The organism is Nocardioides sp. Bht2 (genome assembly GCF_047308515.1).
Lineage (GTDB): Bacteria > Actinomycetota > Actinomycetes > Propionibacteriales > Nocardioidaceae > Nocardioides.
On record NZ_JBLBWI010000004.1, the window covers coordinates 111851 to 168521 of the forward strand.

The window sequence follows — 56671 nt, forward strand, 5'->3', positions numbered from 1 at the left end:
CGGTCGTCGGCGTAGGAGGCTCCGCGAAGCCGGACGGCGAGGTCGCTGCGGGCGGTGAGCGGCGCGGTGGGCTCGGCCAGCCAGCGGCGTAGCTCGGCGTGGCCGGCGGGCGTGACGACGTAGACCTTCTTGTCCGGCCGATCGGACTGGTTGACCACCTCGGAGGCGAGCCAGCCCTGGTCCTGCATCCGGGCCAGAACCCGATAGATCTGCTGGTGGGAGGCCTGCCAGAAGAAGCCGATCGAGGCGTCGAACCGCCGGGTCAGTTCGAGGCCCGCGCCGGCGCGTTCGGCGAGGGAGACCAGGAGGGCGTGTTCGAGGGCCACGCTCCGAGAATGCCCGCTATGCAACTAGTTGCATAGCGACTGTGTCCCGCGTCACAGCAAACTAGAACAGGTTACTGATTGGTCGCCCCTCCAACTCTGACACCAGATCTGTCACAATCGCGCCATGACTTTCGAACTCGGTCAGGGCACCGGCCCGCTGCGCGGCATCAAGGTTGTCGAGATCGCCGGTATCGGCCCCAGCCCACACGCCTGCATGATCCTCGCCGACCTCGGCGCTGACGTGATCCGCATCGAACGCCCCGGCGGCCAGATGCTGACCGGCGGCTCGACCGACCTGCTCAACCGGGGCCGGCCCAGCGTCGCGCTCAACCTAAAAGACCCGGCGGCCGTCGAGACGGTGCTGACCCTGATCGAGGACGCCGACGTCCTCGTCGAGGGGATGCGCCCCGGCGTCACCGAGCGGATGGGGATCGGCCCGGACGAGTGCCTGGCCCGCAACCCGCGCCTGGTCTACGGCCGGATGACCGGCTGGGGTCAGACCGGGCCGTTCGCCCAGGTCGCCGGCCACGACATGAACTACATCGCCATCACCGGCACCCTGCACGGCCTCGGCCAGGAGAAGGGCAAGCCCCAGTTCCCCGGCAACCTCGTCGGCGACTTCGGCGGCGGCTCCACCTACCTGGTGATCGGCATCCTCTCCGCCCTCCTGGAGGCGAAGGTCTCCGGTCAGGGCCAGGTCGTCGACGCCGCGATCGTGGACGGCACCGCCAACCTCAACGCGATGGGCGCGGCGTTCCTCGCCGGCGGCGGCTTCGTGGAGGAGCGGGCCTCCAACCTGCTCGACGGCGGCACTCCCTATTACGACATCTACGAGACGTCCGACGGCGAGCACATGTCGGTGGGTTCGCTGGAGCCCCAGTTCTACGAGCTGCTGATCGACCTGCTCGGCGTCCGCGAGACCGCGCCGGACCGCTACGACCCGGCCAACGCCGAGGCGCTGCGGGCGCTCTTCACCGAGACGTTCCTCTCCAAGACCCAGGCCGAATGGGTGGAGATCTTCGAGGGCACCGACGCCTGCGTGGCCGGGATCATCCCGATGAGCGCCGCGATCAAGCACCCGCACATGGCTGCCCGCGAGGTCTTCGTGGAGCACCACGGGATCGTTCAGCCGCAGCCGGCACCGCGGTTCTCCCGGACCGCCGCGACCCTGTCGCACCCGCCGGCATCGGGCCCGGGCGTGCACACCCGCGAGGCGTTGACCGCCTGGGGGATCGCCGACGTCGACGCTCTGCTGGAGAGCGGCGCCGCCGTCCAGCCCTAGCTCAATGTGACCTCAGCGCTTGGAATCGTGCCGAAACCGAGCGCTGAGGTCACATCTAGCGCTCAATTCTGCGAGCGGGCCAGCTTGTCGGGGTTGCGCTGCACGTACAGCTCGGTGACCAGGCCGCCCTCCACGCGGAAGGTCGCGATCAGATCGACCCGGCCATCGAGGGTCATCTGGAAACCCGGCCAGCCGTTCACCTCGACGGCCTCGAACTCGGCGCCCGCTGGCCAGACGCCGAGCAGGAAGCGCCAGACCTTGTCCTGGCCGTGGATCGGGCGCAACGCGGCCTTCACCTTGCCGCCGCCGTCGGAGTAGAGGACGACGTCGGGAGCCAACGCCTGGATCAGTTGCTCGATCTCGCCCGACTCGATGGCGCGGCTGAAGCGGCGTGCGACCTCCTCGTGTTCGCTCCGGCTCACCGTCGTCCGCGGCCGCCTCTCGCTCACGTGCGCCCGCGCCCGGCTGGCCAGTTGTCGAACCGCGGCCGGGGTGCGGTCGAGCGTCGTCGCGATCTCGTCATAGTCGAAGCCGAAGACCTCGCGCAGGCAGAAGACCGCCCGTTCCAGCGGCGACAGCGACTCCAGGACCACGAGCATCGCGAACGAGACGGAGTCGGCCAGCGCCACGTCGTCGGCGACGTCGCCACGGGTGATCAGCGGCTCCGGCAGCCACGGCCCGACGTAGGTCTCCCGTTGCCGGGTCACGGTCCGCAGCCGGTTCAGCGCCTGTCGGGTGGTGATCCGGACCAGGTACGCACGCGGGTCGCGGACGCCGTCGGGGTCCACCTCGGACCAACGGAGCCAGGTCTCCTGGACGACGTCCTCGGCGTCGGTAGCGGAGCCGAGCATCTCGTAGGCCACGGTGAAGAGCAGACTGCGGTGGGTGAGGAACGGGTCAGTACCGGTCAACGGGCACCTCGCATCGGTCGGCGAATCCCTGGCTGCGCAGGCCGAGGGCGGCGTTCATCCGGGAGCGTTCGTTCTCCACGGCCACCATCATCGTCAACTCGACGAAAGCCTTGACGCCGAGTGCGTCACGGAGTGTCGCGGCCATCTCGTCGGTCACTTCGGGCGGCGTCGCCGTCATCGCCTCCGCGTACTCCATCACCTGCCGCTCGAGAGGGCTGAAGACGCCGGAGTCGCGCCACCGGGGGACCTCGCGCAGGCGGCTGGTGTCCAGCCCTTCGGAGTGCGCGGCGTAGTACCCGAAGTCGAGACACCAGCTGCAGCCGATCACTGCGGCGCTGCTCATCACCGCCAGGGTCTTGAGGTCGGGGTCGAGGCTCTTGAGCCGGCTCACGCCGAACTCCATGCCGAGGGAGGCACGGAAGACACCGGGATGGTTCCAGGTGGTCAGCACCACGTCCGGGACCTCGCCGCCGTAGGTGCGTCGCGAGAGCCAGGAGACCAGGCGGCCGAAGATGCCGCGAGGCTCGAGCATGGGGACCCGCGCCTCGGCGCGGCGCTGGCTGGTCTCGATGGTGGTCATGGTTCCTCCGATGCTCGGCGGCGAGGATCGCCGCGGTCGAACACCAGACACCGGTCGGTGCGGATCTGTGACATATGCGGGTCAGGCCGCTTGATAGGCACGGGCCGGGTAGGTTGTCACGCGGGTGTCAGGGGTCCGCCCCGGGCCCGCCCGAACTGAGGAGTACGCGTGAACGGCAAGGCAACCACCATCGATCGCGAGGCCATCGTCCCCGCCGTGGTCGGGGCGATTCCCAGTGCTGTCGCGTTGGCGACCGGTCACCGCCGTATCGCAGCGGCCCTCCTTGCGTTGCCGGTCGGCCTGGTCGCCTTCTTCCGGGACCCGCAGCGCAGTTCGGACGTCACCCCCTTGGACGAGGACACCGTCGTCGCCCCTGCGGACGGCAAGATCATGTACGCCGGCCCGGCCCAGCCCGAGGTCGCCCCCGAGGGGGAGTGGCAGCAGATCAGCATCTTCTTGTCGGTCTTCGACGTGCACATCAACCGGGCGCCGTACGGCGGCACCGTGGAGTCCGTGCACTACCGCCCCGGCCGGTGGCTGGCCGCCTACAAGTTCGAGAGCGCCTTCGAGAACGAGCGCAGCGACATCACGATGGTCCGGACGGTGCGCGGCGAGGAACGGCGTTACATCTTCCGTCAGATCGTCGGCCTGGTCGCCCGGCGTGTGGTCACCCGGGTGATGGCCGGCGACACGGTGGCGACCGGCGAGCGGATCGGCCTGATGAAGTTCGGCTCCCGGATGGACATCTTCCTGCCGCCGCACGTGCAGTTGACCGTCGAGTCCGGACAGCGCACCGTCGCTGGTGAGACGGTCATCGCGCAGTGGCCGGGTGCGGCCCGCTGAACGCCATGAACGGGCGCCCCTTGCGACGTCGCCGGATGTTCGCGCGCTGGCGGATCCAGTCGCACTCCGGCGCCGACGTCGTCTCGTTGCGTCAGTTGGGTGCGAAGGAGCAGTTGCGGGTCACCGCACCCTCCTTGATCACCACGCTGAACATGGCGTGCGGCTTCTCGTCGGTGCTGCTGGCCACCAACGGTCACAGCCTGTGGGCGGCCGCGTTGATCGCGTTGGCGATCATCTTCGACATCGCCGACGGCGCCGTGGCCCGGCTGGTCGGCGCTACGTCGCCGTTCGGGATCCAGCTCGACTCGCTGGCCGACCTGGTCTCGTTCGGCTTGGCGCCCGCCGTTCTGGTCTACACCTGGGTTCTGCCGGACCATCCGTGGTTGGCGTGGGCGGTGGCCTTCCTGTGGCTGGCCTGCGCCGCGTTCCGGTTGGCGCGGTTCAACTTCACCATCGACCCCACCGACGACAAGCGGTACTTCACCGGACTGCCCAGCCCGGCGGGTGCCGCCGTGGTGATGTCGACGGTGTTGGCCCTCGACAGCCCGGACGTCGCCGACCTGGGTGTCGGTCCGTCGATCCTGGTGCCGCTGCTGATCAGCGTGGTCCCGGCCTGGCTGATGGTCAGTACGATCCGGTTCCGCTCGTTCCGCAACCTGCTCTCGCCGCAGAACTCGCGGGCCCGGGTGATCACCGGCGCGGTGATCGCGGCCGTCGTGATCGGCCTGGTCTTCGCGCCCGCCACCACCACGTTCGTGGTCGCCTACTGCTACATCCTGACGGCGCCCCTCGGCGTCCTGACGGCCCCCGTGCGCCGTCGTCTCTACGGGGAGGAGTCGGTGGCCCCGCCGCGGCAACGTCAGCAGTCGGTCTTCCTGCCGCTCGCCGGTGATGACGAGTTCGACACCGCCGAGGCAGACGACTGCGACGAGGACCAGGACGTCTGAGCACCGCGTCCGAGTGCTCGGACGCGGTCATTGCTGTTCGAGCGCGCGGTCCCATTCGTCCATGACGATCAACGTCTTGGTGCCGGCGACCAGACCGGTCCGCCGGAGGCCGTTCACCACCTCCTGCAGGTGGTGAACGTCGCGGACCTGAAGCTTGATCAGGAGATCGGGGTCGCCAGAGATGGTGAACGACTGGACGACCTCGCGTATGCCGCGCAGCACCTCCACGAGTTGGCCGGTCTCGGTTGATCCGTTGAGGCGGACCTCGGTGAAGGCCGTCAGTCCGCTGGCAGTGGGCTCGACGATGGCGGTGTAACCGCGGATCAGGCCGTCGGCCTCCATCCGGGCGATCCGGCGTGCGACGGGTGCCGCTGAAAGGCTGACCGACCGAGCGATGTCGCTCAATGGCAGCCGAGCGTTCTGGCGCAGGAGACGGAGGATCTCGGTGTCGATCTGGTCCACGGCGCCGAGCCTAGATCATGCGTGTAGCGCATGAAAAGAGCGCCTAGGGGCGAGGTGGCCCGCTCGGGATTCTGCGCTTCTTGTTGGTTTCGGGCTCTGCGCTATCGCATCTGGCGCGAGCCTGCGAGCCTTCGCAGCGGTGCAAGAAACATCGGTCACGCCCGCTCGTCCCACCACGGAGAAGCGGTTCGGTGGCGCCGCTCGTGCACCATCCCTGCGCGTGCGGCGCCGCACCCCTCCCTCGTCCACGATTGGTGCCGAAGATGTCGCAACTCCAGGCCGAGCCGCAGATCGTTCCCGCGGCCGACCCCGAAACGCTCAACGAGATCGCCGCGAAGGTGCGTTGGCTCGCCACCTCCATCGTCGACGCCGCCAATCGGCGTCGCCCCAATTCGACCGGCGTCAAGGTCGGCGGCCACCAGGCGTCCAGCGCCTCGATGGTCGAGATCATGACGTCGCTCTGGTTCGCCGAGCTCGACCACACCGACCGGGTCTCGGTGAAGCCGCACGCCTCGCCCGCGCTCCATGCGATCAACTACCTGTTGGGACAGATCGACGAACGGCACCTGGACAAGTTGCGGGAGAAGGGTGGGCTTCAGTCGTACCCCAGCCGGTTGAAGGATCCGGGAACCGTCGACTTCTCCACAGGATCCGTCGGGATCGGTGCGACTGCTCCGCTCTGGGCCGCCGTCTCCCACCGTTACCTGCGTTCCCGGTTCGCCTCGACGCCGAGCGCGGGTCGATTCGTGAGTCTGCTGGGTGACGCCGAACTCGATGAGGGCGCGATCTGGGAAGCGGTTGCCGACCCCACCATGTCCCAGCTCGGCGAGGTGCTGTGGATCGTGGACCTGAACCGGCAGTCGTTGGACAGGGTGGTCCCCGACATCCAGATCGCCCGACTGCAAGGGATGTTCGAGGCCGCCGGGTGGCAGGTGATCACGCTGAAGTGGGGGCGCACCGTTTCGGCGCTCTTCGAACAGCCGGGGGGTGACGAACTCCGCCAGCGGCTCGAGTCGATGACCAATGAGGAGTATCAGCGGATGCTCCGTGCTGACGAGTGCGAGCTCGTCCAACGCTTGCTGGGTACCGACAGCAGTGCCCAGCTGCGGGCCATGGTGACCGGCATTCCGGTGGCAACGCTCGCGATCGCGGTCCGTGACCTTGGTGGGCATGACATCGGGCTGCTGCTGGAGACCTACCGTCGCGTCGACGACCACCGGCCCACTGTCGTCTTCGCCTACACGGTGAAGGGGCGCGGTCTGCCGATCGAGGGCCATCCGAACAACCACTCGGCATTGCTCACCGAGGAGCAGATGATCGACTACGCGGAGCGGACCGGGAACTCGTTGGAGGCGCCCTGGGCCAGGTTCGCCGAGCAGAGCGCAGCGCAGCGCCTCTGCGTGCAGCGGGCTGGCCTCTTGGAGCGGGCGTCGCTGCCGCAGAGCAAGCCGACCGTTCTGCCGGCGACCTTGGGGTACGCGCACAAGTCGTTGATCTCGACCCAGGCGGCACTCGGTCGCTTGCTCTCCGACCTGGCCCGGGTGGCTCCCGAGACTGCCGCGCGGATCGTCACCTGTAGCCCCGATGTCGCCTCTTCGACGAACCTGGGTGGCTGGATCAACAAGACCGGGGTCTGGTCCGCGTCGGACCGCCGGGACTGGTTCGCCGACGACAAGGAGAGGATGCTTCGCTGGTCGGAGGCGACCTCGGGCCAGCACATAGAACTGGGGATCGCTGAGGTCAATCTGGTCTCGTTGCTCGGCGAACTCGGGGCGACCTGGAGCCGTTGGGGCGAGCGCCTGATCCCGATCGGCACGATCTACGACCCGTTCGTCACGCGGGCGCTTGAGCCCTGGTCGTACGGGATGTATGCCGGCGGTCAGTCGATCCTGGTCGGGACGCCGTCGGGTGTCACGTTGGCACCTGAAGGTGGCGCGCACCAGTCGATCACCACCCCGTCAGTGGGATTGGAGCAGCCGGGCTGCGTGTCCTGGGAGCCGGCGTTCGCCCAAGACCTCGAGTGGACGATGCTGCACACGATCGACAGTGTGGGGATCCCGGGCGGGACCTCGGCGTACTTCCGGTTGACCACCCGACCGCTGGCGCAGTCCTTGGCTGCGTTGCCCAGCGACCCGAACCTGATCGAGCGACGCCGCCGCCACGCGCTGGCGGGCGGCTACCGGTTGAGCGGCGACGCCGCGCGCGACCAGGTGACCCTGGTCGGCGTCGGCGCGATCATGCCGGAGGTCTGCGCCGCGGCCGAGACGTTGGCCGCGGCCGGGGTGGAGGCAGGGGTGCTCGTGCTGACGAGTCCCGATCTGGTCTACCGCTCGTTCGACCGCCGTGGCCGGGTCGCGGCTCAGAGCGATGGCTCCATCGTTGACGTGCTCTTCCCCGCCGAACTCAGGGCTCCGATCGTCAGCATCCAAGACGGCCATCCGCACACGTTGAGCTTCCTCGGTGCGATCCGCGGTGATCGGTCCATCAACCTCGGCGTTCGTGGCTTCGGCCAGTCCAGCAATCTTGACGACGCCTACGCCCTGCACGGCATCGACACGGCCTCCATCGTCGACGCCGCCCTCACGCTCGTCGGGCGCTGACGAAGCCGACTGGCGTGGCCACTCGAACCGGGTGATCCCTGGCCGCTAAGCCACCTGCCAGCGGCTCAGCGGCCAGGGATCTCCCGGCACCCAGCCACCAGCGCGCGGAACGCGTCGTCGTCAGTGCCCGGTGCGGGGGCAGCGAGGACGAGTCCGTCGCACAGGCCGGCGTACCAGGAGTTCAGCAGCTCGGGCATCTGGGCGTAGGTGCCCTGCGGGACCAGGGTGGCGATGACCTCGTCGGTGAGGTGGTCGGCCAGGCCGGCCCATTCCTGGGCCTGCGCCATCGCGCTCAGTGCTTCGCCGAGGCCGGCGAGGCCGAAGGCTTCGAGCTGACGACGGTAGGCCGGGGTGCTGTAGAGGAAGGCCAGCTCGGAGCGGCGCGCTTCGCGCTGGGCCGCCAGCGTGGCCTGGTCGGGCGCCAGGACCGGCTGCGGCCCCGCCACGATCCGCGGCAGGTCACTCCGGCCCGCTGCCGTCGCCCCGCGCTCCAGCGCAGGGATCGTGTGGTCGTTCAGCATCCGCGGGTGCGACGTCGTCGGGTGAGCGACGAAGCCGTCGGACCGGGCGCCGGCCAACGCCGTCATCCGGGCGTTGACGCCCCCGGTCCAGATGCTTGGTGCCGCGTGGTCGAGCGGCCCGGGGTTGAAGTACGGCTGGAGCCGGGTGAACTGGTAGTGGCTGCCCTGGTGGTTCAGCTCGGCGCCGGTCTGGAAACTCGTGAAGATCGCCCGCAGCGAGTCGATGTAGTCGCCCAGCTGCGCCACCGGATCGGTCCACGGCATCGAGTACCGGCCGACGATGTTGCCGCGTACCTGGGAGGCGACACCGAGTTGGAACCGGCCGCCCGAGAACCGGGACAGGTCCCATGCCGCGACCGCCGTCACCATCGGGCTCCGTGGGAACGCCAGCACCATGCTGGTTCGCACCACCAGCCGTGAGGTGGCCTGCAACGCCAAGGTGGCTACCGAGAACGGGTCGTGGATCGTCTCCGGCACATGCAAGGTGTCGAACCCGAGGGCTTCGACCCGGCGTGCCACGGCTGCCACTTCGGCAAGCTCGATCCGACCTGGCAGTGAGGCGACGATCTCCACGCCCGCATCGTAGGCACCAAATACCCACAACGCCGTCCTCCGGTGTCATCAGGTGACACCGGAGGACGGCGTTGTCGCTCGGTCAGGAGCGCTCGAGCAGGAAGACCGGGATCTCGCGGTCCGTCTTGGTGGCGTACTCGGCGTACGGCGGGAACGCCTCGACGGCGCGGGGCCACCACTCGGCGCGCTCCTCGGCGTTGGCCAGCCGCGCGGTGTAGGTGTGCGGCTCGGGGCCGTCCTGGAGTTGGACCTCAGGGTCCGCGATGAAGTTCTGGTACCACTCAGGATTCTCCGGGGCACCGCCCTTGGAGGCGACGGCCGCGTAGACGCCGTCCTTCTCCACGCGCATCACCGGGTTCTTCCGCAGGTACCCGGACTTGTGACCGACCGAGGTGATCACCACGATCGGCATCCCGTTGATGGTGTTGCCCTTGGCTCCACCGGTGCGTTCGTAAAGCTCGACCTGATCGCGGACCCACTTCTGGGCGCTCGGTACGTATTCGCTCATGTCCGGCTCAACCCCGCCAGCGGTCGAGCCATTCCGCGGAGACCTTGGTCAACGCCATCTGCCAGGTCGGGCCGAACGAGATCCGGCCGGCGCCGGCTCGGCGGTACATCGCCAGATCGTCGACGTCGGGACGCGCGATCGCGTTGACCGGCGCAGGTAGCTCGGCGCAGATCTTGGCCAGCGTCGCCTCGTCGTGGAAGGCGACCGGGTAGAGGGCGGACGCACCCGCCTCGGCGCAGAGCCGCATCCGGGCGATCGCCTCGTCGACCCGGCTGGCCTCGTCGCCGTACTTGCCCTTGAACCAGTCGGTGCGGGCGTTGATCACCAGGTTGACGCCCGAGCGGTCGGCGGCGGCGCGCATCCCTGCGACGTACTCGGCGTGCTCCTCGGCCGAGCGGAGTCGGCCACCCTCGGAGTGGACGGTGTCCTCGATGTTGAGGCCGACCGCGCCCGCGCCCAGGACACCGCCGACGACGGCGGCCGGGTCGAGGCCATAGCCCGCCTCGACGTCGACCGAGACCGGCAGGTCGACGGCGCGGGTGATCTGTTCGACCCGGGTCAGGAGTTCGGTGAAGGCCATCCCCTCACCGTCGGCACGGCCCAACGAGTCGGCGACCGGGTGGCTACCGACGGTGAGGCCGGAGAATCCGGCCTCGGCGGCGACCTTCGCCGACCAGGCGTCCCAGACGGTCGGTAGCACCACGGGGTTCCCGGGCTGGTGCAGGGCGAGGAGGTCGTTGGCGAGTTCTTGGTTCGACTTGCGGTCTGCTCCGTCGGTCATGTCTTCCAACATAGACTCCTGCGCCCAAACCCGGGAGCCCCCTGATCGCGGCGATCGGCGGGTCGGGGTCGGCCCACGGAGCGGGCAGGCAGATGATGTCCGCATGCAGGTCGTTGCTCACCGGGGTGCCAGTTACGAGATCGCCGAGCACACCACGGATGCGTACCGTGAAGCGATCCGGCTGGGCGCAGACGGTCTGGAGTGCGACGTCCGGCTGACCGCGGACGGCCACCTGGTCTGCGTCCACGACCGTGACCTGCGGCGGACGGCGGCGTCGCGCGGCGTCATCTCGGCGATGACCCTGGAGGAGCTCAACGCCTTCGACCTGGCCAGCTGGAAGGAGCCGTGGCGCGACCTCGACGATGAGGCGCCGATCCTCGAGCCGGACCGCGGCAAAGTACTGACGCTGCGCAAGTTGATGCAGATGGTGGCCGACGCCGACCGTCGGGTGGAGTTGGCGATCGAGACCAAGCACCCGACCCGGTACGGCGGACTGGTGGAGCGTCGCGTGGCGCACCTGCTCGACGAGTTCGGTTGGACCGGCTCGGACTCCCCGGCGCGGGTGATGAGCTTCTCCTTCACCGCGTTGCAGCGGATGCAGAAGCTGGCGCCCAAGGTGCAGTTGGTGCAGTTGATCGACAAGGCCCACCACTGGCCGATGCTGCGCCGGATCGTCGATCCGAGTTGGATCATGGGCCCGGGGATCGGCGAGCTGCGCGACCATCCCGGGCTGGGCAAGCACCTCAACCTGCACGGTCGCCGGATCCATGTCTGGACGGTGAACACCCGAGAGGAGCTGGAGCTCTGTGAGTCTCTCGGGGTCGAGGCGGTCATTTCCGACCGCCCGGGCTACATCATGGGGCTGTTGCGCAGGTAGCCTGCGCGCCATGGGTAAGCGCTCACGCAACAAGGGCCGAGAGGCCGTCGCCACCGCCGAGGGTGAGGTCGGTCCTCGCCAGCCGTGCCCCTGCGGGTCCGGTCGCCGCTACAAGGCGTGCCACGGTGCCAGCGATGGCCCGCCGCCGGTCTTCAACGCCCGGCCCTTCGGCCCGTACGCCGGTGAGTGCGACCTGATCGCCCTGCGCGAACTGGTCCCGGCCGCGACGGCGCCGCTCACCCTCTCCGAGGCCAGCGGCCACGCGGGCAAGGTGATCCGACTGAACAGCCTGCTGCCCGGCGCGGCCCCCGCGATGGTCCGCGACTCCGGTGAGATCTGGCTGGGACTGCAGGTGCAGCACAACTTCGGCGACCCGGGCCGTGACCTGGGTGCGGTCCTGCTCAAGGCGCTCGACTCCGAGGCCGGTGTCGTCGGCCTGACCGAGGCGCCGGGCGAGGGTCCGCGCTTCACCGACCTCGTCGTCGACGAGCCGCTGGAGGTGACCGTCCACGACGGTTTCGACTTCTGGATCAACGACCTCGAGGACCAGGGCGGCGCGATGGCAGCAGCTCTCGAGCAGGCCAACGCCGCGGCCAGCCCGACCGTGCGGCTCGACTCCGTCCACGCCGCCTACTGGACCCGTCTGGGCGCCAAGGAGCACCTGCGTTGGGTGATGCCGGAGCCGGAGGACGACCTGCTCGCGGGCCTGGCCCGGCTCCACGTCAGCGGCGACGACGTGATCGCTGACGGCGCTCGCCTGGTGGGGATGTTCCGGGCGCACGGCCTGCTGGTCCCGGTCTGGGACCTGCCGGTCGGCACCGGTGCCGAGGTGCTCGAGGAGTCGGCTGCCGCGTTCGCCCGGGCGCTCGTCGACGCCGTCGCCGCCGGCCCGGAGTTGACCGCCGAGGAGCGCGCCGCGCGGTCTGGTCTGGCGAACCGGCAAGTAACCATCCGTTGAGACGAAAAGTGTCCGCCTATTGCGCAACTTCGGTTGTGTGAAGTTGCGTCTTGCAATAGGTTTTGAGGTGCCCGGTCGTTGTTGTATCCCCCGTCAACAGCGGCCGGGCTTCTCTCATTTTTAAGTGACTCGCGGGTAGCTGCGCCTCGCCGAACTTCGGCCCTCAGGTCCACTAGGCTTGCCGATCATGTCGACCGCCCTCGCTGCCCTCGCCCTGGTCATCGCCGTAGCGGCGCTGGTGCTCACGCTGCGTCGTTCGACGTTGCCGGGGAGCGCCGCGACGTCGGCAGAAGGCTTGCCCGGTGACGTCGAGGGGTTGCGCCGCGAGGTCGCCGCGCTGCGTGCCGAAGGCCACGAGATGCTGCGCCACCTCGCCGTCGTCCGCTACGACGCGTTCGGCGACATGGGCGGTCACCTCAGTTGGTCGTTGGCGCTGCTCGACGACTCCGGCGACGGGGTCCTGTTGACCTCGATCCACGGCCGCTCCGAGGCCCGCACCTACGCCAAGAACGTGCAGGGCTGGAGTAGCGAGACCCAGCTGTCGCCCGAAGAGGCTGAGGCGATCGAGCACGCCCGGCCGTAACTGGCCGAAAGCTGTGCGCCCTCGGACGCTCGGCACGTAGGCTCACCGCCCATGTACGCCCTGTATGCCCGCATTGTGCGCCCGTTGGCGATCCTGATCGGGAGTCAGCCCTGGCTGCCGAAGATCAACCACCAGCTGGTGGGTGTCGACAAACGGTTGCAACGGCTGACCCGTGGCCGCGTCGGCCTGGTCGCGATCGCCGGTCTGCCAGGGCTGATGCTCACCGTGCGTGGCGCCAAGAGCGGTCTGCAGCGGAGCACTCCGCTGCTCTGCGTGCCGCACGAGGGCGGCTGGCTGATCGCAGGTTCGAACTGGGGCCACCCCAAGCCGCCGGCCTGGGTGAGCAACCTGGCTGCCGCCACCGAGGCGCAGGTCAACTTCGGTGGCCGGGACTACGCCGTCGTGCCGCATGAGGTGCAGGGTGCCGACTACGACCGACTGTGGGCCGTGATGAACCGGACCTGGCCGAACTACGCGAAGTACGCGCGCCGTACCGACCGTCGAATCCGGGTCTTCCAGCTGACGCCGGCCTGACCTAGTGGCCCGTGTCGGGAAGTTGTTGGGCGGTTGGCGCGCTCGGTGCACGCACCCCGAGCACGCCAACCATCCCAGAACCACCGACACACGCCACTAGCGCGGTACCCGCACCAGCAGTCGGCCGTGCACGCACTCCATGACGAGTTCGCGGCCGGGGCCGATCGAGTCGCCGTCGAGCTGGCGCGGGGTGTCGCTGGCGGCACGGACCACGACCTTGCGGCCGGTCATCCGGTCCAGCGTCTCGTCGGTCTTGTTCCGCTTGGCCATCACCCGCCACACGATCGGCAGCCAGGACAGGAATCGCTTCGGGTGCAGCAGCACCACATCGATGACGCCGTCGTCGATGGTGGCGTCCGGGAGCAGGGGCATCCCGGCCTGCAGGAAGCCGACGTTGCCGACCACCACGGTCCGTGCGCGGTGCTTGGTGAAGGGCTGGTCGTCGACCGAGATCTCGACGCGCACCGCGGGGAACATCAGGGACTTCATCCCGGAGAGCACGTAGGCCAGCCAGCCGACCTTCTTCTTGATGTCCTCGTTGACGCCCTCCATGATCGCGGCGTCGAAGCCCATCCCGGCCATCACCATGAAGTGGGTGCGCTCGAAGCCGTCACCGGAGACGTCGACCATGTCGATGGCGCGGTCCTGGCCGGTCAGCGCGACGTCGATCGCCGAGCGGATGTAGAGCGGGATGTCGAGGTTGCGGGCCAGCAGGTTGCCGGTGCCGGCCGGCACGATGCCTACCGGGATACCGGTCCCGGCAAGCTCGGCGCAGACCTCACGAACGGTGCCGTCGCCGCCGCAGACGATGACCAGATCGGCGCCCGCCACCGACGCCGCGTGCGCCATCCCGGTGCCCGGGTCCTCGACGGTGGTGAGGTGCCAGACCGGCTCGTTCCAGCCGCCCTCGGCCGCCATCGCGCCGACGATCGCCTGGAACTGGCCGACGTCGTCGACCTTGATCGGGTTCAACACCACGTGCAGGTCGCGGCTCGACGCCGGGACCGAGGCGACCACCGGGATCTCAGCCGCTTCGACCTGGAGCTTCGGCTGCGGGGAGAAGAGCGCCAGACCGACCAGGATGCAGACGATCGAGACCAGTGCGCCGGCCACCACGTCGGAGGGGAAGTGGCGCCCCAGGTGGATCCGGTCGGCGAAGACGAGCAGCACCAGGAGGACCAGCAGCACGGTCACCGTGTGACGTGCCGAGGCGCGGCGCAGGAACATCTGGCTGAGCACCAGCAGGACACCGGCGATCGCCACGATGTAGGTGGCGTGCCCGGACGGATAGGAGCCGTTCGTGTACTGCTCGGTGAGCACGTGCCAACTCGGTCGATCACGGTCGACCAGCCACTTCATCAGGTGCGTGATCGCCGAGGAACCGGCCACCACCCCGACCGTGTAGATCGCGGCCCGCCGCTGGCCTTTGGTCAACAGGATCACCGCGATCAGCGCGGTGGCGATCACCGCGGCGATCGTGTCGGTCGCGGTCTCGACGATCTGCAACGCATCGACCAACCCGTCGTACTGCCGGGTCCAGTCGGTGAGCTCGGTGGAGACGTCGACGTCGAAGGTGATCAACCGCTGCCACTCGCCGACGACCAGTGCCGTGAGCAGTGCCAGCAGGCCGGTGAAGATCGAAGCCCAGGTCAACAACCAGGCACGGGAGCGGTCGATCACGTCAGTCCATCCATCGTCAAGCAAACATCTAGGGGTCGCCCAGCAGTATGCCCCGCCGGGGCGCGCAGGTTCCCTTCGACGCTGCCGATAGCCTAGGAGCCATGATCGATCCTCGCCTGCTTCGCGACGAACCCGACCGTGTCCGTGCTGCCCAGCTCAAGCGTGGACTCTCTGACGAGGTGGTCGACCGGGCGCTCGCTGCCGACGTCGCCCGACGCGAGGCGATCGTCTCCTTCGAGGCGAAGCGCGCGGAGCAGAAGCAGCTGGGCAAGCTGGTCGCCAAGGCGCAGGGCGAGGAGAAGGCCGAACTACTGGCCCGCACCAAGGCGCTCGCCGCTGAGGTGAAGGCCGCCGAGGCCACCCAGAACGAGGCCGAGGAGGCCTGGAACGCCGCTCTGCGCAGCATCCCGAACCTCGCCTCCGACCACACCCCCGAGGGCGGCGAGGACGACTTCGTCGTCATCGAGACCGTCGGTACCCCACGCGACTTCGCCGCCGAGGGCTTCGAGCCGCGCGACCACATCGAGCTGGGCAAGATGCTCGGCGCGATCGACCTGGAGCGGGGCGCGAAGGTCAGCGGCAGCCGCTTCTACTTCCTCACCGGCATCGGGGCGCAGCTCGAGCGCGCGCTGGTGAACATGGCGATGGACCAGGCTCGCGAGGCCGGGTTCACCGAGGTGATCGCTCCCGCCCTGGTGAAGCCGCGGGCGATGGAGGGCACCGGATTCCTCGGCCAGGCCGCCGACGACGTCTACCGGATCGAGGGCGAGGACCTCTACCTGGTCGGCACCTCGGAGGTCCCGATGGCGGCCTACCACAGCGACGAGATCCTCGACGCCGAGACGTTCCCCCTGCGTTACGCCGCGTTCAGCCCGTGCTTCCGCAAGGAGGCAGGCTCGCACGGTAAGGACACCAAGGGAATCATCCGGGTGCATTGGTTCGACAAGGTGGAGATGTTCATCTACACGACCCTTGAGGACGCCGAGGCGGAGCACCTGCGCCTGCTCAACTGGGAGAAGGAGTTCCTCGACAAGCTGGAGCTCGCCTACCAGGTGATCGACGTCGCGGCCGGCGACCTCGGCCTCTCGGCCCAGGCCAAGTACGACTGTGAGGCGTGGATCCCGACCCAGGGCAAGTACCGCGAGCTGACCTCGACCTCGAACTGCACCGACTTCCAGACCCGCCGCCTCAACACCCGCGGCCGGTATCCGACCGGGGCCGAGGACGGCGGTACCGAGGTCCGGCCGGTGGCGACCCTGAACGGCACGCTCTGCGCGATCACCCGCACCATCGTGGCGATCCTGGAGACGCACCAGCAGGCGGACGGCTCGGTCCGGGTCCCGGTGGCGCTGCGGCCCTACCTGGGTGGCCGGGAACTGCTGGAGCCGGTGGCGCGACCGTGACCGACTGGCGCCCGAAGCTGATCGCGCTTGACATCGACGGCACCCTGCTGCGTTGGGTCGAGGGCTCCGGAACGGTGCACGGCGAGGTGGACCCGGTGGTCCGTGACGCCGTCCAGCGGGCCGCGAAAGCGGGCGCCTACGTGGTCCTGGCGAGTGGCCGCTCCCTGCATGGGATGACGCCGATCGCCGACCAGCTCGGGCTGCCGCACGACGATGAACGGCTCTGGGTGGTCGCCTCCAACGGTGCGGTGGTGCTGCGCTACCCGCCGATCGAGGTGGTCTACGAGGAGACCTTCGACGCCTCCGCCGCGGTCCGTGACGTGCTGCGCCACCACCCGGGTGCGCTGATCGGCGTCGAGGAGCGAGGCCGTGGCTACCGGGTCAACCGGCCGTTCCCGCCGGGCGAGCTCAACGGCGAGATGATCATCACCGACGTCGACGAGATGGTCGCCAAGCCGGTCAGCCGCGTCATCGTGCGTGACCCCGAGGCCTCGGTGGAGGACTTCCAGATCCTGGCCAAGAAGCTCGGCCTGCACGGTACCGACTACGTGATCGGCTGGACCGCCTGGATGGACCTGGCTCCGGTCGGGATCTCCAAGGCGTCGGGCCTGGACCACGTCGCACGGATGCTGGAGATCGACCCGGCCGACACCCTCGCGATCGGCGACGGCCGCAACGACCTGGAGATGTTCGGTTGGGCGGGTCGCAGTGTCGCGATGGGCCAAGCGGTGCCGGAGGTCCAAGCCGCCGCGGACGCCGTCACGCTGCCGGTCGACGAGCATGGTGCCGCCGTCGAGCTCGATCGGTGGTTCGGGTGAACCAGCCAGCCGCGTTGCTGACCACAGCGCGTCTGCGGCTCCCGCTGATCACTCCGGCGCAGGCCGCAGATCTGATCGGCGGGCGCCACCACTCCAGCTTCGCCCCCGGCTTCCCGCGGCGTGACGATCTCGACGTCTGCAGCCTGGTCAAGACCGTGCAGCCCTGGGGGCCGCGGTTGGTGATCCGGGCCGTCGACGGTCTGGTCTGCGGCACGGCCGGCTTCTTCGGAGAGCCGGCGCCGGTCGACGGCGAGGCTGACGTGCTGGAGATCGAGGTGGGTTTCGGTCTGGTCCCGGACGCGCGCGGGCGGGGCGTCGCGACGGAGGCGCTGAGTGAGCTGGTCGCTGCCGCCGATGCGGCCGGCGTCCGGGTGCGGGCCAGCGTCGCCGCCGAGAACGCCGCCAGTCTGCGGGTGCTCGCCCACTGCGGTTTCACCCAGTTGCGCGGCGCCAACGAGGACGGCCACCTGGTGATGGTCCGGCCGGTGCCGCGATGAGCCGCCCGAAGCTGGTCGCCACCGACCTCGACGGCACCCTGCTCGACGCCGACGGGAACGTCAGCGACGGCACCCGCGCGGTGCTTCGGGAACTCGACGCCCAGGGTGTGCCGGTGGTCTTCGTGACCGGGCGCCCGATCCGCTGGATGGAGTCGTTGTGGAGTGAGGTCGGGGGCCACGGGCTCGCCGTCTGCTCCAACGGAGGCATCGTCTACGACGTCGACGCGCAGCAGGTGCGGAGTGCGGCCACCGTCTCCCGGGAGGTGGCGATGGTGGTCGCCGACCTGCTCCGGTCCGAGATCCCGGGCACCCACTTCGCCCTGGAGAAGACGACCGGGTTCGCACGTGAGACCGGCTTCGCGACCCGGTTCCCGGACATCCCGGACATCCCGACCGGCAGCTTCGAGGCGATCTACGACGACGCCGTGGTGAAGGTGCTCGCGCTGCACACCGAGCTGGCGCCGGAGGACTACTGGCGCCGCGGCCAGGCGCTGCTGGAGGGCATGGTCGAGGTCACCTGGTCGTCCAGCTTCCCGTTGTTGGAGATGTCGGCGCCGGGCGTCACCAAGGCCAGCACGCTGGCGGAGCTCTGCGCGGAGTTGGCGATCGACGCGGCTGACGTCGTCGCCTTCGGTGACATGCCCAACGACGTCGAGATGTTGGAGTGGGCGGGGCAGTCGTACGCGATGGCGGGTGGCCATGCGGTGGCCCGTGCGGCGGCTCGTGAGATCGCGCCGGCGCATACCGAGGACGGTGTCGCGCAGGTGCTGCGGAGGTTGTTCGACCTCTGAGGCACGCTTGCTATGAGAAGGTGTGCCCTGGTTTTCTCTGGACGTGGAGGTGAAAATGCGACGGTTCGTTGCTCAAGGAGCGTTGGCGCTGGTGGCCCTGCCGCTCGGCGCGGGCGCGGTCCCGCTCGCCTTCGACACCTCGGCGGCGGTGGCGGCTCCGGCCTGCTCGACGCCGGAGCTCACGTTGGCCCAGAAGAGCCGCCTGAACTTCGTCTTCACCGGTGAGGTGACCGACGTCGCGGTGAGCTCCAAGAACGGCAGCCAGACCAAGGTCTACTCGGTGGCGGTCGAGTCGTGGTGGAGCGGCAACGTGGGGGAGTCGGTGAAGGTCGCCTCCCCGGCGCGGGTCGCGGACTGTGGCCTGACCGGGGTCCGCGAGGGCGAGCGGTACGTCTTCTTCGCCGACAACGAGCGTGCCGGCCGGCTCCAGGCGCGCAGCTACGAGGGCACCGCACCCGCTCGGCCCTCGCTGCGCCGTGACCTGACCGCGCTGCTCGGTCAGCCCACCCCGGCGACGGCGACCGAGCCCGCACCTGTCGAACTCGACCCGACCAGCACGGTGCTCGACTCCAGCGCCCCGCCGAAGCTGGCCGACGCGATCACGCCGGCCGCGATCGGTGTCCTGGCCGGTGCGCTGCTGCTGGGCCTCGGCACGGTGTTGGGCCGCCGCGAACGCTGACCTGGCGCGCCCGGCGGCTGCCTGAGCCGATGATGGCGGTTGATCGCTGTCATCAGGTGACAGCGATCAACCGCTGTCGTGGTCGTAGGTTCAGACCAGTCGGCGCACGATGCCGAGGGGTGCGTTGCGCATCACCGCACCCAGCGGAGCCCACGGCCAACCGGGGACTCGAGCCGCGGGCTTCTCCTTCTCGATCGCGGCCACGATCGCGGAGACGCCGTCACGGGTGGAGACCATGAAGGCCGGCTTCTTCTTGATCCGCTCGTTCATCTCCGAAGCGATGTAGCCGGGGTAGATGGTGCTCACCTTGATCGGTGAGTCGGCCAGCTCCATCCGCAGACCCTCGGCGAGGTGGGCGACGCCGGCCTTGGTGGCGGCGTAGGTGGTCAGTGTCTTCGGCATGCCGCGCATCGCCGACATCGACGAGATCATCACCAGGTGCCCCGAGTTCTGGGCCCGGAAGATCTCCATCGCGGCCTCGGTCTGGGCGAGCGCGGCGACGAAGTTGGTCATCGCCGTCTCGCGGTTGGCGTCGTAGCGGCCGGTGCCCAGCGGGGCACCCTTGCCGAGACCGGCGTTGATCACGATCCGGTCGAGCGTGCCGAAGTCGGCAGCGAAGTCGGCGAAGACCCTGAAGACGGCGGCGTCGTCGGTGACGTCGAGCGCACGGATCTCGATCCGGCGTCCGGCGCTCTGGTTGAGGATCTCGTCGCGCAGCTCCTGAAGCCGCTCGGTGCGGCGCGCACAGAGCGCCAGGTCGTAGCCGAGCGCGGCGAACTGGCGGGCCATCTCCGCGCCCAGGCCGGAGCTGGCTCCGGTGATCAGAACGGTCTTCGGCATGCGTGTTCCTCACGTCGTCGGTTCTCTCCGACGTCCAGCGTAGGTGGCGCATCGGCTGCGTGTGGGACAACGACGCCGCCCGGGCCAGCAGGTCCGGACGGCGTCGTGAGGTGGTGCGGGGTGGATCAGGCGCGGTCGCCGCGGAGCCGCTCGAGCGCGTTCATGCCGTGGTAGATCACCAGGACGGCGGCGGTGCCCAGCGCGATGCCGCCGAGCTTGATGTCGCCGAACTCCAGCGCAGCATTGCCCATGCCCATCGCGATGATCAGGGCGACGGCAACCGAGAAAAGGTTCTTCTGAACGCTGAAGTCGACCTTGTTGTCGATCCACATCCGGACACCGATCAGGCCGATGATGCCGTAGAGGACGAGGGTGACGCCGCCGATGACGCCGCCCGGGATCGTGAACAGCAGCTCGCCGAACTTGGGGGAGAGCGACAGCAGGATGGCGACGATGCCGGCCACCCAGTAGGCGGCCGTCGAGAAGACGCGGGTCGCCGTCATGACGCCGATGTTCTCGCCGTACGTGGTGGTGGCCGAACCGCCTCCGAAGCCGGCGATCACGGTTGCCGCGCCATCGGCGAAGAGGGTCTTGCCGGTCAGGTCGTTGATGCTGTCGTCGCCGGTGAGGTGGGCGACGCTACGAACGTGGCCGACGTTCTCGGCGACCAGCACGAAGACGACGGGCAGGAACATCGGGATCACCGACCAGTCGACCTCGGGGGAGTTGAACTCCGGGAAGCCGATCCAATCGGCGGCCTTGACCGTCTCGAAGGAGACCATGTCGAGGCTCAGCGACGCGAGGTAGCCGGCGATGAAGCCGAGCAGGATCGCGATCCGGCCGAGTAGGCCGCGGAAGAGGGCGGCGATGATCGCGATCGCAATGACGGTGATCGCGGCGACCAGCAGGCTGTCGTTGAGCGTGACGTCGTTCTCAGGCTTGATGGTGGTCACGTTCGACCAGGAGGCCTGGGCGAGGTTGAAACCGATCAGCGCGACGATCGCACCCATCACCGCGGGCGGCATCAGCGCGTGGATCCAGCCGGTACCGACCGCGTTCACGATCAGACCGACGATCGCCAGCAGCAGACCGGTGACCATGATGCCGAAGAGCGCTGCGCCCATGCCCGGGCCGGGCGCTGCCTGGGTGCCCATCGCGGCACCGACCGGACCGAGGAACGCGAACGACGAACCGAGGTAGCTCGGCACCCGGTTCTTGGTGATGATCAGGAACAGCAGCGTGCCGACACCGGAGAAGAGCAGCGTGGTGCTGGGCGGGAAACCGGTGATCAACGGCACCAGGAAGGTGGCGCCGAACATCGCGATCACATGCTGCGCGCCGAGCCCGATGGTGCGCGGCCACGACAGCCGCTCCAGCGGCTTGACGATCGCGTCGGGGGCGACGGCTTCGCCGTCGCCGTGCTTGGTCCAGAACAAGGGTGAGCCTCCTGCAGGGATGGGAAATCCGGCCCGGTCCGGATCGTGGAGCGGACTGAGCCTAGCGATTGCCTCTCCGGCGGCCCGCGCTGGCGGCATACTGATCGCGTCTTGGGCTACGGGGGCGTAGTCGGTTCAAGCAGAGGAGTGCCGGTGCGGTGGTGTCGACGGTTGGCCGTGGCCTGCTGGCTCGGTGCTGCCGCCGCGTGGTTGGCTCAAGCGTTCGTGCCGTGGACGGCCCGCGGACCGCTCTCGCGTTCGTCGTTGCTGGACGCCGCCTCGCTGATCCAGGACCGGATCCTGGTCAGTGTTCCGTCCTGGACCGTGTGGTTGGCCCTGCTGTTGCCCGTCACCGGTGCGGCGATCGCCGTGCTCGCTCTGGTGCCCGGCGTCGTCGCCGCAACCCTGCGACCGGTGTCGGCGCTGGTCGGAACGGCAGCGGTGCTGGCGTTGCTCGATGCCCTCACCCACTTCAGGACCGACCGTTTCGGTGTCGGTTCCTGGCTCGGGATCATCGGAGTCGTCGCCGTCGTGGCCGCGGTCTCCCTGGAATGGAAGACCAGGAGTCGTCATGAAGTTCTGCCCTGAGTGTGGTGCGAGCCTCGCGCCCGAACAGCGGTTCTGTGCAAGTTGTGGCGCTGCTGTGCCGCAGGTTCCGGCTGGTGACGGAGCTCTGCCGGCGCCAGCAGGCGGCTCGTTCGAGGCGATGAGCTTCACTGGCGGCACTCCGACACCGGCGTCGAAGCGCAGGACGCCGGTACGTGGCCTGGTGATCGCGGGCGTCGGCGTTGCGGTGCTGGGTGTGGTCGGGGTAGCGGCCTGGCAGATCTTCAGCGGCGCGGACACCGGTGCTGACAAGCCCGAGGACGCCGTCACGGAGGTGCTTGCGGCGGCCGAGAGCCAGGACCCGATCGCGGCGATCCAGATGATGAATCCGACCGAATCCGCCGGTATCGACAAGGTCTACGAGCAGTTGCACCAACGGTTGGTGAAGGCGGGCGTGGCCAGCAAGGACGGCGTCTTCGAAGCTGGCGCGGTCTCGTTCGACGACGTCGACCTGCGGGTCCGCGAGCTCGGTGACGACGTCGCGATGGTCGTCGTCGAGGACGGCGTGATGAACGTCGAACTGAAGGCGTCCGAGTTTCCGGATGCGCTCTCCGGTGTCGCCGAAGGGGTGCGCCGTGAGCTGGGTGACAGTTGGACGGAGCAGGTCGACCTGGGCAGCGTTTCGGCCGACATGCGTGAGGGTGCCGGTGCGGGACTCTTCGTGATGACGGTGAAGGTGGACGGTCGTTGGCACGTCTCGCCCACTGCGACCGCCGCCGAGTATCTGGCTCGCGACTGGTTCGGTCGAGGCGGCGATTGGAGCGCCTACGACGACGGCGAGGGCCGCGATGCTGTGACTGCCGACAAGCCGGAGGACGCGTTGCGCGTGTTGGCGGACGCCGCCCGGGGCGACGACCTCGACGGGATGCTCGACGCCCTGCCGGCCGGGCAGGGCGCATTGTTGCGGCCGTTCGTCGAGCTTGCCGATCGAGAGCTTGCCGAGTACGAGGCCGGCTTCGACGTGGCGATCACCGATCAGCAGGTCCGGGCCGGTGATGAGAAGGACGGCCTGGTGCGCGTCGAGGTGGACCGGCTGGCGGGCGAGCTGAACGGCCAGGAGGGCGGCGACCCCTACCCCAACACGTTCACCCTGACCGATGCCTGCGCCTCGATCACGGCGCATCGTCCGGAGATCGACGAGAACTACACCCTGGAGGGCTGCACGCCGCAGTGGTTGGTCGACAGCAGCGGGATCAGCAAGGCGTTCGTGATGGTCCGCGAGACCGACGGCGGCTGGCAGGTCGACCCGTTCGCGACCGCCGTCGCCTGGCTCGGCGAGATCGTCGACAACTTCCCCGACAGCGAACTGGACTCCCTGATCGAGGCGATCAATGCGGGCAACACCGACGAGTGGTTCATCGACCGCCTGGGCTGACCCGCTCAATGTGAGCCCAGCGCGCTAATTCGGGTGAATTGCGAGCGCTGAGGTCACATTGAGCGGAAAAAGTCAGGGTTGACTGTTTGTTTGTTGCCGGTCAGGATGTGCGTGTGAGCCAGAGCACGACACGTGTACCGCAAGAACAGCGCACCCGGGTGATGCGGGAGCGGCTGTTGGAGGCGTGCGTCGCGACGTTGGTGGAGAAGGGGTGGTCCCAGACGTCGACCACGCTGGTCTCGCAGCGGGCCGGAGTGAGCCGCGGCGCGCAGTTGCACCACTTCCCGACCAAGGCGTCGCTGGTGGTCGCCGCCGTCGAGATGCTTGCCGAGCGACGCCACCACCTACTGGAAGAGGTCGCCGAAGGACTCCCGCAGGGGGAGGGCCGCACCCGTGCCGTGCTCAACGCGTTCGGGGACCACTTCGCCAGCGACGTCTTCACCGCCGCGCTCGAACTCTGGGTCGCCGCCCGTACCGACGCCGAACTGCTGGAGGTGGTCGGTCCGCTCGAGCAGCGCGTCGGCCGCGAGACCCACCGGGCCTGCGTCGAGATGCTCGGCATCGACGAGACCATCCCCGGCAACCGGGAGCTGGTCCAGGCGACCCTCGACCTGGTCCGTGGCCTCGGCCTGGCCAACACCATCTCCGACGACACCGCGCGGCGTCGTCGCATCCTCGACCGCTGGGCCGACGAGCTCGACAACGTGATCGCACGACAGGAGCAAGGATGAGTGACCTCCTCGGCCAGGTACTGGCCGACCTCGACGCCGAAGGCGCGCTTCTCGAAGCCCTCGTCGCCGACCGCCCGGACGCCGACTGGCGCCGTCCCACCCCAGCCGCCGGTTGGGACGTCGCGGCCCAGATCGCGCACCTGGCCTGGACCGACGAGTCCGCGGTGATCGCGGCTACCGACAGGACCGCCTGGGACGCCTTGGTCCTGGAAGCGATGCAGGACCCCGAAGGGTTCGTCGACAACGGCGCGCTCCGTGGGGGCGCCGTCGGTGCAGACGAACTCCTCGTTCGTTGGCAGAAGGCCCGCGCCGACCTGCAACAGGTGTTGCGCGCACTGCCGCCCGGCACCAAGCTGCCTTGGTACGGCCCGCCGATGTCGGCGACGTCGATGGCGACCGCCCGGTTCATGGAGACCTGGGCCCATTCCCGCGACGTCCATGAGGCGCTGGGGGCCGAACCGCAGGCCACCGACCGGATCAAGCATGTCGCCCACCTCGCCGTCCGGACCAGGGATTTCGCGTTCCACACCCGTGGCCTGCAGCCGCCGACCGAGGCGTTCTACATCGACCTGCTCGCACCGTCCGGAGAACGGTGGGTCTGGGGCGAACCCGACGCCGTGCAACAGGTCACCGGCTCCGCGCTCGACCTCTGCCTGCTCGCCACCCAACGCGTCAACCGGGCCGACACCGACCTCAAGGCCCGAGGCGACGAGGCTGAAGCCTGGTTGGGGATCGCCCAGTGTTTCGCCGGTCCGCCCGGCACCGGACGCGACGCCACCGAGGAGAACCAGCGATGAGTGCCCCCCTGCGGATCGGAAACTGCTCCGGCTTCTACGGCGACCGGATCACGGCCATGCGCGAGATGCTCGAAGGCGGTGAACTCGACGTCCTGACCGGCGACTACCTGGCCGAACTGACCATGCTGATCCTCGGCAAGGACACCATGAAGGACCCGTCGCTGGGCTACGCCCGGACCTTCGTCCGGCAGGTCGAGGACACCCTCGGCCTGGCGTTGGAGAAGGGCGTGCGGATCGTCAGCAACGCCGGTGGCCTCAACCCGGCAGGGCTCGCCGCGAAGCTCCGCGAGGTCAGCACCGGCCTCGGTCTCGACGTCGCGATCGCCCATGTCGAAGGCGACGACCTGCGGCCGCGGGCCGGCGAGTACGGCTTGGACGGCGCGCTGACCGCCAACGCCTACCTCGGCGGCTTCGGGATCGCGGCCGCCCTCGACGGCGGCGCGCAGGTCGTCGTCACCGGTCGGGTCACCGACGCCTCGGTCGTCGTCGGCCCGGCGGCGCACCACTTCGGCTGGGGCTACGACGACTACGACCAACTCGCCGGTGCCGTCGTCGCCGGCCATGTGATCGAGTGCGGCACCCAGGCCTGCGGCGGGAACTTCTCCGGGTTCCGGACGCTGGCTCGCGAAGGCCACTTCAACACCCCGATCGGCTTCCCGATCGCGGAGATCTCCGCCGACGGCTCGGTCGTGATCACCAAGCACGCCGGGACTGGTGGCGCGGTCACCGTCGACACGGTGACCGCCCAGCTGGTCTACGAGATCCAATCCACCCGGTACCTCGGCCCCGACGTCACCACGCTGCTCGACACGATCCGCCTGAGCCAGCAGGCGCCCGACCGCGTCGCACTCACCGGCATCCGCGGCGAAGCTCCGTCGGCCACTCTCAAGGTCTGCGTCAACGAGCTCGGTGGCTGGCGCAACAGCGTCGAGTTCGTGCTGACCGGCTTGGAGACCGAGGCCAAGGCCGACTGGGTACGGGAGCAGATGAACGCCGCGCTCGCCGCCGACCCGCCGTCGACGGTGCACTGGTCGGGCGCCCCTCGCCCCCACCAGGACGCGGACACCGAGGAGGCGGCCAGCGTGCTGCTGCGCTGCACCGTCAAGGACAGCCGGCCCGGTCCGGTCGGCAAGCCCTTCAGCAGCGCCGCGGTCGAACTCGCCCTCGCCTCCTATCCGGGCTTCACGATGACGGCTCCGCCGTCGCCGGCCACGCCGTTCGGTCTCTACCGCCCGGCGTACGTGCCGCGGAATGCGGTCGAGCACACGGTGGTCCATGCCGACGGCCGCCGGGAGGTGATCGCCGAGCCGACCGTCTTCAGCGAAGGCGGCGCGGAGGCGGCCGACCCGATCGGACTGCGGCCCTCGCCGTTCCCGGCGCCGCATGACGCGCTGACCCGGCGGATGCCGTTGGGCACCTTCGTCCACGCCCGTTCGGGCGACAAGGGCGGCGACGCCAACCTGGGCCTCTGGGTCTCCGCCGATGGCGAGATCTCCGACGAGCTGTACCTCGCCCGGGTGAACTGGCTGGCCAAGCTGATCACCCCGGACCGGATCCGCGAGCTGGTTCCGGAAGCCGTCGGCCTCGACGTCGACGTCTACCTGCTGCCCAACCTGGGTGGCGTGAACGTGGTGATCCGTGGCCTGCTCGGCGACGGAGTCGCCTCCTCGGTCCGGTTCGATCCGCAGGCCAAGGCGCTCGGCGAGTGGGTCCGGGCGCGGATGGTGAACGTCGACGAGAGGTTACTGGCGTGAGTGCGAGGAGCCCCCGCGGAGGTACGCCGAGGAACGAGGTGTGCCGGAGTGAGGCACCGCAGCATGCTCACGCAGAGAGGAACAGTTCATGAGCTTCACGCCTGAACAGATCGCCCTGAAGGAGTCGGCGGCGGAGTTCACCCGTCGCGAGGTGGTCCCCAACCTGCAGGGCTGGGAGGACGCCGGTGAACTACCGCGCGACCTGCACCTGGCCGCGGCCAAGGCCGGCTTGATGGGGATCGGTTACCCCGAGGAGGCGGGCGGTGAGGGCGGCGACCTGCTCGACGTGATCGCTGCCCAGGAAGGGTTCATGGAGGCCGGCGCCTCCGGCGGCATCCTGGCCTCCCTGTTCACCCATGGGATCGCGGTGCCGCACCTCATCGCGCACGGGTCGCCGGAGCTGATCGAGACCTATGTCCGGCCGACCCTGGCCGGTGAGCTGATCGGTTCGCTCGGGATCACCGAGCCGGGTGGCGGTTCGGACGTCGCAGGCCTTACTACCAAGGCGATCCGCGACGGCGACGACTACGTGATCAACGGTGCGAAGACCTTCATCACCTCCGGTGTGCGCGCGGACTTCGTGACCACCGCGGTGCGGACCGGGGACGCCGGTTCGCACGGGCTCTCGCTGATCGTGGTGCCTACCGACACTCCTGGCTTCACGGTGACCCGTGGGCTGCAGAAGATGGGCTGGCACTGCTCGGACACCGCCGAGCTCTCCTATGTCGACGTCCGGGTCCCGGCAAGCAACCTGATCGGCGAGGAGAACGCCGGCTTCTACTACATCGCCGAGCAGTTCGTGGTGGAGCGGATCGCGCTCGCTCTGATGGGCTACGGCCACGCGGCCCGGGCCCTCGCCCTCGCCGCCGACTACTGCCGCCAGCGGGAGACCTTCGGCAAGCCGATCATCGCCAACCAGGTGGTGCAGGCGAAGCTCGTCGAGATGCACCGCCAGGTGCAGGTGGCCAGGACCTACACCCATGACGTCGCGCGCCGACACATCGCCGGGGAGAACGTGATCGCCGACGTCTGTCTGGCCAAGCAGACCGCGGTCGAGACGGCGGTCGCGGTGACCAGCGAGGCGGTCCAGCTCTTCGGCGGCACCGGCTACATGCACGGTACCGAGGTCGAGCGGCACTACCGCGACGCCCGGATCCTGCCGATCGGCGGTGGCGCCACCGAAGTGCTGACCGACCTGGCTGCCAAGTTGTTGGGATATACCCGCTGATGGGCCTGCTGCGACCGCTCGGCGGTGAGGTGACCGTGCAGATCGACGCCCCGCCGGCGAAGGTGTGGGCGTTGGTCAGCGACGTCACCCGCATCGGTGAGTTCTCTCCGGAGACCTTCGAAGCAAAGTGGACCCGCGGTGCGACCGGCCCCGAGGTGGGCGCGCACTTCGCCGGTCACGTGAAGCGGAACGGCGTCGGCCCGACCTACTGGTCGCCGTGCCGGGTCACCAGGTGCGTACCCGAGGAGCTCTTCGAGTTCGGGGTCGGCACCGACAGCGTGGCGATCAACAACTGGGGCTACCGGCTCCGTCCGGTGGACGGCGGCACGGAGGTCACCGAGTACTTCCGGCTCGAGCCGTCGTTCCCGGTCCGCCTGTACTGGCTGCTGTTGGGACGTCTTCGGGGCCGGACCAACACCCGTGGCATGGAGACGACATTGAACGCGATGAAGCGTGTACTGGAGAGCGAGACGGGGACGTCGGATGAGTGAGAACCGGACCGCGATGCTGGAGAAGATCGAGGATCTCCATGCAGAGCAGGCGAAAGCCGTCGAGGCGGGTGGCAAGTACATCGCCCGGCACCGGGAACGCGGCAAGCTGACCGCACGGGAACGGATCGAGCTGCTCATCGACGAGGGCTCGGCGTTCCTGGAGCTGATGCCGTTGGCCGGTTGGGGGACCGACTTCGCGGTCGGCGCCAGCATGGTCACCGGGATCGGCGTGGTGGAGGGCGTCGAGTGCATGATCGTCGCCAACGACCCGACGGTGAAGGGCGGCGCGCTGAACCCTTGGTCGGTGAAGAAGAGCTTCCGAGCCGGTGACATCGCCGCCCAGAACGGGCTCCCGACGATCAACCTCACCGAGTCCGGCGGCGCGGATCTGCCCACCCAGAAGGAGATCTTCATCCCCGGTGGGCGTGGCTTCCGGGACCTGACCAGGTCCTCGGCGCGGAAGGTCCCCACCGTCTCGGTGGTCTTCGGCAACTCCACCGCGGGCGGCGCCTATGTGCCCGGGATGAGCGACTACGTGATCATGGTCGCCGAGCAGGCGAAGGTCTTCCTGGCCGGACCGCCGCTGGTGAAGATGGCGACCGGTGAGGAGACCGACGACGAGTCGCTCGGCGGTGCCGAGATGCACTCCCGGATCTCCGGCTCCTCGGACTTCCTGGCGATCGACGAGCAGGACGCTATCCGCCAGGCCCGGCGCGTGGTGGCCCGGCTCAACTGGCGCAAGCAGGGTGACGAGCCGGCCACCAGCTACGCCGAGCCTGTCCTCGACCCCGAGGACCTGCTCGACCTGATTCCCACCGATCTGAAGGAGCCGTTCGACCCCCGTGAGGCGATCCTGCGGATCGTGGACGGGGTCTCGGCAGGCTCGACCAACGGGGCAGCCAACGAGGTCGCCTTCGACGAGTTCAAGCCGCTCTACGGCTCCGCGCTCTGTGTGGGTTGGGCCCGGCTGCACGGCCACCAGATCGGCATCCTGGCCAACGCCCGCGGCGTCCTGATGAGCAACGAGGCACAGAAGGCCGCGCAGTTCATCCAGTTGGCCAACCAGAAGAACACCCCGTTGCTCTTCCTGCACAACACCACCGGCTACATGGTCGGTAAGGAGTACGAGCAGGGCGGCATCATCAAGCACGGCGCGATGATGATCAATGCCGTCTCCAACTCGAAGGTGCCGCACCTGACGGTGATCATGGGCGCCTCCTACGGCGCCGGCAACTACGGCATGAACGGCCGCGCCTACGACCCGCGGTTCCTCTTCACCTGGCCGTCCGCGAAGTCGTCGGTGATGGGTCCGGCGCAGTTGGCCGGCGTGCTGGAGATCGTGGCGCGGCAGTCCGCCGAGTCCAAGGGCCTGCCCTTCGACGAGGCCGGTTTCGCGCCGACCAAGCAGATGGTCGAGCAGATGATCGAGGAGCAGTCGCTGCCCTACGTGCTGTCGGGAATGGTCTACGACGACGGCGTGATCGACCCGCGTGACACCCGCACCGTGCTGGGCATCTGCCTGTCGGTGATCAACAACCAGCAGGTGGAAGGCGCGATGAACTTCGGCGTCTTCCGGATGTGAGAGGCAGCGTGATGATTCAACGTCTCCTGGTCGCTAACCGTGGCGAGATCGCCCGCCGGGTCTTCGCCACCTGTGCCCGCCTGGGCATCGAGACCGTCGCCGTGCACTCCGACGCCGATGCGGGCCTCCCGTTCGTGGGCGACGCCGACGTAGCGGTCCGGCTGCCCGGCAACACGCCTGCCGAGACCTACCTGCGCACCGACCTGATCCTGGCCGCCGCCAAGGCGACCGGGGCCGACGCGATCCACCCGGGCTACGGATTCCTCAGCGAGAACGCCGACTTCGCGCGCGCCGTCACCGAGGCCGGTCTGATCTGGGTGGGCCCGGCGCCGGAGTCGATCGAGCAGATGGGCTCGAAGATCGAGTCCAAGAAGCTGATGGAGGCGGCCGGCGTCCCGGTGCTCACCAACCACACTGCCGACACGGCCACCGAGGCCGATCTGCCCTTGCTGGTCAAGGCATCCGCAGGTGGTGGGGGGCGCGGCATGCGGGTCGTGCACCGACTCGACTCGCTGGTCGGAACCATCGAGGCCGCCGCTGCCGAGGCGGAGTCGGCGTTCGGTGATGGCACCGTCTTCGTGGAGCCCTACGTCGAGCGGGGCCGGCACGTCGAGGTGCAGGTGCTCGGCCACGCCGATGGCGTGGCGGTGTTCGGCGAGCGGGACTGCTCGGTGCAGCGACGTCACCAGAAGGTGGTCGAGGAGGCGCCGGCCCCGAACCTTCCCGCGGCCACCCGCTCCGCGCTGCACGAGGCCGCCCGCGCCGCCGCCGCCGCGATCGACTATCGCGGCGCCGGCACGGTCGAGTTCCTCTACGACGCCGACGCCGACCGGTTCTTCTTCCTGGAGATGAACACGCGCCTGCAGGTGGAGCACCCGGTCACCGAGCTGGTGCACGGTGTCGACCTGGTCGAGCTGCAGCTGCTGGTCGCCGAGGGCGCGCGGATCGACGTCACCGAGACCGCGCCGCACGGGCATGCGGTGGAGGTGCGGCTCTACGCCGAGGACCCGTCCGCCGACTACCAGCCGCAGAGCGGATCCCTTACCCGCTTCGAGATCGACGCCGACGTGGAGTTCGGTCCGCTGGCCGGCGCCGGCGTGCGTCTCGACTCCGGCTTCGGCACCGGCGATGTGGTCAGCACCTTCTATGACGCGATGCTGGCCAAGCTGATCGTCTGGGCGCCCACCCGCGAGGGGGCGCTGCGCCGCGCCGTCGGTGCGCTGCGTCGCGCCGAGCTGCACGGGCTGCGCACCAACCGGGACCAGCTGGTGCAGATCCTCGGGCACCGCGACGTGATCGCCGGCACGATGACCACCGCGTTGCTGGCCGATGAGGACGACGCACTCGACGGCTCCGCACGGGACCTTCCCAGGGGCCTGCCTGCGCAGGCTCAGGTCTTCTTCGCTGCCGCCCTCGCCTGCGCTGCCGACGCTGCCGGACGCCGTCCGGTTCAGCGCCGGGCGCCGCTCGGGTGGCGCAACGTGGACGCGGGCCCGTTGGTGACGGCCTTGGAGTACGAGGGCACCGAGGTGAAGATCGGCTGGCGGCGCACGTCGAGCGGTCTGGAGCATGTCGACCTCTACGACGAGGTCGAGGGCATTACCGCCGACGATCCCACCCCGCTTGCCGGCGTCCCGGGTGCGTGGCAGGTCGTCACGCGGCGCGACGGCGTAGCGGCGGCGCACCGGGTCTTCCTCGCCGGGGAGCGGATCGACGTCGAGACGCCCACCGGGCACGTCGCGCTGCGCCGGGTGCCCCGCTTCACCGACCCCTCCACCCAGGTCGCCGCGGGCTCGTTGCTCGCGCCGATGCCGGGCACGGTGGTGGCGGTGCGGGTCGCTGCCGGCGATGAGGTCACCGAGGGCCAGCCCCTGGTGGTGATGGAGGCGATGAAGATGCAGCACGTCATCGCCGCCCCGTACGACGGCACGGTCACCGAGATCGGCGCCGCAGAAGGAGATCAGGTCGAGGCCGGAGCGGTCCTCGCCGTGGTCAGTGCACCGGAGAACGATTCAGCCGAAGGAGATCAGTGATGTCGACGATGTTCACCGAGCCCGAAGAGCGCCAGGCGCTCCGCGAGGCGGTGCGCAAGCTCGCCGGTAAGTACGGCCGCGAGTTCGTGGAGCAGCAGGCCAAGTCCGGCGGCAAGATGACCGAGATGTGGCTGGAGATGGGCAGCAACGGCTTCCTCGGCGTCAACATCGCTGAGGAGTACGGCGGCGGCGGTGGCGGGATGGCCGACCTTGCCGCAGTGCTGGAGGAGGCCGCTGCGGCCGGTGCACCGCTGTTGATGATGGTGGTCTCGCCGGCGATCTGTGGCTCGATCATCAGCCGCTGCGGTACCGAGGAGCAGAAGCAGCGTTGGCTGCCCGGGATCGCCGACGGCACCCTGCTGATGGCGTTCGGGATCACCGAGGCGGACGCCGGCTCGAACTCGCACCAGATCACCACCACCGCGACCCGTGACGGCGACGAGTGGGTGCTCAACGGTCAGAAGACCTTCATCTCCGGTGTCGACGAGGCCCAGTCGGTGCTCATCGTCTCGCGGACGGCCGACGAGAAGACCGGCAAGCTCAAGCCGGCCCTGTTCGTGGTTCCGACCGACTCGGCAGGCTTCTCCAAGACCCAGATCGAGATGCAGTGGGCGGCGCCGGAGAAGCAGTTCACCCTCTTCCTCGACGACGTCCGGGTGCCTGCGGACGCTCTGGTCGGCGACGAGGACGGCGGCCTGTGGCAGCTCTTCGCCGGTCTCAACCCGGAGCGGATCATGGGCGGTGCGCTGTCGTGCGGGATGGCGCAGTTCGCCTTGGACAAGGCGGTCGACTACGCCAAGACCCGGACGGTCTGGAAGGACCAGCCGATCGGTGCGCACCAGGGGATCGCGCACCCGATCGCCAAGGTCAAGATCGAGCTGGAGCAGGCGCGCCTGCTCTGGCAGAAGGCCGCAGCGCTCTACGACGCCGGTGACGACATGGCTGCCGGCGAGTACGCCAACATGGCCAAGTACGCGGGCGGCGAGGTCTCCTGCAATGCGACCGACGTCGCGGTGCACACCCACGGCGGCAACGGCCTCACCGTGGAGTACGGCCTCGCCAACATGATGGTCGCCGCCCGCCTGGGCCGGATCGCCCCGGTCTCGCGCGAGATGATCCTCAACTTCGTGGCCATGCACAGCCTCGGCCTCCCCAAGTCCTACTAGCCGAACCGTCAGGCATACGCGCCGAACCGTCAGGCACATGCGTCGAGCCGTCAGGCGGACGCGCCGAGCCGTCAGGCGCCGTCGGAGGTACGTGGCAGGCTGGACCAGTGGCAAAGAAGCAGCGCGCCGAGGTGCCGGCATGGATGGTCGAGCAGATCCGCGCGGTCGTCGACCCGCTGCCGCGTGCCTATGAGGAGTTTGCCTGGGTGGGCGTGCGGTGGCGGATCGGGGCAGCCACCGTCGCCCACCTCTTCGGCGGCGAGGACGGCCTGATCCGGATCACCCTGCGGGGTGAGGCGGACGAGGTCGCCGCCTTCGAGCATCTGGGCGCGCCCTACTTCCGGGCCGGCTGGGGCGACAACGTGATCGGGATGATCGTCGACGACGCCACGGACTGGTCCGAGGTGGCTGAGCTGTTGATCGACTCCTACTGCCTCCAAGCTCCCGAGCACCTGGCCGCACAGGTCGATCGGCCCGACGCTCCGACAGCGGAGTGACGCCGGGTCGAGGGACGCCTCAGGCCTGGACTGGTACCTGATAGATCGAGTCAGCCGGGTGGCCGGCGCGCTCGTGGATCCGCTGCACGGCTTCGGCGCTCGGCGCCTCGGACAGGCAGAAGACCATGCCGGAGTCGGGGTCGGCCCAAGCGTGCTTGAAGTCGACGCCTTCTTCGCCCTGGATCGCCAGATCGGCGTTGTGGGCCTCCAACAGCCCCTCGGGAGTGACTCCGGTCATGCCGGTGTGCACATCCATGAATTCAGGCATTCCCGCTTCCTTTCTGGTGGCCCCCTTGCCCACCATGCGCCGCCCGTCGCGGCGCGCGCATCCCCCAAGCTGCCGGTTCTGCGCCGGGATCGGCCGGTGTCGGCGAGTGCCGAAATGCGCGGAAGCGGACCTGTCGAGGAACTAACGTCGGTCCATGGACGTCATCGAGATCGAAGGTCTGGTCAAGCGGTTCGGCAGTTTCACCGCCCTCGACGGCCTGGATCTGCGGGTGAGCCCAGGCGAGGTGCACGGCTTCCTCGGTCCCAACGGCGCCGGCAAGTCCACCGCGATCCGGGTCCTGCTCGGCCTGCTCCGCGCGGACGGCGGCAACGTGCGCATCCTGGACGGCGATCCGTGGCGTGACGCGGCGGCGATCCACCGGCGGTTGGCCTACGTCCCCGGTGACGTCAACCTCTGGCCCAACCTGACCGGTGGGGAGGTGATCGACCTGCTCGGCCGGTTGCGTGGCGGGTTGAACCCGGTCCGGCGCAACGAGCTGATCGAACTCTTCGAGCTGAACCCCACCAAGAAGGGACGCAGCTACTCCAAGGGCAACCGGCAGAAGGTGGCGTTGATCGCGGCACTCGCCTCCGACGTCGAGCTGATGGTCCTGGATGAGCCCACCAGCGGCCTCGACCCGATCAAGGAGGCCGTCTTCCAGGAGTGCGTCCGGGAGTTCCGCTCCAGGGGACACAGCGTGCTGCTGTCGAGCCACATCCTGGCGGAGGTGGAGCGGCTCTGCGACCGGGTCACCATCATCCGCAACGGCGCGACCGCGGAGACCGGAACACTCAGCGAGCTCCGGCACCTGACTCGGACCTCGATCCAGGCCGAGGTGGCTCGTGAGCCGCTCGGACTGGACGCGTTGGCCGGCGTCCACGATCTCATGGTCGACGGCCATCGGGTCGCGTTCGAGGTCGACACGGAACGGCTCGACGCGGCGCTGGGAACCCTGCGTGGCTTCACGATCACCTCGTTGGTCTGCCAGCCGCCGACGCTGGAGGAGCTCTTCCTGCGGCACTACGGCGACGAGCTCGACGTGGACCCGAGCGCGGCGCGATGATCCGCCTGGTCGACCGCGAAGGCCTGGTCGGGCTCCGGGTCCTGCTACCGGCGTTCCTGCGGCGCGATGCGTTGATGATCGGGTGCTGGACCGTGGGCATCGCCCTGCTCTACTGGTCGCAGGCCGTCGGGGTGAAGGGCCTCTATACGAGCCAGGCCGATTTCGACCGGGCCGCGGCGACGATGGAGAACAACGCCGCCCTGATCGCGATGGCGGGTCCGGCACGCGCACTCAACACTGTGGGCGGCCAGGTCACCTGGCAGGCGGCGGCGTTCGGCGCGATCGCCGCGGGTCTGATGAGCATGTTCCTGATCGGGCGGCATACCCGTGCCGAGGAGGAGACCGGGCGCGACGAACTGCTCCGCTCGGCGGTGGTGGGACGTCAGGCACCGCAGACCGCTGCGCTGTTGGTGGCGCTGATCGCCAACCTTGCAGTCGGTCTGGGCGTCGGGCTCAGCCTCTGGCTCTACGGCCTGCCGGGCACCGGTTCACTGGCCAGCGGTCTGCAGGTGGGGTTGAGCGGCGCGCTCTTCGCGGGAGTGGCGTTGGTCGCCGCGCAGCTGACCCAGAACACCCGTGGGATGTACGGCTGGGTGGGGCTGACGATCGGGGTCGCCTATGGGCTGCGCGCCGTCGGCGATGTCAGCAACCCGGCGCTCTCCTGGCTCTCGCCGATCGGCTGGGGGCAGGCGATGTGGGCCTTCTCCGGTGATCGGTTCTGGCCGGCATGGCTCTTCGTCGCGGCCCTGGTCATCGTGGTCGCGGCGGCGTTCGCCATCTTCGAACACCGCGACATCGGAAGCGGGGTAGTGGCGGCCCGCCCGGGCCCAGCTGAGGCGGGACGCACCCTGCAAGGTGCCTTCGGCCTGGCCTGGCGCGAGCAGCGCGGCACCTTCTACGGTTGGTCTCTGGGCGTCTTCGTGAGTGGGTTGGCCTACGGCTCGATCGGCAATGACGCCGCGGCGATGCTCGGCGACTCGCAGCTCTCCGAGGCGATGTTGGCGGCGGGGATGGCAGATCCGGTCGACGGCTTCCTGGCCACCTCAGCGTGGATGCTCGCCCTGATCGGCGCGGGATTCGCGATCTCCTCGGCGCTGCGGCCACGGGTCGAGGAGAGCGCAGGGCGGGTGGAGGCCCTACTGGCAACGGCGTTGCCACGGGGACGTTGGTTCGCCGCCCACGGTGCGGTCACTGTGCTCGGCACGGTGGCGATCGGGGTGGCCGGTGCGTTGGGCCTCGGGATCGGGTTCGGACTGGTCACCTCGGAGTGGAACCGGTGGGGAGACTTTCTCGTCAACGCGCTCTCGATGAGCCTGGCGTCCCTGGTCTGGGTGGGCCTGGCGCGGTTGCTCTACGGGATCTCGGCGCGCTGGGCGCCGTGGGCCTGGGCGGGGCTGGCGTTCAGTGTGGTGGTGATGCTCTTCGGTGAGGTGCTCTCGTTCCCCGGTTGGCTGATGGACCTCTCGCCGTACCGGCACCCTGCCCAGTTGCCGATCGACGCTTTCGCCTGGCCGCCGGTGGTCGCCCTGGGCGCGGTGGTGGCCGGGCTCTGGGTCGCGGGCCAGGCGGCCTTCGCCCGACGTGACGTGCACTAGTGTCCCGCCTCGGAGGTTCTGCGCGGCGTCCGGCTAACGGCTCAGGTCTCCGCAGGGCAGGCTCTTCCAGGCCCGGACGAAGTAGGAGTCGTGGCGCTCGCCTGCGGCGGCCTCCGCGGTGATCCGCGGATGGGCGGCGAGCAGCTCCTCGAGCGCGATCGTGGCTTGGAGCCGGGCCGCATGGCTGCCGATGCAGAAGTGCGGGCCACTGCTGAACGCCAGGTGCCGGTCCGGACGGCGGAGCACGTCGAGCTGGTCGGCGTTCCTGCCGAACTCCGCCTCGTCGCGGTTGGCCGAGCCGTAGACCATCATCACCTTCTGGCCCGCCGGGATCGTCTGGTCGTGCAGGGTGACGTCGCGCGTCGTGGTGCGGGCCAAGGCTTGCACCGAGGACTCCAACCGCAGGAACTCCAGCACCGACGAAGGGATCAGGGTCGGTTCCGCGAGCAGGATCTCGCGCTGCGCGGGGGCCTCGGTGAGCAGGGTGATCGCATGGGAGATCAGGCTGGCGGTGGTGTCGCTTCCTCCGGCGACCATCACGAAGCAGAAGCCGAGGATGTCCCAATCACTCAGCTGTGCGCCGTCCAGTTCGGTGGTGACCAGCGCCGAGATCAGGTCGTCGTGGGCCGTGCAGGAGCGGCGATGTGTGATCGCCTCGGAGAAGTAGCCCAGCATCTCGCCGACCGCGTGCTGGCCGCTGACCTGATCGACGTCGATCGCGAAGCCGTCGTTCTGGATCGCGGTCAGCCCTGCCACCCACGGTGTGAAGCTGGCGCGCTCCGACTCCGGGACACCCAGCAGGTCGGCCAGGACGAAGACCGGGATCGGTGCGGAGAAGAGCTGATGCAGGTCAGGGGTCTCGCCGCCGGCCGCTCGCTCGGTGAGCTCGCCGATCCGTTCCTTGACGAAGGCGCGGATTCGCTGTTCCAGCTCGGCGATCCGGCGCGGGGTGAAGGCTCTCCCGATCAGGCCTCGGAGCCGAGTCTGGACAGGCGGATCGAGCATCACCAGGGTGGGCGGAATGCCCAGACTGCCGATCTCGTCGGGGAAGAAGGTCAGCCCTTGCGCTGAGGAGAAGGTCGCTGGGTCGCGCACCGCGTCCCAGACGTCGGCGAACCGGGTCAGCGCCCAGAACTCCGGCTGTCCGGCACCAGCAGGGTGGTGCGCGACCGGCGTCTCGGTGCGGAGCTCCGCGTAGGCCGGATAGGGGTCGGTCCGGAACTTGGGGTCGAACGGGTCATAGCGCAGGGCCATCGAGCGTTCCTTCCTCAGCCTCTTCGGCGAGCGGTTGCGGGCCAGCGTAGTGGCCGACGTGACGTTGTGTGGCGGAGTTGTTCACCTTGGCGTCGTTCCGGGGTCGCGGCTGGGAAACGAACCGTTCCGGCAGTGCCGTGAGGGTTTCTGCGGCGCCGCTGACGGCGCGCAGTTCCACCGTGCCGTGAGGAAGGTTTGTAGAAGGTGACTGGCCTCGTGCCTCGCCCGGATCGCTTCTCTGTCGTGGGATTCCTGGTCCTTGTCGCGTGGGCGACACTCGCTTCGGTGGTCGTTCCGGCACCCGCTCAGGCGCATCCGTTCGGACCGCCGCAGCAGGCGGCGGTCGACCGGGCGCCGGGTGAGCAGAACCAGGTCCGGGTCCGTTGGCGGGTCGGCGGCACCGATGACCTGACACTGTTGGGCATCTCGCTCGGGCTGTTGCCCGAGAGCCGACGGATGATGGACGGCGCGGTCTTCTTCAACGACGCCGACGCCGAGGCGCTGATCGCCAGCCCGCTCTTCGCCGACTATCTCCTCGACCAGGTCCGGGTGACCGCAGCAGGTGTTGCCTGCCCGGGCCGGGTCGACGACGTCACGCAGCTCGCGACGTCGGGGGTCACCTTGCTCTTCGCCTGTGCGGAGGAGCCGACCGAGCCCGAGGTGACGATCAAGCTGCTCACCGACCTGCACCCCGAGTACCGAACCCTGGCTACAGGCCCCGACGGCCAGCGCGCCGTCTACGCCGATGGCGCGCAGACCCACGGGTGGACGCTGACCGCCTCGGGGCAGGCCGAGATCGGCTCCGCGGACGCCGGCAGCGCGGGTCGGAGCGCGGCGATCCAGTTGGGCGCCGTCTTCGGTGGCGGCTTTCTGCTCACGCTCGGTGCGGTCTTCGGCCGACGGAGGTGGCTCCGTGTTCGGCGCTGAGTTCGACCTCGGCGGGCTCAGCTCGCAGTTGCAGGGATTCATCGAGGCGCCGGGGTTCGCTCCCGCGGCGTTGCTCGTGGCGTTCGCGGCAGGTGCCGCGCACGCGTTGGCGCCCGGGCATGGCAAGAGCCTTGCTGCGGCCTACCTGATCGGCACCCAGGGCCGCGTTCGCGACGCGGTCTGGATGGGCGGCTCGGTGGCGCTCATGCACACGTTCTCGGTGTTGGTGATCGCTCTGGTGTGGACGTTCGCCTTGTTGTCGGACCTGATCGATCTGCGTCAGCTGACCGGCGGCCTCCAGGTGGTGGCCGGCCTCCTGGTGTTGGCGACCGGTCTCTGGTTGCTCCGGCTGCGAGCCCGCGCCTGGCGCGGTCACGGTCACGGCCACGGCCACGGCCACGGCCACGGCCACGGCCACGGCCACGGGCACGGTCATGGGCACGGCCACGAGGGCGGCAGCACCCTGACCCGTCCCGGCCTGCTGCTGCTCGGGATCAGCGGGGGACTCGTGCCCTCGCCGTCCGCATTCCTGGTCCTGGTGACCGGTCTCTTCACCGGCCGCGCCGGCTTCGCCCTCCTGTTGGTCGCCGTCTTCGGTCTCGGGCTGGCCGTGGTCCTGGTCGGCGTCGGGTTGCTGGCGATCGCCGGCACCAACGTCGTGGTGCGCAACGCCGAACGCCACCGGATGATCCGCTTCGCCACCGTGCTCGCCCCTGTTCTGGCTGCCGGGGGGATCACCCTCCTCGGTGGTGCCATCACCGCGTGGTCGGTGATGGGTCTGGTCGCTGCGGGATGACCCGTGTCGACACCTGCCCCCGTTGAAAGTAGGAAGAAGATGTCGCACCGTCATTGGCGGCGACGACCGGTCAAGGTCGTCGCCACCTCGCTTGCCGTCTCAGCACTGACCGGAACACTCCTGGCGACCGTGGTGCCCGTTGCGCTGCCGTTCTGGGCGGATGCGGCCCAGGCTGCTCCCGCTGCGGTGAGCGCTCCGGAGGCAGGGGCCCCCACACTCAACCTGAAGGGCGGGGAGACGTTGGAGGGTGAGATCACCTTCAGCGCGGACCCTAGCGTCGAGGCCGACTCGGTGAAGTCGTTGGTGCTCAACGGTCCCGACGGCAACCCGGTCGGTACCTACACGATCGGGAACGGAGCCGAGGCGACGAAGGGCACCTCGTACCTCGACTTCGACATGGGCGGCAACGGCACCGATGCGGTCTTCGGCAACTACATCACCGTGAACGGGCACGGCGAGGACGAGAGCGAGAAGGACCAGCGGGTCTACTTCCCGACCATCCTGGGTGGCAACCACGGCACGCTCGCCTTCCCGACGAAGTGGCTGCGCGAGGGCGAGAACATCGTCAAGATCCACGCGGACGGTGCGCCGGCCTACTACGCGAAGAAGAGCGACCGGCCGAAGGTCCCGGACGCCAACTGGCACGTGAACCCCAACGGTGAAGGGGTCTGGTGCACGAACAAGGACGACTTCAACGTCTCCAGCCTCAGTGTCAGCACCTTGGGCGCGGTGGTGGACGGCGAGGGCAACAACTTCAGCTACACCCTCTCCGACGGGATCTGCGGTGACGGCGGCACCGGCATCGACACCGTCGAGTTGAGCTTCCTGGCCACCAGCGAACCGGGCCTCACCAAGGGGCTGGCGGCCAAGGTCGACACCCGGACCCTGGCCAACGGCGGGTACACCCTGATCGCCACCACCGAGGCGGGCCACACCAAGCAGGCCAGCTTCGAGATCAACAACGCTCCGGCCGGGGCGGCCCGGATCCGGCCCGCCGACGGCACGGTCGTGCACGGCGAGCAGCCGATCACCGCGGCCCTGCCGTCGGGCACCTCGGGAAGCGTCTCCTCGTTGACCATCGACGGCGACCCGGCCCGCAACGGGGAGACCTTGGCCCCCGGCACCACGAACTTCACCTTCACCGTCGCGGCGGGTAACTCGATCGAGGCGCGGTACCACAACTTCCTCGAGGTCAACGGTTCGCGGTTGAGCATCGGTGGTGACTACGGCGAGGCCGGTGACGAGCAGGTCTCCATCGACATCCCGAACCGGCTGCTGCGCCCCGGTGCCAATGAGATCAAGGTGATCACCGGCGACTACAGCGGCACCCTGTCCGGTGCTACCTGCGCCAACCGCGACGACTTCAAGATCTACACCGACTCGGTGTTGCTCACCCCGAGCACCGGTACCGCCGCAGCAGGCCCGGTCACCAGCAGCGGTGTGGTGAAGACCGGTACGGTCGCGGAGCGCCCCACCCTCAACCTCGGTGACGGGACCTGTGGGGCACCGGCCAGCAACATGGTCGACGCGATCTTCGCCTTCGACATCGCCGACGCCGAAACCACGCGGGTGGTGCCGACGGCAGCCAGCGGTGACGCCCACCTGCGGATGTGGGTCGGCGGCAACGGCAGCGACGCCGGCTACGACAACAAGATCATCGTCAACGGCATCACGATGCCGATGGACGAATGGGCCCAAGAGACCGCTGACATCGCGTTCCCCAATGAGTACCTGGTTCCCGGCGTCAACGTCGTCGAGTTCATCGCCGGCCACAACAACGGTGCCGCCAACGGATCGTGCGACAACTTCGACGACTTCACGATCCGCGACGTCGAACTTCAGCCGGCCGAGGGGGAGATCACCCCGCTGACCCGTTACACCGCCGGCAAGACGGTGACCATCGGCTCCAGCAGCTACGCCCAGGGCGAGCCGATCACCATGTGGTTCGGCGATGGCAGCTGCATGTCGAACCACAGCTACGCGCTGCACACCGAACTCCGGTTCAACCTGACCCAGCCGGACGGAGAGCCGATCGCGGCCTCAGGCGTACGAGCCGACCTGGACAGCACCGCGATCGCGGACGGCGCCCACACCGTTGCCGCCACCGTCACCGCGGACGGCGAGCAGAAGGTCGCCAGCCGCCGGTTCACGGTCGACAACACCGCGCCGGTGATCGACAGCAGCGTGCCCACCGCCGGCCAGCGGATCACCTCCACCGTCGTGTTGGCCGTACAGATGAAGGACGCCACCGGGGTCAGTTCGAGCAAGATCAAGCTCGATGGCCAGCCGATCGAGAACGGCACCGAGATCGGCCACGGCCTGCCGGCCGGTGACCACGTGATCGAGATCGCCACCACCGACTCGCTCGGCAACACCGCCAAGCGGACGGTGAACTTCTCCAGCGCGAGCATCCCCGAGGTCCCGACCGACCTCACCGCCAGCACCGAGGACGACACCGCCACCCTGACCAGCGTGATCCACGGTGAGGAGGGGGTCGACGTGACGGCGGAGTTCACCGAGGCGGAGATCGTGCTCCCCGAGGCCGGCTACCAGGGCAAGGCCTCTGCCGTGCCGACCCAGCTCGACGTGGCCGGTGACCCGGTCACCCGGGTGGAGTCCCTGCAGCCGTTCGACTCGCGGACCATCGAGACGCCGTCCGCCAAGGGCGTGGTCTTCCAGCGCTACGACGTTGCGGTTCCGTCGGGTGCCGAGGCTCCGGTGCTGCGCTGGGAAGGTGTCATCGACCCGGCCCGCACTGCCGCGCTCCGGGTCTGGAACCGCAACACCGACGAGTGGAACGTGCTGACCTCGACCCGCGGATCGGAGGCAGGCTCGACGGTGCTCAGCGCTCCGCTGCGAGCGGCCTACCTCGACGGCCAGACGGTTCACGTGATGGTCACCGGTGAGGACCCGTTCGCGGACGACCTGTCACCGCGCGACGCGTCGGCACAGGAGACCAAGGACGCGTTCGAGGACCCGGCCGACTACGACTTCGCGATCACCCACTTCACCGACACCCAGTACCTGGCCGAGGGCGCCGCCGGCGGCAGTTACGACGACTGGGACGGCGTTCCGGAAGACTCCGACGTCCAGGCTGCGGAGGAGACCGCGATCTGGCAGGCCGCCTACCGTGCCACCACGCAGTGGATCGCGGACAACGCCAAGGACCGCAAGATCGCCTACAACGCACACACCGGCGACGTCACCGAGAACGACTACCACAACCCGGATGCCGTTGACGGGCAGGGAAATCTGCTCCGACCCGGCCTGGCCGAGCAGGTCGAGCGCGAGTTCGAGGTGACTGCCAGCTTCCACGACATCCTGGAGAGCGCGGGCGTCGTCAACCAGGTGATCGCGGGCAACCACGACAACCAGCTCGGTAACGAGACCGGGCCCGACTCCCGGTTCAGCCGGACCTTCAGTGCCCAGCGTTACTACGACGCCGCGCAGAACTGGCCGGCCGGTGCCTCCTTCCACACCTGGGACGAGACCACCGACGCCGAGGGCAAGGTGACCGAGCGCGGGCGCGACAGCCAGAACAACTACGTGCTCTTCTCCGCCGGCGGGCTGGACTTCGTGGCGGTCGGCCTCTCCTACGGCGTGACCAAGGAGGAAGTGGCCTGGGCGGACTCGATCTTCAAGCGGTACAAGGACCGCAACGGAATCCTGCTCAGCCATGACTACATCAAGCCCTCGAGTGCTCCCGACGCTCGCGGCGCCACCTTCTCGGCGCCGGACGGTGCGTTCCTCTACAAGAACGTCGTGGAGAAGAACGCCAACGTCTTCCTGGTCCTGGCCGGCCACGAGCACGGTGTCGGTACCAACGTGCGGACCAACGTGGCAGGCGGTGTCAGCGTCTACCACAACGTGGTCGAGCTGCTTGCCGACTACCAGTTCTATACGGTTCCCGCGGGCGAGCTCTTCCCGGACAAGGTGGACGGCTCCGGCAACATCGATCTCAACGGCGATGGGACCGTCGACCACCTGGCGAGTGACCGGCTGCAGTTCGGCGCCAGCTTCCTGCGGATGCTTCAGTTCGACGTCGAGTCATCCACCGTCAGCGTGGACACCTACTCGCCGCACTTCGACGACTTCGGTGCGACCGAGTACGACATCCGTAAGGACGGCAGCCAGACGAAGCCGCGCTACAACGGCGCCGAGGACAACATGGTGCTGCCCGTCGACCTGAGCACGCGCAAGACCTCGTTCAGCACCGACTCGCTGGCGCTCTACGTGCCCACGCGGGAGATCGGGCGCCAGACGGTGAAGGCGGGCGAGACCGCGCAGGCAACCTGGACCGGCTTGGAGCCGGGCACCTCCTACGGTTGGCTGGTGCGGGCCACCACCGCTGACGGCGGCACCGCGACGGCTGCTCCGGCCGTGCTGCGGACCGGTCTGGTCGAGGCGACCGTGAGTGCTGCCCCCGGCACCGCGAAGTACGGCGCAGATGTCACCGTCCGGGTGGAGGTCGCTACCGAGGGCGTTCCGGTCAACGACGGCGAGGTCACCATCTCCGAGGCCGGCACGCTGCTGGGTCGGGCGAACGTGACGAACGGCGTCGCCGAGGTGACCGTCCCGGCTGGTCTCCAGCCTGGTCAGCACACCGTGGATCTCGCCTTCACCGGCAGCGAGGTGGCCAACGACGCCGTCGGCACCTCCACCCTCGAGATCGAGCGCGGTGGCGCGTTGATCACCGCGGACGCCACGGCGGTGACCCATGGCCAGAAGGCGTCGGTCTCGGTCCGGGTCGACGGTGCCGGCCTCACCACCGATGGTGAGGTCCGGGTCAGCGAGGGCCAGAAGTTGCTCGGCAAGGCCACCTTGGTCGACGACGTCGCGAAGGTCGCGCTGCCCGGCAACCTCACCGTCGGCCGGCATCGGTTGACGGTCGCGTACGCCGGCAACGACCAGCTCGACGCCGGCGAGACGACCGTCGAGCTCGTGGTCAACGCCGCCAAGCCGGTGACCTCGACGACCTCTGCCAAGGCGAGCCCGAAGAAGGTCAAGGCCAACCGGACCTTCAAGGTCTCGGTGGCGGTCAAGGCCAACGGCGTGAAGCCCGGTGGCAAGGTCCAGATCCTGCGCAACGGCAAGGTGGTCGCGCGCGGAACCCTGTCCAGCAACGGGAAGGTCACCGTGAAGGTCCGCGCCACCGGTAAGCCGGGCAAGCGCAGCTACCTGGTCAAGTACCTGGGCAGCGCCAAGGTGAAGGCCAGCTCGACGAGGATCAAGGTCAACGTCAAGCGACGCTGACCCGAGTAACGAGCAGCGGCCGCCGCCCGGACCGGGCGACGGCCGCTGTTGTCATGCTCGTTGTGGCGGACGGGGGATGAACATCGGGGTCCGGGCCGCGTAGGCATCCCAACCCGGGCGGTTCGCCATGTACCGTTCCAGCCGTTTCGCGCCGGTGGCGATGACCAGGAAGTAGGTCATCGCGATCGGGGAGAGCACCGTGAGCACCCCGGGCCAGGCCGACGCGGCGACGAGCCAGACACCCCACCAGACGCAGAAGTCGCCGAAGTAGTTGGGATGCCGGGTCCAGGCCCAGAGGCCGCGGTCCATGATCTTGCCGTGGTTGGCAGGGTTCGCCTTGAACGCGGCGAGCTGATGGTCCCCGACCGTCTCGAAGGTGAACCCGGTGACCCACAGGGCGACCCCGAGCGCGACGACGATCGCGGCCGGGCCGGAGATCTCGGTGTCGACCACGGCCGAGACCTGGAGGGGGATCGAGACGAACCAGAGCGCGAGCCCCTGGGTGCCGAAGACCTTGCGCACCGCCGTCGGATAGGAGAGCCCGGCGACCAGGTCGGCGTACCGCTTGTCCTCCTCGTCGGTCGCAGCGGTGCGCCGGAACATGTGCCAGGCCAGGCGTGATCCCGAGACGGCGACCAGCGCGGTGAGCAGGATCCGGCGGGCGAGGTCGCCGTCGCCGAGTACCCCGGCCACGATCGCCACCACCACGAAGCCCGCACCCCAGGCGGTGTCGACCACGACGAACCGGCCCTGTCGATGGCCGATGACCGCGGCGATGGTCATCACCACGGCGGTCGCCGCCAAGCAGGCGCCGGAGACGATCAGGAGTTCGCCGATCACTCGGCCTCCTTGGCGAAAGTCAGCTGGTGGACGTCGAGATAGCCGGCCTCGAACCCCGCCTCGGAGTAGGCCAGGTAGAACTCCCAGGTCCGACAGAAGACCTCGTCGAAGCCGAGCGCGTGGACCCGCGACGCCTTGGCGTTGAACCGCTCGCGCCAGCGGCGCAGGGTCTCGGCGTAGTGGGCGCCGAAGGCGAGATCCTCGACGCGGCGGAGCGAGGTGTGGCCGGTGACGGCTTCGTCGATCGCGGTGACCGAGGGCAGGAAGCCGCCCGGGAAGATGTACTTGTTGATCCAGGTCCAGGTGTTCTGGGTGGCCAGCATCCGGTCGTGAGGCATGGTGATCGCCTGGATCACCGCCCGCCCACCGGGCACCAGCAGCCGGTCGATGGTGGCGAAGTAGGTGGGCCAGTACTGGTGGCCTACCGCCTCGATCATCTCCACCGAGACCACGGCGTCGTAGCTGCCCTCGACCTCGCGGTAGTCGCACAGTTCGATCCGGACCGCGTCGCTGACGCCCGCTGCCTTCGCCATTGAGCGGGCGAGGTGTTGCTGCTCGGCGGAGAGGGTCACCGAGACCACCTCGGCGCCGCGCTGCGCTGCCCGGATCGCCAGTTCGCCCCAGCCGGTGCCGATCTCGAGCAACCGGGTGCCCTGCCCGACCCGAGCCTGGTTCAGGATCCGATCGATCTTGCGGTTCTGCGCCTGTTCCAACGTCTGCTGGTCGAACGGCGCGGTGGTGAAGAGCGCCGAGGAGTAGCTCATCGTCGGGTCCAGGAAGCTGGCGAAGAGGTCGTTCGACAGGTCGTAGTGGTGCGAGATGTTGGTGCGGGTATTGCCCACCTCGTTCCGCTGTTCCTGCGGCGGGCGCCTGACGTAGGCCGAGCGCAGCCGCTGCATCGGGCGGGGCACCAAGGTGGTCAGGTGCCGACACAGCGCGGTCAGCAGCGCGGCGACGTCGGGGGAGGTCCACGCGCCTGACTGCCAGGCTTCGCCGAAACCGATCAGGCCGTCGTTGCCGACCCGGGCGAAGAACTCCTCCGGGCGCTCCAGCACCAGCACCGGCGCGGGGCCGATCGGGTAGCTCTCACCGGCCTGCACCACCGTCACTCCGGCTCGCTTCGCCGCAGCGGAAAGTAGCCGCCTGACCACCGCGGCCTGGACGTCGGCGCGCAGCCCACGGGGATAGTTCGCGAGGTCGGGCCAGCGGCTCAGGTCGATCGACGGCGTCGTGGTCGGCAGTTGGTCGGTGAGGGCGAGGCTGGTCATTGCACTCCTCGTTGGCGTGAGTGTTCGGGACGACGTTGGACCGGGAGCCTGCGCAGCCAGAGCCAGATGCCGTGGGCACGGATCTGGGCGGCGCCGACGAGGGAGGCGACCGACGAACCGAGGAGGGTGCGCCGATCCGTCGGTATCGGGACGCCGGAGAGTGAGGCGGAGAAGGTGGCGCCGTCACGGGTGGTGAGCTGAACGCCCACGTCGAGGCGGTCGCCCGGTACCGGGAGGTGCAGTCGGTAGGAGCCGTGGCCGTCGTGGAAGGGCGACACGTACATCGCCTTCTCGGTGGCGGCGCTGCCGTGCTCGTCGGGGCGGACCAGATAGGCGTGCCGATCCCCGTAGGTGTTGTGTACTTCGACCACCACGGCCTCCAACGCGCCCCCTCGGGAGCCGAAGCACCAGAAGACACTGATCGGGTTGAAACAGAAGCCCCAGGCACGGGGCTGGGCAGCCATCAGTACCCGCCCACCGTCGAGATGAATCCCGCGGTGGGCCAGGAAGTTGTCGACGTTGCTGCGGATCGAGGCTTCGGTGTCCCCGAGATGGTCGCAGGCGCTGAAACGTCCCAACAACCCGTGGTCGGGGAGGTCGTCGAGGTCGACCAGCCAGTGGTGGGAGGCGTGGGTGAACTGCCGACGCCAGGGGCGCCGCCGGGTGTGCCTGACCTCGGTGCGGTAGATGCCGGTGGTGGTCTGGTCCGTTCCGGTGGTCGCTGCCGTCGGAGCGGGTGCCGCGAGGAGCGTGGTGATCCGGCGGGCCGCCTCGACGCCGGAACGGGCGCCGTCCTCGTGGAATCCCCAACCCTGCCAGGCTCCGGCGAAATGGATCCGGGCGGTGTCCAGCTCGTCCCGGCGGTCCCGGGCGGCGACCGAGTGCGGGGTGTAGGTGGGGTGCGCGTACTCCCGGCGGGCGATCACGTGGGCCGGATCGATCAGGTCCTCGCCGCCGAGGGTGACCAGGTAGTGGGTGTCGGTGGCGAGGCGCTGCAGCCGGGTCAGGTCGTAGGTCACGCAGACGCCCTGAGCGTCGCCGTCCTGAGGACGAGCGAGATAGTTCCACGACGCCCAGGCGTTGCCGGCCTTCGGCATCAGTGACGTGTCGGTGTGCAGGATCGCCGTGTTCGGCGTGTAGCCGATCGCACCCAGGATCTCGGACTGGGCCGGGGTGGGGTCGGCGAGGATCGCCAACGCCTGTTCGGGATGGGTGGCCACGACGACGGCGTCGTAGCGGCGCTCGTCGCCGTCGGCGTCCCGGATCAGGACGCCGTCAGCGCTTTCGCGTACCCACGTGACCGGGGTGGCCAGCCGGAGTTCGGAGACCTCCTTGGCGATCCGGTCCACGTACTCGCGCGAGCCCCCGGTGACCGTGCGCCACTGCGGCGAACCGAAGACCTGGAGCATGCCGTGGTGGGCCAGGAAGGTGAAGAGATAGCGGGCCGGGTAGTCCAGGGCGGTGCTTGGGTCGCAGGACCAGACCGCGGCCACCAACGGCGTCATGAAGTGGCGGCGGAAGTGCGCGCTGAAGCCCCCGGCGTCCAGGAACTCCTTCAGCGTCTGGTCATGTCCGGTGCTGCCCGCGTCCCGGGCGAGGAGCCGCTTGGCCGCACGGTGGAAGCGGGGGATCTCGGTGAGCGTGCGGAGGTGCCCGGCGTCACGCAGGGCAGCTTTGCCGGGGAAGAGGCCGCGCAGGCCCAAGGCGCCGGCCCACTCCACTCCGGACTCGTCGTCGCGCACCGAGAGCGACATCTCCGACGGCTGGGTCTCGACGCCGAGCTCCGCGAAGATCCGGAGCAGGTGCGGGTAGGTGCGCGCGTTGTGCACGATGAACCCGGTGTCGATCGCCAGACCGTCGACGTCGTGGGTGTCGGCGTGGCCGCCGAGCCGATCGTCGGCCTCGTAGAGGGTGACCCGGTGGTGGCGGCCCAACTCGTGGGCGGCCACCAGTCCGGCGACACCGCTGCCGATCACCGCGACGTCGCGGGACTGGGTCGTGCTCATGCGGAGCCGGCCAGATCGAAGAGTGCGATCGGTTCCGAGGTCGGTGCCGGCGAGCCACCAGCGGGCTCCACGGTGATCCCGGCCCCGGTCGCTGCCGAGGCGTCACCGTCGAGAAGCACGGTCTGGTCGGCACGGACCGGCATCAGACCCGCATCCTGCATGGAACCGGCCGGGGTCTCCAACCAGAGTTGGTAGACCTTGCCCTGCGGCGGAGCCGGCATGTCCTTGGTGACCAGGACGGCTCGGCCTTCGCTGACCGAGCGCACCAGAGTCGCCTGCGCTCCGTCGGGGAAGCTCAGCGAGACCCGCTGGGCGTCGTCGGCCTGCAGTACCTGGCTACTGGCGCTGGGGGCGATGCTCTCCTCGGCCCAGGGCTGGGTGACCGCGATCCCGGTACCCACCGCGGCCACCACCGCAGCGGCGGCGGCCCAGGTGGCGAACCGGCGGCCCGGACGACGACGCAGCGGCACCACAGGTGCCACGGTCTCGGACCTCGGAGTCTCCTGGGCTGCCGGGAGGACCGGCGGCTCGGAGGGCAGCGGCGGCAGCGGACGGACCGTGCCGATCGCCGACAGCACTGCGTCGCGCTGCCCGGCGGGCGGGGCCTCGTCGGTCAGCGCGCCCAGCAGGCTTGCGGTCTCGGTGAGCTCGGCGACCTCGGTACGGCAGCTCTCGCACTCGGCGAGGTGGGCCTCGAAGGCGGCGCGCTCGGCGTCGTCGAGGGCGTCGACGGCGTAGGCGCCGGTCAGGGCGTGGATGTCGTTCACTGGCCGACTCCCATCGTGTCGCGCAGGCGGATCAGCCCGTCTCGGATACGGGTCTTGGCGGTGCCGACCGGAAGGTCGAGCAGAGCAGCCACCTCGGTGTGGGTGTAGCCACCGAAGTAGGCGAGCTCGAGGGCCTGGCGCTGGATGTCGGTCAGGTCGTTGAGGGCGGCCCGAACCCGGCGGGCCTCGAGACCGTCATGGGCGGTCTCGGCGGTGATGTCGTGTTCCACCTCGAAGTTCCGCTGGTGGTAGGTGTGTTCGCGCTGGGAGGAGGCTTCCGCCGCCCGAACCCGGTCCACGGCCTTGCGGTGGCCGATGGTCATCAGCCAGGAGAGTGCCCGGCCGCGGGCCGGATCGAATCGGGCGGCGGTGCGCCAGATCTCCAGGAAGGCTTCCTGGGTCACTTCGTCGGCCTGAGCCGGGTCCCGCAGGACCCTGCGGACGAGTCCATGCAGCCGGGGTGCGGTGGCGTCGTAGAGCTCCGCGAAGGCTGCTTCGTCGCCCCTCGCCGAGCGGCGCAGCAACTCGACGAGGGGGTCGTGGGGTGTGGCGTCAGGTGGCGAAGCACCTTGCGCCGGTCCGATCTCAGGCACGTTCGATCCTTGGGGTCAGCGAAGAACTCAGGGCATCAGGACGGTGTCGATGACATAGACGGTCGCGTTGGCGGTCTGGATGTTGCCGCACAACACGTTCGCCTCCTCCTTGGCGACGGTGAACTTGTCGTTGGCGCCAGACACCTTGATGGTGTCACCTGCCAGCGTCTCGTGCTCGCCGGCGAGCATGTCGGGGCTCAACTTTCCGGCCACGACGTGGTGGGTGAGGATCGTGGTGAGGGTCTTCTTGTCGGCCAGCACGCCGTCGAGCGTCTTCTTGTCGATCTTGGCGAACGCGTCGTCGGTGGGCGCGAAGACGGTCAGCGCGTCGGCGCTGTTGAGGGTGTCGACCAGGCCGGCCTTCGTGACCGCGGTGACCAGCGTCTTGAGCAGCGGGTTCGCCGATGCGGCGGTGGCGACCGGAGCGGTGGCCATGCCGTTGAACGAGCCGGCGCCGTCCGCGGGGATCAGCTTGCAGCCTTCGCCGAACGGCTCGGTGCCGGTCATCGCGTCGTCGCTGCCGGTGCTACTTCCCATGTCGTCGGAGGCCGACATCGACGGGGTGTCGTTCGTGTCGTTCGCGTTGTTGTCGCCCGAGTCGTCGTCGCCACAGGCGGCGAGCGAGAGGCTCAGGGTTAGCACAGCGGCGGTCAGTGCGGCGGTGCGGTTGAGCGAGCGCTTCATGAGAGAGCCTTCCTTGAGGGATGTCGTAGGTGATTCGGAGCAGCTCGGCGATCGGATTGGTGCGGATTCCGATTGATTTCGCGGAGTTGTGTCGGTTCCGCCGGTCGAGCGACGTCTCCGGAGGTCGAGCTTGTCGAGACCGGTTGCGGTGATCTCGATGAGCTCGATCAGCGATGTCTCGGAGGTCGAGCTTGCCGAGACCACTTGCGCTGACGCACAGGTCAATCGACGTTGACCTGGATCTGCTGGATGCCGCTGGAACCGTTGGGGAACGGGTCGACGCGGACCGGCGTCTGTACCTCGCCCTGATCGGTCGTCGTACGGACCGCGACGCTGTGCGAGCCGCTCATCGCCTCCCAGGGCAGGTACCACTGCCGCCAGTAGTCGAGGTTGACGTCGCCGCCGAGGATCGCGGGCTGCCAGGGACCGTCGTCGATCTGGACCTCGACCCGGGCGACGCCCTGGCCCTGAGCCCAGGCGACGCCGCCGATCACCACGGTGCCGGCCTTCACCTTCGCGAACGGTCGCGGCGTGTCGATCCGGGCCGAGGCCTTGATCGGGCCGTCGATCGACCAGCCGCGCTCGGTCCAGTAGGCCTCGTCCGCGTCGTAGGTGGTGACCGTCAACCGGCGCAGCCACTTGGTGGCCCCTACGTACCCGTAGAGCCCGGGCACCACCAGCCGTGCCGGGAACCCGTGGTCGGCGGGGAGCGACTTGCCGTTCATGCCGATCGCCACCATCGCGTCGGGGTTCTTCAGCGCGATCTCCAGGGGTGTGCTGATCGTGAAACCGTCGGTCGCCGTGCTGAGCAGTTGGTCGTTCCCGGGCTTGACCCCGGCGCGGTCCAGCAGCTCCTTCAACGACACGCCCAGCCATCGGGCGGCGCCGACGTACTTGCCGCCGACCTCGTTGGAGACACAGGTCAGGGTGATGTCGCGTTCGATCAGCTCCATCGCGAGCAGGTCGTCGAAGGTGAGCCGGAACGGGTTCTCCACGTCGCCGTCGATGCGCAGATCCCAGTCGTCGAGTGAGACCACCGGGACGGTCAGATTGATGTCGACGCGGTAGAACTCGCCGCGCGGCGTGCGGAGCGCGGAGATCTCGGAGTTCAGGTTCGCCAGGTCGGCCGGCAGCGGCGGTGCGGGAACCGCCGGCCGGGGCAGCGCCACCTCGGTGACGCGACTCCGGATCCGGCTCAGCCAACGGCCGCCGGCGGCGGTGGCTCCGGACGCCGCGGCGATCACCGCGCCGGCAATCAGCACGGTGCGCCGCTGGGCTCGGGGCAGAGCGGGCGTGCGTGCGGTCCCGTTCTGCTCGGTCGGAGTCTCCAGGGACTCGGTCGTCGGAGAGGAGGTCGCCGGGGCGCCGGCCGAGACCCGGGTCAGCCGCGCGAGGTAGATCAGGACGGCCGAGCCGACCACAGCAGCGGTCAACGCCGGCAGCAGATCGCGGGGCGTGGCGACCGGCCGCGACCAGGCCGCCGCGCCGGCGACCGCAGCCAACACCAGCACGAAGGCGATCCCGATCTCGAGCCGTCGGCGAGCCGCGATGCCGGCCAGCGCCGCCAGAATCAGTACGCCGGCGAAGACCGACCCGATCAGGATCGGCTTGTCGGAGGTTCCGAACTCGCGGATCGCCCAGGTCTTCACCGGAGTCGGGGTCAGGTCGATGACGTTGGAGCCGACGGCCAGGACCGGAGAGGCGGCGGGATTGGTGGCGGCAGCGATGAGGTGGGCAGCAGCGATTCCGGCCACGCTGGCGAGGAGGCCGAAGCCGGCCCAGAGCCAGCGTCCGCCGGTAGATGTGGACGCGTCCATAGTGGGTGATTCGTAGCCGGGGCCGCGGACGGATGGGTGCCGTCGGCAGATATTCGCTCTGGTGCGGACGGTGTTCCTCGGGTTGACTGGCCGGATGGGCAACCAAGAGATGCGCGCCCAGGTCGCCGACTCGTGGCAGAGGTCGGCCGCTGCCGGTGTGCGCGTCGACGATCCCGAAGCGCCGATCACCCTCGACGCCGATGTGCTGCGTGACCACCGTGCGGCGCACCCGCTGGCTGCCGTTTTCCCGCTGCTCGACGATGTGCTCGGCCAGGCGGCGCGGGACTGTGACGCGGTGATGGCGGTCTCGGACGCCGCCGCTCAGCTGTTGTGGGTCTGCGGGCACCCGAGCGCCCTGCGCAAGGCCGAGCGGATCGGTTTCGTGGAGGGTGCGAACTGGGATGAGCGGTTCGCCGGGACCAACGCGCCGGGCACCGCGCTCACCCTGGACCAGCCGGTCAGCATCATCGGCTCCGAGCACTTCCGGCATTCGGTCCAGCGGTGGAGTTGCGCCGCCTCGCCGATCCACGACCCGCATACCGGCGAGCTGCTCGGGGTCCTCGACATCACCGGTGGCGACCAGATCGTGGTGCCGCAGACGATGGCGATGGTGCGCGCCGCCGTCCGGATGGCGGAGACCGAGTTGGCCTACAACCGGCGCAGCGAGCCGGTCCGCGACGCCGTCCCGAGGCGGGCGCTACGGGTGGAGGCGATGGGCCGCCACGAGGCGCTGCTGCACCTGGAGGACCCGTCCGGGCGCTCGGCGTCGCTGAGGTTGAGCCCGCGGCACAGCGAGATCGTGCTGCTCCTGGCCGCCGCGCCGCGCGGGATGTCCGGCGATGAGTTGAACGCACTGCTCTACGAGGAGGACAGCAACGCCTCCACGTTGCGCGCCGAGCTCAAACGACTGCGCAATCTGCTGGGCGAGGAGTTGCTGGCCTCACGGCCGTACCGGCTCACCGCCGAGGTAGCTGGCGACTGGCTGGGGGTGGAGGCACAGTTGGCCGCCGGTGACGTCGTCGGCGCCATGCGGAGCTACCGCGGCCCGGTGCTGCCCCGCTCGGTGGCGCCCGGTGTGGTCCGGCTGCGCGCAGCCGTGGAGACCAGCGTCCGCAGCGCCGTCCTGCACGGCGGCCGCGCCGACCTGATGTCGGCTTGGACCCGCTCCTCGTGGGGCGCCGACGACTACGAGATGTGGCTCGCCCAACGCGACGCCGTCGGGGTCAGCTCGCCCCTGCTCCCGCTGATCACCGGCCAACTCGCCCGCCTCGACCGCGAACTCACCTAACCCCCGAGGGTGCAGAAATAGCCGCCGAAAGCGCACTCTCGATTGCTATTTGTGCGCCCTCGGCGGGGTGGGGAGTGGATGCAACGGGGATGCAACGTTGCGGTTCCTAGCGTGTGAGGCACGTCACTGCCGACGCCGATCTGGGCGCTCGGCGCCACCCACGTTGGGAGATCGAGCATGACCGTCTACGCAGCGCCTGGCACCGCGGACTCGAACATCAAGGTCGAGAGCCGTTACGGCCACTTCATCGGGGGCCAGTGGGTCGACCCGGTGAAGGGCCAGTACTTCGAGAACGTCTCGCCGGTCAACGGTAAGCCGTTCACCGAGATCGCTCGCGGCACCGCCGAGGACATCGAAGCGGCGCTGGACGCCGCCCACGCGGCAGCCGACGCCTGGGGCCGGACCTCGACCACCGAGCGATCCAACATCCTGCTCAAGATCGCCGACCGGATGGAGGCGAACCTCGCCGACCTCGCGGTGATCGAGACCTGGGACAACGGCAAGGCGGTCCGCGAAACCCTCAACGCCGACCTTCCGCTGGCGATCGACCACTTCCGGTACTTCGCCGGTGCGCTCCGCGCCCAGGAGGGCGGGATCAGCGAGATCGACGAGACCACCATCGCCTACCACTTCCACGAGCCGCTCGGCGTCGTCGGTCAGATCATCCCGTGGAACTTCCCCATCCTGATGGCCGTCTGGAAGCTCGCCCCGGCATTGGCGGCAGGCAACTGTGTCGTGCTCAAGCCGGCCGAGCAGACTCCGTGGTCGATCCTCAAGCTCGCCGAGATCGTCGGCGACCTGCTCCCTGCTGGCGTGCTCAACATCGTCAACGGTTTCGGCGTCGAGGCGGGCAAGCCCCTGGCCTCCAACCCGCGGATCTCCAAGATCGCCTTCACCGGCGAGACCACCACCGGCCGGCTGATCATGCAGTACGCCTCGGAGAACATCATTCCGGTCACCCTGGAGCTCGGTGGCAAGTCGCCGAACATCTTCTTCGACACCATCGCCAACGAGCGGGACGCCTTCTACGACAAGGCTCTCGAAGGTTTCACGATGTTCGCGCTGAACCAGGGTGAGGTGTGCACCTGCCCGTCGCGTGCTCTTGTGCAGCGCTCCATGTACGACCAGTTCATCCCCGACGCGATCGAGCGGGTCAAGGCGATCAAGCAGGGCAACCCGCTCGACGACACCACGATGATGGGCGCCCAGGCCTCCAACGACCAGTTGGAGAAGATCCTCTCCTACCTCGACATCGGCAAGCAGGAAGGCGCCAAGGTGCTGACCGGGGGCGAGCGGCTGGTCCTCGACGGCGACCTGGCCGAGGGCTTCTATGTCCAGCCCACCGTCTTCGAGGGCAACAACTCGATGCGGATCTTCCAGGAGGAGATCTTCGGTCCGGTGGTCTCGCTGACCTCCTTCGACGACGAGGCCGACGCGCTCAAGATCGCCAACGACACCCTGTACGGGCTCGGCGCAGGCGTTTGGACGCGGGACGGTTCGCAGGCGTTCCGGGCGGGCAAGGCGATCCAGGCCGGCCGGGTCTGGACCAACTGCTACCACGCCTATCCCGCGCACGCGGCGTTCGGCGGTTACAAGCAGTCCGGCATCGGACGTGAGAACCACAAGATGATGCTCGACCACTACCAGCAGACCAAGAACCTGCTGGTCTCCTACAGCCCGGACAAGCTCGGGTTCTTCTGATGCCCACGCCCGCAACGCCGCAAGTGGGCTCGACGGGCGTCGAGCGGGTGGCTGTGACGGATCAGGCGGCGGAAATGATCCGCCGCCTGGTCGAGACGCACGGCCCGGTGATGTTCCATCAGTCCGGCGGTTGCTGCGATGGCAGTTCGCCGATGTGTTACCCGGACGGTGAGTTCAAGACCGGTGCTGCCGACGTCCTTCTCGGTGAGCTCGACGTCGGGCTGGAACGGCAGGTTCCGGTCTGGATGTCGGCCGCGCAGTTCGAGTATTGGAAGCACACCCACCTCACCATCGACGTGGTGAAGGGGCGCGGTGCGGGCTTCTCGCTGGAGGCACCCGAGGGCGTGCGGTTCCTGATCCGGTCACGGCTCTTCAGCGACGAGGAGGCAGCGCAACTCGGCTGACTCCTCTGCGGGTGCGCTGCCGCGGCGTCTCACTCCTCGCCGCGGCGGCGCATCCATCCGAGCAGGATGACGCGCCAGCCGATCAGGAAGAATCCTGTGAAGCAGGTCGTCACCACGATGAAGGAGAACGCGGTGCCGTCGCCGGTGACCTGACGAAGCAGCATGCCGCCCACGACGGTGGATGCCCAGACGATGACGCCGGCCCGGAGGGTGATCGGTTCGCGGTGCAGGGCGGCCGCGATGAGGTGACCGATCGCGGCGCCGGCGAGGAACGGCCAGGCCGTGTCGAGCAGGCCGGTCAACGGTCCGCTGTCGTGCTCGTCGCGCCCGACCCCGGCGAAGAACAGCAGCACGAACGCGTCGAGCAGGTAGACGACAGGGTCAACGATCCGGCGTCGGGCAGTGGATTCGGCACTCACCAGGCCATTCTCCCCCCGTGGCTGCTGCGGACGTCATA

Annotated in this window: 52 protein-coding genes (1 of these 52 only partly in view); 32 read left to right on the forward strand and 20 right to left on the reverse strand. The window is 69.0% G+C overall.

The genetic code is table 11. The features are described from left to right. On the reverse strand, window positions 1–326 hold the 5' portion of the coding sequence (locus ACLM5J_RS08260) for a PadR family transcriptional regulator (protein WP_413655781.1). It extends 217 nt beyond the left edge of the window; the window shows 326 of its 543 coding nt (coding positions 1–326); the start codon lies at window positions 324–326; the stop codon falls past the left edge of the window. 124 nt (window positions 327–450) lie between these two features. Between ACLM5J_RS08260 and ACLM5J_RS08265 the strand changes: the two genes are divergently transcribed. Next, the gene (locus ACLM5J_RS08265; protein ID WP_413655782.1) at window positions 451–1608 is read left to right on the forward strand and encodes a CaiB/BaiF CoA transferase family protein; all 1158 of its coding nucleotides are present in this window, start codon (window positions 451–453) and stop codon (window positions 1606–1608) included. 62 nt (window positions 1609–1670) lie between these two features. On the opposite strand, the gene ACLM5J_RS08270 is transcribed toward ACLM5J_RS08265, so the two are convergent. After that, a complete protein-coding gene (locus ACLM5J_RS08270) occupies window positions 1671–2519 on the reverse strand; it encodes an RNA polymerase sigma-70 factor (protein ID WP_413655784.1) in 849 nt (282 codons plus the stop codon). Continuing rightward, window positions 2506–3099, reverse strand: a complete 594-nt coding sequence (locus ACLM5J_RS08275) for a carboxymuconolactone decarboxylase family protein (RefSeq protein ID WP_413655786.1) — start codon at window positions 3097–3099, stop codon at window positions 2506–2508. The genes ACLM5J_RS08270 and ACLM5J_RS08275 overlap by 14 nt, the downstream gene beginning before the upstream one ends. 168 nt (window positions 3100–3267) lie before the next feature. Between ACLM5J_RS08275 and ACLM5J_RS08280 the strand changes: the two genes are divergently transcribed. After that, window positions 3268–3942 carry a phosphatidylserine decarboxylase gene (locus ACLM5J_RS08280; RefSeq protein ID WP_413655788.1) on the forward strand — a complete coding sequence of 225 codons (675 nt, stop codon included), beginning with the start codon at window positions 3268–3270 and terminating at the stop codon, window positions 3940–3942. Window positions 3943–3947: 5 nt separating this feature from the next. Then, window positions 3948–4889, forward strand: coding sequence for a CDP-diacylglycerol--serine O-phosphatidyltransferase (gene pssA, locus ACLM5J_RS08285; RefSeq protein ID WP_413655790.1), 942 nt, complete (start codon window positions 3948–3950; stop codon window positions 4887–4889). A 27-nt stretch (window positions 4890–4916) separates the two neighbouring features. Here pssA and ACLM5J_RS08290 read toward each other — a convergent pair whose 3' ends face one another. After that, complete coding sequence (locus ACLM5J_RS08290; RefSeq protein WP_413655792.1) at window positions 4917–5351, reverse strand: Lrp/AsnC family transcriptional regulator; 435 nt, start codon at window positions 5349–5351, stop codon at window positions 4917–4919. A 263-nt stretch (window positions 5352–5614) separates the two neighbouring features. Here ACLM5J_RS08290 and ACLM5J_RS08295 point away from each other — a divergent pair, with 263 nt between their 5' ends. Further along, window positions 5615–7951: a transketolase-like TK C-terminal-containing protein gene (locus ACLM5J_RS08295; RefSeq protein ID WP_413655793.1), complete on the forward strand. Its 2337-nt coding sequence runs from the start codon at window positions 5615–5617 to the stop codon at window positions 7949–7951. A gap of 65 nt (window positions 7952–8016) precedes the next feature. On the opposite strand, the gene ACLM5J_RS08300 is transcribed toward ACLM5J_RS08295, so the two are convergent. The 3 genes from ACLM5J_RS08300 to ACLM5J_RS08310 form a co-directional block, all read right to left on the reverse strand. Continuing rightward, entirely contained in the window at window positions 8017–9045 is a 1029-nt protein-coding gene (locus tag ACLM5J_RS08300) for a TIGR03617 family F420-dependent LLM class oxidoreductase (RefSeq protein ID WP_413655795.1), read from the reverse strand. Between the two features lie 82 nt (window positions 9046–9127). Further along, the gene (locus ACLM5J_RS08305) at window positions 9128–9553 is read right to left on the reverse strand and encodes a nitroreductase family deazaflavin-dependent oxidoreductase (protein WP_413655797.1); all 426 of its coding nucleotides are present in this window, start codon (window positions 9551–9553) and stop codon (window positions 9128–9130) included. Window positions 9554–9560: 7 nt separating this feature from the next. Continuing rightward, the gene (locus ACLM5J_RS08310) at window positions 9561–10334 is read right to left on the reverse strand and encodes an isocitrate lyase/PEP mutase family protein (RefSeq protein ID WP_413655798.1); all 774 of its coding nucleotides are present in this window, start codon (window positions 10332–10334) and stop codon (window positions 9561–9563) included. 103 nt (window positions 10335–10437) lie between these two features. On the opposite strand from ACLM5J_RS08310, the gene ACLM5J_RS08315 reads away from it, so the two are divergent. The 4 genes from ACLM5J_RS08315 (at window position 10438) to ACLM5J_RS08330 (ending at window position 13286) form a co-directional block, all read left to right on the forward strand. Continuing rightward, window positions 10438–11211 (forward strand): glycerophosphodiester phosphodiesterase, encoded by a 774-nt coding sequence (locus ACLM5J_RS08315; protein ID WP_413655799.1) that lies wholly within the window; start codon window positions 10438–10440, stop codon window positions 11209–11211. 10 nt (window positions 11212–11221) lie between these two features. Continuing rightward, complete coding sequence (locus ACLM5J_RS08320; RefSeq protein ID WP_413655800.1) at window positions 11222–12169, forward strand: DUF5926 family protein; 948 nt, start codon at window positions 11222–11224, stop codon at window positions 12167–12169. A 187-nt stretch (window positions 12170–12356) separates the two neighbouring features. Further along, window positions 12357–12752, forward strand: coding sequence for a DUF4446 family protein (locus ACLM5J_RS08325; RefSeq protein ID WP_413655801.1), 396 nt, complete (start codon window positions 12357–12359; stop codon window positions 12750–12752). Between the two features lie 51 nt (window positions 12753–12803). Then, complete coding sequence (locus tag ACLM5J_RS08330) at window positions 12804–13286, forward strand: nitroreductase family deazaflavin-dependent oxidoreductase (RefSeq protein ID WP_413655802.1); 483 nt, start codon at window positions 12804–12806, stop codon at window positions 13284–13286. A gap of 96 nt (window positions 13287–13382) precedes the next feature. Here ACLM5J_RS08330 and ACLM5J_RS08335 read toward each other — a convergent pair whose 3' ends face one another. Continuing rightward, a complete protein-coding gene (locus ACLM5J_RS08335; RefSeq protein WP_413655804.1) occupies window positions 13383–14966 on the reverse strand; it encodes a diacylglycerol kinase family protein in 1584 nt (527 codons plus the stop codon). Between the two features lie 101 nt (window positions 14967–15067). Here ACLM5J_RS08335 and serS point away from each other — a divergent pair, with 101 nt between their 5' ends. From serS to ACLM5J_RS08360, 5 genes are read left to right on the forward strand one after another with little or no spacing between them, the layout of a single operon-like run. Continuing rightward, complete coding sequence (gene serS / locus ACLM5J_RS08340; protein WP_413655806.1) at window positions 15068–16369, forward strand: serine--tRNA ligase; 1302 nt, start codon at window positions 15068–15070, stop codon at window positions 16367–16369. Window positions 16370–16386: 17 nt separating this feature from the next. Then, complete coding sequence (locus tag ACLM5J_RS08345; RefSeq protein WP_413655972.1) at window positions 16387–17187, forward strand: HAD family hydrolase; 801 nt, start codon at window positions 16387–16389, stop codon at window positions 17185–17187. Beyond that, window positions 17184–17684 carry a GNAT family N-acetyltransferase gene (locus ACLM5J_RS08350; protein WP_413655808.1) on the forward strand — a complete coding sequence of 167 codons (501 nt, stop codon included), beginning with the start codon at window positions 17184–17186 and terminating at the stop codon, window positions 17682–17684. Before ACLM5J_RS08345 ends, ACLM5J_RS08350 begins: the two co-directional genes overlap by 4 nt. Further along, complete coding sequence (locus ACLM5J_RS08355) at window positions 17681–18475, forward strand: HAD family hydrolase (protein ID WP_413655810.1); 795 nt, start codon at window positions 17681–17683, stop codon at window positions 18473–18475. Before ACLM5J_RS08350 ends, ACLM5J_RS08355 begins: the two co-directional genes overlap by 4 nt. Window positions 18476–18530: 55 nt before the next feature. Continuing rightward, a complete protein-coding gene (locus tag ACLM5J_RS08360; protein WP_413655812.1) occupies window positions 18531–19154 on the forward strand; it encodes a hypothetical protein in 624 nt (207 codons plus the stop codon). A 90-nt stretch (window positions 19155–19244) separates the two neighbouring features. On the opposite strand, the gene ACLM5J_RS08365 is transcribed toward ACLM5J_RS08360, so the two are convergent. Next, window positions 19245–19994 (reverse strand): SDR family oxidoreductase, encoded by a 750-nt coding sequence (locus ACLM5J_RS08365; protein ID WP_413655814.1) that lies wholly within the window; start codon window positions 19992–19994, stop codon window positions 19245–19247. Window positions 19995–20119: 125 nt separating this feature from the next. Continuing rightward, entirely contained in the window at window positions 20120–21430 is a 1311-nt protein-coding gene (locus tag ACLM5J_RS08370; protein WP_413655816.1) for a uracil-xanthine permease family protein, read from the reverse strand. A 153-nt stretch (window positions 21431–21583) separates the two neighbouring features. Between ACLM5J_RS08370 and ACLM5J_RS08375 the strand changes: the two genes are divergently transcribed. The 11 genes from ACLM5J_RS08375 (at window position 21584) to ACLM5J_RS08425 (ending at window position 33690) form a co-directional block, all read left to right on the forward strand. Then, a complete protein-coding gene (locus ACLM5J_RS08375; RefSeq protein ID WP_413655818.1) occupies window positions 21584–22018 on the forward strand; it encodes a hypothetical protein in 435 nt (144 codons plus the stop codon). A gap of 118 nt (window positions 22019–22136) precedes the next feature. Next, window positions 22137–23411 (forward strand): hypothetical protein, encoded by a 1275-nt coding sequence (locus ACLM5J_RS08380; RefSeq protein ID WP_413655975.1) that lies wholly within the window; start codon window positions 22137–22139, stop codon window positions 23409–23411. Between the two features lie 113 nt (window positions 23412–23524). Then, window positions 23525–24142: a TetR/AcrR family transcriptional regulator gene (locus ACLM5J_RS08385; RefSeq protein ID WP_413655820.1), complete on the forward strand. Its 618-nt coding sequence runs from the start codon at window positions 23525–23527 to the stop codon at window positions 24140–24142. Next, complete coding sequence (locus tag ACLM5J_RS08390; protein ID WP_413655822.1) at window positions 24139–24939, forward strand: TIGR03084 family metal-binding protein; 801 nt, start codon at window positions 24139–24141, stop codon at window positions 24937–24939. The genes ACLM5J_RS08385 and ACLM5J_RS08390 overlap by 4 nt, the downstream gene beginning before the upstream one ends. Further along, entirely contained in the window at window positions 24936–26693 is a 1758-nt protein-coding gene (locus tag ACLM5J_RS08395) for an acyclic terpene utilization AtuA family protein (RefSeq protein ID WP_413655823.1), read from the forward strand. The genes ACLM5J_RS08390 and ACLM5J_RS08395 overlap by 4 nt, the downstream gene beginning before the upstream one ends. Window positions 26694–26781: 88 nt before the next feature. Further along, window positions 26782–27921, forward strand: a complete 1140-nt coding sequence (locus tag ACLM5J_RS08400) for an acyl-CoA dehydrogenase family protein (protein ID WP_413655824.1) — start codon at window positions 26782–26784, stop codon at window positions 27919–27921. Further along, the gene (locus ACLM5J_RS08405; protein ID WP_413655826.1) at window positions 27921–28412 is read left to right on the forward strand and encodes an SRPBCC family protein; all 492 of its coding nucleotides are present in this window, start codon (window positions 27921–27923) and stop codon (window positions 28410–28412) included. The genes ACLM5J_RS08400 and ACLM5J_RS08405 overlap by 1 nt, the downstream gene beginning before the upstream one ends. Then, entirely contained in the window at window positions 28405–29994 is a 1590-nt protein-coding gene (locus ACLM5J_RS08410) for an acyl-CoA carboxylase subunit beta (RefSeq protein WP_413655828.1), read from the forward strand. Before ACLM5J_RS08405 ends, ACLM5J_RS08410 begins: the two co-directional genes overlap by 8 nt. Window positions 29995–30005: 11 nt before the next feature. Next, window positions 30006–32027 (forward strand): acetyl/propionyl/methylcrotonyl-CoA carboxylase subunit alpha, encoded by a 2022-nt coding sequence (locus ACLM5J_RS08415; RefSeq protein WP_413655829.1) that lies wholly within the window; start codon window positions 30006–30008, stop codon window positions 32025–32027. Beyond that, window positions 32027–33193 (forward strand): acyl-CoA dehydrogenase family protein, encoded by a 1167-nt coding sequence (locus tag ACLM5J_RS08420; RefSeq protein WP_413655831.1) that lies wholly within the window; start codon window positions 32027–32029, stop codon window positions 33191–33193. Before ACLM5J_RS08415 ends, ACLM5J_RS08420 begins: the two co-directional genes overlap by 1 nt. Before the next feature lie 107 nt (window positions 33194–33300). Beyond that, window positions 33301–33690, forward strand: coding sequence for an MmcQ/YjbR family DNA-binding protein (locus ACLM5J_RS08425; RefSeq protein ID WP_413655833.1), 390 nt, complete (start codon window positions 33301–33303; stop codon window positions 33688–33690). 19 nt (window positions 33691–33709) lie between these two features. Here the strand turns inward: ACLM5J_RS08425 and ACLM5J_RS08430 are convergent, their stop codons facing one another. Continuing rightward, a complete protein-coding gene (locus ACLM5J_RS08430; protein ID WP_413655835.1) occupies window positions 33710–33958 on the reverse strand; it encodes an SCO4226 family nickel-binding protein in 249 nt (82 codons plus the stop codon). A 154-nt stretch (window positions 33959–34112) separates the two neighbouring features. Between ACLM5J_RS08430 and ACLM5J_RS08435 the strand changes: the two genes are divergently transcribed. Next, on the forward strand, window positions 34113–35021 hold the full coding sequence (locus tag ACLM5J_RS08435) for an ATP-binding cassette domain-containing protein (RefSeq protein ID WP_413655837.1): 909 nt from the start codon (window positions 34113–34115) through the stop codon (window positions 35019–35021). Then, window positions 35018–36616, forward strand: coding sequence for an ABC transporter permease (locus tag ACLM5J_RS08440; protein WP_413655838.1), 1599 nt, complete (start codon window positions 35018–35020; stop codon window positions 36614–36616). The genes ACLM5J_RS08435 and ACLM5J_RS08440 overlap by 4 nt, the downstream gene beginning before the upstream one ends. Before the next feature lie 33 nt (window positions 36617–36649). Here ACLM5J_RS08440 and ACLM5J_RS08445 read toward each other — a convergent pair whose 3' ends face one another. Further along, window positions 36650–37870 carry a cytochrome P450 gene (locus ACLM5J_RS08445; RefSeq protein ID WP_413655840.1) on the reverse strand — a complete coding sequence of 407 codons (1221 nt, stop codon included), beginning with the start codon at window positions 37868–37870 and terminating at the stop codon, window positions 36650–36652. A gap of 243 nt (window positions 37871–38113) precedes the next feature. Between ACLM5J_RS08445 and ACLM5J_RS08450 the strand changes: the two genes are divergently transcribed. The 3 genes from ACLM5J_RS08450 to ACLM5J_RS08460 are packed head-to-tail and all read left to right on the forward strand — an operon-like array spanning window position 38114 to window position 44846. Next, complete coding sequence (locus tag ACLM5J_RS08450) at window positions 38114–38797, forward strand: hypothetical protein (protein ID WP_413655841.1); 684 nt, start codon at window positions 38114–38116, stop codon at window positions 38795–38797. Beyond that, the gene (locus tag ACLM5J_RS08455; protein ID WP_413655843.1) at window positions 38784–39593 is read left to right on the forward strand and encodes a cobalt transporter; all 810 of its coding nucleotides are present in this window, start codon (window positions 38784–38786) and stop codon (window positions 39591–39593) included. Before ACLM5J_RS08450 ends, ACLM5J_RS08455 begins: the two co-directional genes overlap by 14 nt. Window positions 39594–39632: 39 nt before the next feature. Further along, window positions 39633–44846: an Ig-like domain repeat protein gene (locus ACLM5J_RS08460; protein WP_413655844.1), complete on the forward strand. Its 5214-nt coding sequence runs from the start codon at window positions 39633–39635 to the stop codon at window positions 44844–44846. Between the two features lie 51 nt (window positions 44847–44897). Here the strand turns inward: ACLM5J_RS08460 and ACLM5J_RS08465 are convergent, their stop codons facing one another. From ACLM5J_RS08465 to ACLM5J_RS08495, 7 genes are all read right to left on the reverse strand, one after another. Then, window positions 44898–45686 carry a DUF1295 domain-containing protein gene (locus tag ACLM5J_RS08465; RefSeq protein ID WP_413655846.1) on the reverse strand — a complete coding sequence of 263 codons (789 nt, stop codon included), beginning with the start codon at window positions 45684–45686 and terminating at the stop codon, window positions 44898–44900. Beyond that, window positions 45683–46954, reverse strand: a complete 1272-nt coding sequence (locus tag ACLM5J_RS08470; protein ID WP_413655847.1) for a class I SAM-dependent methyltransferase — start codon at window positions 46952–46954, stop codon at window positions 45683–45685. The genes ACLM5J_RS08465 and ACLM5J_RS08470 overlap by 4 nt, the downstream gene beginning before the upstream one ends. Beyond that, window positions 46951–48960, reverse strand: a complete 2010-nt coding sequence (locus tag ACLM5J_RS08475) for an FAD-dependent oxidoreductase (RefSeq protein ID WP_413655848.1) — start codon at window positions 48958–48960, stop codon at window positions 46951–46953. The genes ACLM5J_RS08470 and ACLM5J_RS08475 overlap by 4 nt, the downstream gene beginning before the upstream one ends. Next, window positions 48957–49727, reverse strand: a complete 771-nt coding sequence (locus ACLM5J_RS08480) for an anti-sigma factor domain-containing protein (RefSeq protein ID WP_413655850.1) — start codon at window positions 49725–49727, stop codon at window positions 48957–48959. The genes ACLM5J_RS08475 and ACLM5J_RS08480 overlap by 4 nt, the downstream gene beginning before the upstream one ends. Beyond that, window positions 49724–50320, reverse strand: a complete 597-nt coding sequence (sigK, locus tag ACLM5J_RS08485; protein ID WP_413655852.1) for an ECF RNA polymerase sigma factor SigK — start codon at window positions 50318–50320, stop codon at window positions 49724–49726. The genes ACLM5J_RS08480 and sigK overlap by 4 nt, the downstream gene beginning before the upstream one ends. A 27-nt stretch (window positions 50321–50347) precedes the next feature. Further along, window positions 50348–51004 carry a fasciclin domain-containing protein gene (locus tag ACLM5J_RS08490; protein ID WP_413655854.1) on the reverse strand — a complete coding sequence of 219 codons (657 nt, stop codon included), beginning with the start codon at window positions 51002–51004 and terminating at the stop codon, window positions 50348–50350. 221 nt (window positions 51005–51225) lie between these two features. After that, window positions 51226–52821, reverse strand: a complete 1596-nt coding sequence (locus tag ACLM5J_RS08495) for a molybdopterin-dependent oxidoreductase (RefSeq protein WP_413655855.1) — start codon at window positions 52819–52821, stop codon at window positions 51226–51228. Window positions 52822–52915: 94 nt separating this feature from the next. Between ACLM5J_RS08495 and ACLM5J_RS08500 the strand changes: the two genes are divergently transcribed. From ACLM5J_RS08500 to ACLM5J_RS08510, 3 genes are all read left to right on the forward strand, one after another. Next, entirely contained in the window at window positions 52916–54109 is a 1194-nt protein-coding gene (locus tag ACLM5J_RS08500; RefSeq protein WP_413655857.1) for a GAF domain-containing protein, read from the forward strand. Between the two features lie 177 nt (window positions 54110–54286). Beyond that, the gene (locus ACLM5J_RS08505; protein WP_413655858.1) at window positions 54287–55810 is read left to right on the forward strand and encodes an aldehyde dehydrogenase family protein; all 1524 of its coding nucleotides are present in this window, start codon (window positions 54287–54289) and stop codon (window positions 55808–55810) included. Continuing rightward, entirely contained in the window at window positions 55810–56214 is a 405-nt protein-coding gene (locus ACLM5J_RS08510; protein WP_413655860.1) for a DUF779 domain-containing protein, read from the forward strand. Before ACLM5J_RS08505 ends, ACLM5J_RS08510 begins: the two co-directional genes overlap by 1 nt. Before the next feature lie 29 nt (window positions 56215–56243). Here ACLM5J_RS08510 and ACLM5J_RS08515 read toward each other — a convergent pair whose 3' ends face one another. Then, window positions 56244–56633, reverse strand: coding sequence for a DUF3054 domain-containing protein (locus ACLM5J_RS08515; RefSeq protein WP_413655861.1), 390 nt, complete (start codon window positions 56631–56633; stop codon window positions 56244–56246). Window positions 56634–56671: the final 38 nt, after the last annotated feature.

Coding starts and splice junctions, on each gene's coding strand:
- ACLM5J_RS08295 (WP_413655793.1), top strand. CDS start 5,615: ATGTCGCAACTCCAGGCCGAGCCGCAGATCGTTCCCGCGGCCGACCCC.
- ACLM5J_RS08315 (WP_413655799.1), top strand. CDS start 10,438: ATGCAGGTCGTTGCTCACCGGGGTGCCAGTTACGAGATCGCCGAGCAC.
- ACLM5J_RS08365 (WP_413655814.1), bottom strand. CDS start 19,994: ATGCCGAAGACCGTTCTGATCACCGGAGCCAGCTCCGGCCTGGGCGCG.
- ACLM5J_RS08415 (WP_413655829.1), top strand. CDS start 30,006: ATGATTCAACGTCTCCTGGTCGCTAACCGTGGCGAGATCGCCCGCCGG.
- pssA (WP_413655790.1), top strand. CDS start 3,948: ATGAACGGGCGCCCCTTGCGACGTCGCCGGATGTTCGCGCGCTGGCGG.
- serS (WP_413655806.1), top strand. CDS start 15,068: ATGATCGATCCTCGCCTGCTTCGCGACGAACCCGACCGTGTCCGTGCT.
- ACLM5J_RS08430 (WP_413655835.1), bottom strand. CDS start 33,958: ATGCCTGAATTCATGGATGTGCACACCGGCATGACCGGAGTCACTCCC.
- ACLM5J_RS08410 (WP_413655828.1), top strand. CDS start 28,405: ATGAGTGAGAACCGGACCGCGATGCTGGAGAAGATCGAGGATCTCCAT.
- ACLM5J_RS08305 (WP_413655797.1), bottom strand. CDS start 9,553: ATGAGCGAATACGTACCGAGCGCCCAGAAGTGGGTCCGCGATCAGGTC.
- ACLM5J_RS08440 (WP_413655838.1), top strand. CDS start 35,018: ATGATCCGCCTGGTCGACCGCGAAGGCCTGGTCGGGCTCCGGGTCCTG.
- ACLM5J_RS08395 (WP_413655823.1), top strand. CDS start 24,936: ATGAGTGCCCCCCTGCGGATCGGAAACTGCTCCGGCTTCTACGGCGAC.
- ACLM5J_RS08495 (WP_413655855.1), bottom strand. CDS start 52,821: ATGGACGCGTCCACATCTACCGGCGGACGCTGGCTCTGGGCCGGCTTC.
- ACLM5J_RS08330 (WP_413655802.1), top strand. CDS start 12,804: ATGTACGCCCTGTATGCCCGCATTGTGCGCCCGTTGGCGATCCTGATC.
- ACLM5J_RS08320 (WP_413655800.1), top strand. CDS start 11,222: ATGGGTAAGCGCTCACGCAACAAGGGCCGAGAGGCCGTCGCCACCGCC.
- ACLM5J_RS08505 (WP_413655858.1), top strand. CDS start 54,287: ATGACCGTCTACGCAGCGCCTGGCACCGCGGACTCGAACATCAAGGTC.
- ACLM5J_RS08390 (WP_413655822.1), top strand. CDS start 24,139: ATGAGTGACCTCCTCGGCCAGGTACTGGCCGACCTCGACGCCGAAGGC.
- ACLM5J_RS08405 (WP_413655826.1), top strand. CDS start 27,921: ATGGGCCTGCTGCGACCGCTCGGCGGTGAGGTGACCGTGCAGATCGAC.
- ACLM5J_RS08310 (WP_413655798.1), bottom strand. CDS start 10,334: ATGACCGACGGAGCAGACCGCAAGTCGAACCAAGAACTCGCCAACGAC.
- ACLM5J_RS08265 (WP_413655782.1), top strand. CDS start 451: ATGACTTTCGAACTCGGTCAGGGCACCGGCCCGCTGCGCGGCATCAAG.
- ACLM5J_RS08355 (WP_413655810.1), top strand. CDS start 17,681: ATGAGCCGCCCGAAGCTGGTCGCCACCGACCTCGACGGCACCCTGCTC.
- ACLM5J_RS08325 (WP_413655801.1), top strand. CDS start 12,357: ATGTCGACCGCCCTCGCTGCCCTCGCCCTGGTCATCGCCGTAGCGGCG.
- ACLM5J_RS08380 (WP_413655975.1), top strand. CDS start 22,137: ATGAGCTTCACTGGCGGCACTCCGACACCGGCGTCGAAGCGCAGGACG.
- ACLM5J_RS08460 (WP_413655844.1), top strand. CDS start 39,633: ATGTCGCACCGTCATTGGCGGCGACGACCGGTCAAGGTCGTCGCCACC.
- ACLM5J_RS08360 (WP_413655812.1), top strand. CDS start 18,531: ATGCGACGGTTCGTTGCTCAAGGAGCGTTGGCGCTGGTGGCCCTGCCG.
- ACLM5J_RS08500 (WP_413655857.1), top strand. CDS start 52,916: ATGGGCAACCAAGAGATGCGCGCCCAGGTCGCCGACTCGTGGCAGAGG.
- ACLM5J_RS08420 (WP_413655831.1), top strand. CDS start 32,027: ATGTCGACGATGTTCACCGAGCCCGAAGAGCGCCAGGCGCTCCGCGAG.
- ACLM5J_RS08510 (WP_413655860.1), top strand. CDS start 55,810: ATGCCCACGCCCGCAACGCCGCAAGTGGGCTCGACGGGCGTCGAGCGG.
- ACLM5J_RS08490 (WP_413655854.1), bottom strand. CDS start 51,004: ATGAAGCGCTCGCTCAACCGCACCGCCGCACTGACCGCCGCTGTGCTA.
- ACLM5J_RS08400 (WP_413655824.1), top strand. CDS start 26,782: ATGAGCTTCACGCCTGAACAGATCGCCCTGAAGGAGTCGGCGGCGGAG.
- ACLM5J_RS08275 (WP_413655786.1), bottom strand. CDS start 3,099: ATGACCACCATCGAGACCAGCCAGCGCCGCGCCGAGGCGCGGGTCCCC.
- ACLM5J_RS08470 (WP_413655847.1), bottom strand. CDS start 46,954: ATGACCAGCCTCGCCCTCACCGACCAACTGCCGACCACGACGCCGTCG.
- ACLM5J_RS08475 (WP_413655848.1), bottom strand. CDS start 48,960: ATGAGCACGACCCAGTCCCGCGACGTCGCGGTGATCGGCAGCGGTGTC.
- ACLM5J_RS08445 (WP_413655840.1), bottom strand. CDS start 37,870: ATGGCCCTGCGCTATGACCCGTTCGACCCCAAGTTCCGGACCGACCCC.
- ACLM5J_RS08435 (WP_413655837.1), top strand. CDS start 34,113: ATGGACGTCATCGAGATCGAAGGTCTGGTCAAGCGGTTCGGCAGTTTC.